At 49.7% G+C, this 57,671-nt stretch carries 50 protein-coding genes (2 of these 50 running past the window's edge); 25 read left to right on the forward strand and 25 right to left on the reverse strand.

All coding sequences use genetic code 11. The annotated features are described in order from the left end of the window. A protein-coding gene (locus tag G4551_RS17905) for a DUF308 domain-containing protein (RefSeq protein WP_003839767.1) crosses the window boundary here: on the reverse strand, positions 1-57 show its beginning. 540 nt of this gene lie to the left of the window's left edge; only the first 57 of its 597 coding nucleotides appear in the window; it begins with the start codon at positions 55-57; its stop codon lies off the left edge, out of view. A 281-nt stretch (positions 58-338) separates the two neighbouring features. Between G4551_RS17905 and G4551_RS17910 the strand changes: the two genes are divergently transcribed. Next, positions 339-971 carry a YfdX family protein gene (locus tag G4551_RS17910; protein ID WP_003839766.1) on the forward strand — a complete coding sequence of 211 codons (633 nt, stop codon included), beginning with the start codon at positions 339-341 and terminating at the stop codon, positions 969-971. 74 nt (positions 972-1,045) lie between these two features. On the opposite strand, the gene G4551_RS17915 is transcribed toward G4551_RS17910, so the two are convergent. From G4551_RS17915 to dpaL, 6 genes are all read right to left on the reverse strand, one after another. Beyond that, positions 1,046-4,288: an ATP-binding protein gene (locus G4551_RS17915; protein ID WP_003839764.1), complete on the reverse strand. Its 3,243-nt coding sequence runs from the start codon at positions 4,286-4,288 to the stop codon at positions 1,046-1,048. Between the two features lie 4 nt (positions 4,289-4,292). Next, positions 4,293-4,907 (reverse strand): acid-sensing system DNA-binding response regulator EvgA, encoded by a 615-nt coding sequence (gene evgA, locus G4551_RS17920; protein WP_003839762.1) that lies wholly within the window; start codon positions 4,905-4,907, stop codon positions 4,293-4,295. A 469-nt stretch (positions 4,908-5,376) separates the two neighbouring features. After that, positions 5,377-6,663 (reverse strand): MFS transporter, encoded by a 1,287-nt coding sequence (locus tag G4551_RS17925; protein ID WP_003839760.1) that lies wholly within the window; start codon positions 6,661-6,663, stop codon positions 5,377-5,379. Positions 6,664-6,741: 78 nt separating this feature from the next. Continuing rightward, complete coding sequence (locus tag G4551_RS17930) at positions 6,742-8,334, reverse strand: N-acyl-D-amino-acid deacylase family protein (protein ID WP_003839758.1); 1,593 nt, start codon at positions 8,332-8,334, stop codon at positions 6,742-6,744. 67 nt (positions 8,335-8,401) lie between these two features. Next, entirely contained in the window at positions 8,402-9,586 is a 1,185-nt protein-coding gene (locus G4551_RS17935; RefSeq protein ID WP_003839756.1) for a YgeY family selenium metabolism-linked hydrolase, read from the reverse strand. Positions 9,587-9,618: 32 nt separating this feature from the next. After that, positions 9,619-10,833 carry a diaminopropionate ammonia-lyase gene (gene dpaL / locus G4551_RS17940; protein ID WP_003839754.1) on the reverse strand — a complete coding sequence of 405 codons (1,215 nt, stop codon included), beginning with the start codon at positions 10,831-10,833 and terminating at the stop codon, positions 9,619-9,621. Positions 10,834-11,214: 381 nt separating this feature from the next. Here dpaL and G4551_RS17945 point away from each other — a divergent pair, with 381 nt between their 5' ends. Then, on the forward strand, positions 11,215-12,963 hold the full coding sequence (locus tag G4551_RS17945; RefSeq protein ID WP_003839752.1) for a sigma-54 interaction domain-containing protein: 1,749 nt from the start codon (positions 11,215-11,217) through the stop codon (positions 12,961-12,963). Positions 12,964-13,041: 78 nt separating this feature from the next. Here G4551_RS17945 and G4551_RS17950 read toward each other — a convergent pair whose 3' ends face one another. Next, on the reverse strand, positions 13,042-13,551 hold the full coding sequence (locus G4551_RS17950; RefSeq protein ID WP_003839750.1) for an anti-virulence regulator CigR family protein: 510 nt from the start codon (positions 13,549-13,551) through the stop codon (positions 13,042-13,044). A gap of 258 nt (positions 13,552-13,809) precedes the next feature. On the opposite strand from G4551_RS17950, the gene G4551_RS17955 reads away from it, so the two are divergent. From G4551_RS17955 to galE, 3 genes are all read left to right on the forward strand, one after another. Continuing rightward, positions 13,810-14,445, forward strand: coding sequence for a carbonic anhydrase (locus G4551_RS17955; protein WP_003839748.1), 636 nt, complete (start codon positions 13,810-13,812; stop codon positions 14,443-14,445). A gap of 209 nt (positions 14,446-14,654) precedes the next feature. Further along, positions 14,655-15,593 (forward strand): glucosamine inositolphosphorylceramide transferase family protein, encoded by a 939-nt coding sequence (locus G4551_RS17960; protein ID WP_003839746.1) that lies wholly within the window; start codon positions 14,655-14,657, stop codon positions 15,591-15,593. Positions 15,594-15,645: 52 nt separating this feature from the next. After that, positions 15,646-16,662: a UDP-glucose 4-epimerase GalE gene (gene galE, locus G4551_RS17965; RefSeq protein WP_003839744.1), complete on the forward strand. Its 1,017-nt coding sequence runs from the start codon at positions 15,646-15,648 to the stop codon at positions 16,660-16,662. 46 nt (positions 16,663-16,708) lie between these two features. Here the strand turns inward: galE and G4551_RS17970 are convergent, their stop codons facing one another. Genes G4551_RS17970 through G4551_RS18020 form a run of 11 tightly spaced genes read right to left on the reverse strand, consistent with a single transcriptional unit; the run spans position 16,709 to position 29,833 of the window. After that, on the reverse strand, positions 16,709-18,100 hold the full coding sequence (locus G4551_RS17970) for a DUF4832 domain-containing protein (RefSeq protein WP_003839743.1): 1,392 nt from the start codon (positions 18,098-18,100) through the stop codon (positions 16,709-16,711). A 31-nt stretch (positions 18,101-18,131) separates the two neighbouring features. Then, the gene (locus G4551_RS17975; RefSeq protein ID WP_003839741.1) at positions 18,132-18,539 is read right to left on the reverse strand and encodes a hypothetical protein; all 408 of its coding nucleotides are present in this window, start codon (positions 18,537-18,539) and stop codon (positions 18,132-18,134) included. A gap of 2 nt (positions 18,540-18,541) precedes the next feature. After that, on the reverse strand, positions 18,542-19,654 hold the full coding sequence (locus tag G4551_RS17980; protein WP_003839740.1) for a glycosyltransferase family 4 protein: 1,113 nt from the start codon (positions 19,652-19,654) through the stop codon (positions 18,542-18,544). A gap of 1 nt (position 19,655) precedes the next feature. Next, a complete protein-coding gene (locus tag G4551_RS17985) occupies positions 19,656-20,867 on the reverse strand; it encodes a glycosyltransferase family 4 protein (protein WP_003839738.1) in 1,212 nt (403 codons plus the stop codon). A 14-nt stretch (positions 20,868-20,881) separates the two neighbouring features. After that, a complete protein-coding gene (locus G4551_RS17990; protein WP_003839736.1) occupies positions 20,882-21,871 on the reverse strand; it encodes a glycosyltransferase family 2 protein in 990 nt (329 codons plus the stop codon). A 4-nt stretch (positions 21,872-21,875) separates the two neighbouring features. Further along, complete coding sequence (locus G4551_RS17995) at positions 21,876-23,246, reverse strand: hypothetical protein (protein WP_003839734.1); 1,371 nt, start codon at positions 23,244-23,246, stop codon at positions 21,876-21,878. Next, entirely contained in the window at positions 23,243-24,454 is a 1,212-nt protein-coding gene (locus G4551_RS18000; RefSeq protein ID WP_003839732.1) for a lipopolysaccharide biosynthesis protein, read from the reverse strand. The genes G4551_RS17995 and G4551_RS18000 overlap by 4 nt, the downstream gene beginning before the upstream one ends. After that, positions 24,451-26,580 (reverse strand): GumC family protein, encoded by a 2,130-nt coding sequence (locus G4551_RS18005; protein WP_003839730.1) that lies wholly within the window; start codon positions 26,578-26,580, stop codon positions 24,451-24,453. The genes G4551_RS18000 and G4551_RS18005 overlap by 4 nt, the downstream gene beginning before the upstream one ends. Positions 26,581-26,582: 2 nt before the next feature. Next, complete coding sequence (locus tag G4551_RS18010) at positions 26,583-27,140, reverse strand: polysaccharide biosynthesis/export family protein (protein ID WP_003037180.1); 558 nt, start codon at positions 27,138-27,140, stop codon at positions 26,583-26,585. Between the two features lies 1 nt (position 27,141). Then, a complete protein-coding gene (locus tag G4551_RS18015; protein WP_003839728.1) occupies positions 27,142-28,428 on the reverse strand; it encodes an outer membrane beta-barrel protein in 1,287 nt (428 codons plus the stop codon). Continuing rightward, the gene (locus G4551_RS18020) at positions 28,418-29,833 is read right to left on the reverse strand and encodes an undecaprenyl-phosphate glucose phosphotransferase (RefSeq protein ID WP_003839727.1); all 1,416 of its coding nucleotides are present in this window, start codon (positions 29,831-29,833) and stop codon (positions 28,418-28,420) included. Before G4551_RS18020 ends, G4551_RS18015 begins: the two co-directional genes overlap by 11 nt. Before the next feature lie 1,041 nt (positions 29,834-30,874). Here G4551_RS18020 and G4551_RS18025 point away from each other — a divergent pair. The 4 genes from G4551_RS18025 to G4551_RS18040 are packed head-to-tail and all read left to right on the forward strand — an operon-like array spanning position 30,875 to position 35,853. Next, complete coding sequence (locus G4551_RS18025) at positions 30,875-31,462, forward strand: fimbrial protein (RefSeq protein WP_003839725.1); 588 nt, start codon at positions 30,875-30,877, stop codon at positions 31,460-31,462. Positions 31,463-31,516: 54 nt separating this feature from the next. Beyond that, entirely contained in the window at positions 31,517-32,188 is a 672-nt protein-coding gene (locus G4551_RS18030; RefSeq protein ID WP_003839723.1) for a fimbrial biogenesis chaperone, read from the forward strand. A 13-nt stretch (positions 32,189-32,201) separates the two neighbouring features. Next, a complete protein-coding gene (locus G4551_RS18035) occupies positions 32,202-34,760 on the forward strand; it encodes a fimbria/pilus outer membrane usher protein (protein WP_032941181.1) in 2,559 nt (852 codons plus the stop codon). A 10-nt stretch (positions 34,761-34,770) separates the two neighbouring features. Beyond that, complete coding sequence (locus tag G4551_RS18040) at positions 34,771-35,853, forward strand: fimbrial protein (RefSeq protein ID WP_003839721.1); 1,083 nt, start codon at positions 34,771-34,773, stop codon at positions 35,851-35,853. Here G4551_RS18040 and G4551_RS18045 read toward each other — a convergent pair. Further along, positions 35,846-37,297 (reverse strand): sensor histidine kinase, encoded by a 1,452-nt coding sequence (locus tag G4551_RS18045; protein ID WP_003839719.1) that lies wholly within the window; start codon positions 37,295-37,297, stop codon positions 35,846-35,848. The genes G4551_RS18040 and G4551_RS18045 overlap by 8 nt on opposite strands. Then, positions 37,284-37,958, reverse strand: a complete 675-nt coding sequence (tctD, locus tag G4551_RS18050) for a transcriptional regulator TctD (protein WP_003826032.1) — start codon at positions 37,956-37,958, stop codon at positions 37,284-37,286. Before tctD ends, G4551_RS18045 begins: the two co-directional genes overlap by 14 nt. Positions 37,959-38,111: 153 nt before the next feature. Here tctD and G4551_RS18055 point away from each other — a divergent pair, with 153 nt between their 5' ends. The 3 genes from G4551_RS18055 to G4551_RS18065 are packed head-to-tail and all read left to right on the forward strand — an operon-like array spanning position 38,112 to position 41,063. Then, a complete protein-coding gene (locus G4551_RS18055) occupies positions 38,112-39,089 on the forward strand; it encodes a Bug family tripartite tricarboxylate transporter substrate binding protein (RefSeq protein WP_003839716.1) in 978 nt (325 codons plus the stop codon). A gap of 14 nt (positions 39,090-39,103) precedes the next feature. Then, positions 39,104-39,538 (forward strand): tripartite tricarboxylate transporter TctB family protein, encoded by a 435-nt coding sequence (locus G4551_RS18060; RefSeq protein ID WP_008321484.1) that lies wholly within the window; start codon positions 39,104-39,106, stop codon positions 39,536-39,538. 10 nt (positions 39,539-39,548) lie between these two features. After that, positions 39,549-41,063, forward strand: coding sequence for a tripartite tricarboxylate transporter permease (locus G4551_RS18065; protein WP_003839714.1), 1,515 nt, complete (start codon positions 39,549-39,551; stop codon positions 41,061-41,063). 76 nt (positions 41,064-41,139) lie between these two features. Here the strand turns inward: G4551_RS18065 and G4551_RS18070 are convergent, their stop codons facing one another. After that, a complete protein-coding gene (locus G4551_RS18070) occupies positions 41,140-42,030 on the reverse strand; it encodes a LysR family transcriptional regulator (RefSeq protein WP_003839711.1) in 891 nt (296 codons plus the stop codon). A 98-nt stretch (positions 42,031-42,128) separates the two neighbouring features. On the opposite strand from G4551_RS18070, the gene G4551_RS18075 reads away from it, so the two are divergent. Continuing rightward, positions 42,129-42,734, forward strand: a complete 606-nt coding sequence (locus G4551_RS18075; RefSeq protein ID WP_003037207.1) for a short chain dehydrogenase — start codon at positions 42,129-42,131, stop codon at positions 42,732-42,734. A gap of 52 nt (positions 42,735-42,786) precedes the next feature. On the opposite strand, the gene G4551_RS18080 is transcribed toward G4551_RS18075, so the two are convergent. Continuing rightward, positions 42,787-44,961 carry an extracellular solute-binding protein gene (locus tag G4551_RS18080; protein ID WP_032941183.1) on the reverse strand — a complete coding sequence of 725 codons (2,175 nt, stop codon included), beginning with the start codon at positions 44,959-44,961 and terminating at the stop codon, positions 42,787-42,789. Positions 44,962-45,296: 335 nt separating this feature from the next. Between G4551_RS18080 and G4551_RS18085 the strand changes: the two genes are divergently transcribed. The 9 genes from G4551_RS18085 to csiR all read left to right on the forward strand — a co-directional run bounded on the left by G4551_RS18085 (position 45,297) and on the right by csiR (position 55,674). Beyond that, positions 45,297-46,121 (forward strand): MBL fold metallo-hydrolase, encoded by an 825-nt coding sequence (locus G4551_RS18085; protein ID WP_003839707.1) that lies wholly within the window; start codon positions 45,297-45,299, stop codon positions 46,119-46,121. 11 nt (positions 46,122-46,132) lie between these two features. Next, a complete protein-coding gene (locus tag G4551_RS18090) occupies positions 46,133-47,368 on the forward strand; it encodes an MFS transporter (protein WP_003037215.1) in 1,236 nt (411 codons plus the stop codon). A gap of 31 nt (positions 47,369-47,399) precedes the next feature. Next, positions 47,400-48,113: an MgtC/SapB family protein gene (locus G4551_RS18095; RefSeq protein WP_003037218.1), complete on the forward strand. Its 714-nt coding sequence runs from the start codon at positions 47,400-47,402 to the stop codon at positions 48,111-48,113. A gap of 239 nt (positions 48,114-48,352) precedes the next feature. Continuing rightward, positions 48,353-49,330, forward strand: a complete 978-nt coding sequence (gene glaH, locus G4551_RS18100; protein ID WP_003839704.1) for a glutarate dioxygenase GlaH — start codon at positions 48,353-48,355, stop codon at positions 49,328-49,330. 19 nt (positions 49,331-49,349) lie between these two features. Continuing rightward, on the forward strand, positions 49,350-50,618 hold the full coding sequence (gene lhgO / locus G4551_RS18105) for an L-2-hydroxyglutarate oxidase (protein WP_003839703.1): 1,269 nt from the start codon (positions 49,350-49,352) through the stop codon (positions 50,616-50,618). Between the two features lie 23 nt (positions 50,619-50,641). After that, on the forward strand, positions 50,642-52,090 hold the full coding sequence (gene gabD, locus G4551_RS18110) for an NADP-dependent succinate-semialdehyde dehydrogenase (RefSeq protein ID WP_003037227.1): 1,449 nt from the start codon (positions 50,642-50,644) through the stop codon (positions 52,088-52,090). A gap of 25 nt (positions 52,091-52,115) precedes the next feature. Then, the gene (gabT, locus tag G4551_RS18115) at positions 52,116-53,399 is read left to right on the forward strand and encodes a 4-aminobutyrate--2-oxoglutarate transaminase (RefSeq protein WP_003839700.1); all 1,284 of its coding nucleotides are present in this window, start codon (positions 52,116-52,118) and stop codon (positions 53,397-53,399) included. A 142-nt stretch (positions 53,400-53,541) separates the two neighbouring features. Beyond that, entirely contained in the window at positions 53,542-54,942 is a 1,401-nt protein-coding gene (gabP, locus tag G4551_RS18120; protein WP_003839698.1) for a GABA permease, read from the forward strand. A 45-nt stretch (positions 54,943-54,987) separates the two neighbouring features. Continuing rightward, positions 54,988-55,674 (forward strand): DNA-binding transcriptional regulator CsiR, encoded by a 687-nt coding sequence (gene csiR, locus G4551_RS18125; RefSeq protein ID WP_003839696.1) that lies wholly within the window; start codon positions 54,988-54,990, stop codon positions 55,672-55,674. Positions 55,675-55,686: 12 nt separating this feature from the next. On the opposite strand, the gene lysM is transcribed toward csiR, so the two are convergent. Together lysM and G4551_RS18135 are read right to left on the reverse strand one after the other, a co-directional pair. Next, positions 55,687-56,136, reverse strand: coding sequence for a peptidoglycan-binding protein LysM (gene lysM / locus G4551_RS18130; RefSeq protein WP_003037241.1), 450 nt, complete (start codon positions 56,134-56,136; stop codon positions 55,687-55,689). Between the two features lie 95 nt (positions 56,137-56,231). Continuing rightward, entirely contained in the window at positions 56,232-56,390 is a 159-nt protein-coding gene (locus G4551_RS18135) for a YqaE/Pmp3 family membrane protein (protein WP_003037242.1), read from the reverse strand. A gap of 184 nt (positions 56,391-56,574) precedes the next feature. On the opposite strand from G4551_RS18135, the gene G4551_RS18140 reads away from it, so the two are divergent. The 3 genes from G4551_RS18140 to G4551_RS18150 all read left to right on the forward strand — a co-directional run. Next, entirely contained in the window at positions 56,575-56,874 is a 300-nt protein-coding gene (locus G4551_RS18140) for an ArsR/SmtB family transcription factor (RefSeq protein ID WP_003037247.1), read from the forward strand. A gap of 9 nt (positions 56,875-56,883) precedes the next feature. After that, complete coding sequence (locus G4551_RS18145; protein WP_003839693.1) at positions 56,884-57,411, forward strand: rhodanese family protein; 528 nt, start codon at positions 56,884-56,886, stop codon at positions 57,409-57,411. Positions 57,412-57,501: 90 nt separating this feature from the next. After that, positions 57,502-57,671, forward strand: partial view of a hypothetical protein gene (locus tag G4551_RS18150; RefSeq protein WP_003037253.1) — the 5' portion only. Its footprint extends 10 nt past the window's final position; only the first 170 of its 180 coding nucleotides appear in the window; it begins with the start codon at positions 57,502-57,504; its stop codon lies off the right edge, out of view.

The raw sequence follows: 57,671 nt of genomic DNA on the forward strand, positions 1-57,671 counted from the left end.
ATGAACGAGTGTTTTTTCATTAAACGCTCTCAGGCTACGCTGATTAAAAACAAACATACATCCTCCGTTATACATAAACGCAATGTAACCTGTTGACACAAGAATTATTACTCACTCAACATATGTTACTTACAATGGAATGATAAGACTTCCGCTAAGGAAGCGTATATAAGAACAAGAGAATGTCGCTATGCGTATATTCCTACACATGTCAGATATCTGACACTTGTAAGATTAAACGGTCATTATTCTATCGTGGTTCTGATTTCACTCTTTAACATTATTTAATATGCTTATTGCGTTTGGTGACATATACCAAATTTATTCAGGAGAAAGTAATGAAAAAGATTATTCTTGCGGGTGTGCTTGCAACCATGATGGGTTCAGCACCAGTGATGGCTGCTACTGCTACCACAACCACTCCGGCGCAAGCTACTACCGCAAATGTTCAAAAAGAAGCTGCCGATATTATGCAGGTCGCAGTGCAAGGCGCAAATGCGATGCGTGATATTCAGCTTGCTCGTTTGGCCCTGTTTCATGGACAGCCTGACAGCGCTAAAAAACTAACCGATGACGCCGCTTCCCTGCTGGCAGGCGACAGCAAAGATTGGGCGAAATTTGTAAAAACTGTGCCTAAAGCCAAGATGATTGACGATCAGTACGTGGTTATTAACGCTACGATCGCGCTGTCAGAAGACTATATTGCCACTCCAGCCAAAGAATCCGCTATCAAAACAGCGAATGGCAAAATGGCCAAAGGCGACTGGAAAGGTGCAGTGGATACCCTGCAACTGGCTGGTATCAGCGTGCTTCAGACCCAATACCTGATGCCCCTGAATCAGACTCGTAAAGCCGTTACCAGCGCGCAAAAACTGCTGTCTTCCGGTAAATATTATGAAGCAAACCTTGTGTTAAAAGGTGCTGAAGAAGGTATTGTGATCGATAGCGAGATGATCGGCGCAGGCCAGTAATACTCAGCACTACGGAGTGTTGAACCAGGACTTTCTCTCCTGATCGGGCAGCTACGGCCACCCGATCAGGGGGATTAATGGCTAATCAGACTGTCTATCTCAATCTCAATTTCCCGCATAACAGCAATAATCTTCTGCAATGCCTCCTGGCGTACTGCCAGAGGAAGATCGTCAGGTCGTCTGGATTCGAAAGGTTCGCACAGGTTTTGTAGCGCAGTGATGCCCAGAATTTGCGCCGAGCCATGCAACCGGTGAAGAGCGCGCAAAAACAGCTGAGGTTCATCTTGCAGAACAGCTTTCTCAGCCGCTTGTATATCATTCAGCGTTGCCTCGCGAAATGTCTCGAGAATCTCGTTCATTAGTGCGCGATCGCCGCCGGTATTCTCCGTCAACACATTGAATTTCAAATGCCGGATTGAACAAGGAGACGAATAACCGGTTTCGATTTTACTCAACTCATGTGTCAGTGTCTGAATCGACACAGGCTTGAACAGGCACAAATTCATACCATTTTGCAGGCATCGATCGCGTGACTGTGGAAGTGCGCTGGCCGTCAGTCCCCATATTTGTAAATTCGGCTGTTGACGACGTAGCGAAGCCGCGAGATCAAACCCGTCTTTTTTCGGCATATTTACATCGGTTATCAGCAGATCGTACGATTTTTTCGCCAGTTTGGCTTCTGCCTCCTCCCCATCACACGCTTCATCCACGTTGTAGCCAATGGCATTCAACTGTCGCTTGAGCAGCAGGCGATTGGTTGGGTTATCGTCTGCAATCAAAATAGACAGACACGGAAGCGGTAACAGAGTACCAGGCGCATCGCCATCCGATACAATCGACTGTCGAGCCGTTTCAACCGGCAGCGTTATGGTAAACGTGGTTCCTTGCAACGGGACGCTCATCAACTCCAGCGTCCCACCCATCAGCGTCACCAGTTCTTTACAGATAAATAATCCCAGACCGGAACCGGTTTGTTGACGCTCGCAACGCCCCTGAGCGTAACGATGAAACAGCCCCGCCTGCTCCTCTTCACTAATCCCGCAACCGGTGTCGCTAATGGCAATGGTCAGGGTACCGTGATTCTCCCCGTCAGGCGTCAAACGGGCCGTCACATGAATACTGCCCTGCTCGGTAAACTTCAACGCATTACCTACCAGGTTGGTGAGAATTTGCCGCAAAGCCTGCTGATCGACAAATACCCGTTCGTTTGCTGGCAACTGGCTAACGCAAGCCAGCGTAATTCCTTTCTGTCTGGCTAAAGCATCGAAAGAGTGGCACTGCAATTCAATGAGCTGCGAGAGATCCGTCCATTGAGGAACAACCTGGTATTTACCAGACTCAATCTTATCCAGATCCAGAATCTTACCGATCAGCCCAAGCAATGACTGGGCTGTCGCCCCGGTAAGGGCAATCGCCTCTTTTCGCTGTGCCGGGCTGAGTTCTGAACTCGACAGTAATTCCACAAAGCCAACAATCGAGCTTACCGGGGTACGTAATTCATGGCTCATACTCGCCAGAAAGCGACTTTTGGCCTTGGTTGCTTCAATCGCTTTATTCTTTTCGTTTTCCAGTTCTTGAGATAATGCCTCTTTGAGATGAAGCTGCTCTTCCAGTAGCCGCTGAGATAGTTTCCTTTTTTTTACCTCACGGGAGAGTGAGATCCCCCAGATCAGGCTGATCGCTATCAGCAGCAGGGCGAATACCCCCAGTTGATAGAACTGTTTGCTATATCGACTCCAGAAATCGACCTGCGTATTGGAAATTTTCGACCACCTCTCCGTCATCTGCAAAATTTCACGTGGCGGTATGGCCTGTAGCGCTTTATCCATAACAGACTTCAACATAGGCTCGTGAGAAGAAATCGCAAAACTTACAGAGGCACCAGGCATATCTGGAAGCCTAAAAAAGTGCATATTTTTCTGATAGTAATGATCGACCATAAACCTTGCTGACAATTCGGTAGCAATTGCCGCATCAGCGCTGCCCTCCTTGACCATGACCATCGCAACACTGCTAGTATCAGCATTAACCCAGGTGGCCTGCGGATAGCGTTGCTTCAGCTCGCTTTCCAGCACATGCCCGGCAGGTAGCGCAATACGTATCGGCCTCTCCAGTAGCGAGTCGGCGGTTTCCTCATGGGAAGTGATCATCACAAATGCCACATTCATCAGAGGATCGCTAAAGGTCGAATTGTGCGGGTTTTGATGAGTGAGCGTGATAGTGGGATACATATCCCACTGTTCGCCGCTTATTTGCTTTGTCTGCTCACTTTTAGAGTTAGCTAAAATGGGTTCAAAATCGAGCCCCGTTTGCAGATGAATAATATTCAGTAAATCGCCAAGAATACCGCGTAATTCACCGCTGCGATCGACCAGCGTATAGGGCGGGTAATCTGGGTTGATTAAAATGCGGATGACATGCTTTTTCTTCAACCACGCTTTTTCCTGAGTGGTGAAAGGTATAGGTGCATTCAGATAGGCAAGGTTGCCGCGGTTCAGCCAGTTCTGCATGACTTGCATATGAATTTCATTACTGATTGACGTAATGAAACCATCAAGAATATTTCTTAATACAGGCTGATCTTCGTTAACGACAAAATAATTATATTGTTCTTGCTTATCAAAGTAGTGCGTAATAACCAGTGATTGTGAGAAGTATCGAGAGATGCAATGGCTGCTGGTGATATTGTTACCAATATAATATTGGTTATCACCATTCACTACCGAGGCCATGGCGTGATACTCGTCGTCATAAAATGAGACTTTAGCCTCAGGAAAGGCCCCCTGGATAACATCGAGAAAAGGGCAATCCCGCACGCACGCGACGCTAACCTGATGGTTCGTGGTCAGCGGCAGCATAGTGTTTTTTAGCGATGTTACAAGCGTCGGCCACGTCGTCAGCAATACCGAAGTACGCAACAAATTTCCGCCAACATCTTGGCGTCGGGACAGTTGGGTTATCAGCGTATCAACATCGTTATTGGCGAGCGCGGCCAGCGCCTCTTGCTCATTATCATACTGCTTTATAATGATTTTTAGATTGAGGTTCTTTTGCATTAACGCGAGGTAATCTGCGTTAACTCCCCGATAATATTCGCCGCTATTTTGATAAACAATGGGGGAGACTTCAGGTAACCAGGTACCAACAACCAAGGTTTTTTTATGCGCTAACCAGTTTGTTTCTTCCCTGTTCAAGCTGATATTTTGTACTGAAGTATTATAGTTACTTTTTAGCTCAACTTGCCGAGCTGAGCTTACACCCGTAGACAACCCGATGGTAAATATGACCATCAAAAAAATAAACAAGCGTTCCAGCATTACTCTATCCTATTTTATTTCTCTGCGCATAATCATAGATTTCCATTAATGATGAACAATCTAATTTTTCCATCAACCGGCTTTTATAGGTACTCACCGTTTTATTACTGATATTCATTTTGCTGGCAATTGAGCTGTAATCCATGCCATTAAGGATATAACGCAATACTCTCATTTCCTGATTCGACAACGTATCAAGCTTATCCTGCTCGCTGACGGATGAACCAGTAAAATGCTCAAGGGAAAAGGGAAAATAACTATAGCCATTTTTTGCTGCTTCGATTGCGGCAAGAATATTATTCATACCTTCTTTTTTACTCACAAATCCGTTGGCACCGTATTCGGCGCTACGTTTGCCGTAAAAAAATTCATTTTTGGCTGAAATGATAATGATTACACCAGCATAGTGCCGCTTTCTCAGCTGCTCCAGCACTTCGATGCCACTGATACCGGGAATATCTACATCGATAATCAACAGCTCCGGCTTAGTTTTTTCAACGGTTTGAACCACTTGATCTCCGCTGTCGAGTTCGGTGGTCACAGCGATACCATTAGTATCGAGTAAGTTGCGGATGGCAATGCGTGCCAATGGGTGATCGTCAACGATTATCGCGTTCATTGCGTATAAGAATCCCGATAAATAAAGAGAGGCGATGGCTATAGAGCAGGCGAGCCTTCAACATTATAATTTCTGAAAATAAGGCTTTATCAGGTAAATCCTAACATAATCACGCGTATATTTTATTCATTTTTTATAAAAAATGCAGAACAAGGTATAAACGCAACACTGTAATTTACAAATTTTAAACCTTGCGCCTATCTAAATATCAAACCATTAACACAACATAAAAGGAATATTCCTACACGCGTAGGACAAATCTCTCATTTATTATGATTTATTCTTAATGCTTTGGGACATATAACCGGGATATTGTTCATCAGAACTGCGAGGGGGATATGCGAATAGCTATCTAAAAATAAATTTCATACCAGGTCAAATATGGAGAACAAGAGTACAAACCTGCTGAATTTAGAGAGAAACTCCCCGCAGCTCTGGAGCAGCAGTGCCACAGGGAGGCAGCGATTAATCAGGCTTTACTGGGCAATGCCCCTACTGCATGCGAGCTTTTCACAGTCAGTGTAACAACGGCAGAACACAACAGTGCGGCAATCATAAAGATAAAGGCGCTGTTATAGCTTCCGCCGCTGCTTTGGATCAACCAGCCGATGATGGGCGCTGATACAACCCCTGCCATCTGGCCGCCAAAGTTAACAATACCGGATGCCCGCCCCATGATGTTGCTGGGAATGGTATCCATCAGAATACCCCAGAACGTTGCCATAGCGAAAAACATGAACAAGGCTGAAATACACTGATAAACCACCGCCATATCTGCACTGCTCACGCTGAAGGTCAGATACAGGAAACCCGCGGCAATAACAGAGGTTACGACATACAGCGTTTTACGCTGGGGTTTGAATTTGTCTGAGCAATAACCACCTAATAATGTTCCGCCAGCCCCGAACAGGAAGGGAATGGCCGCCATGACACCGGTCTTTGCCAGAGAAAACTCTCGTACGGTAATCAGGTAGCTTGGCAGCCAGGTTGAAAAACCCCAGAAGGTGATATCAAACAAAAACCAGATACTGGCCATTTGCCAGAGCACCGGCATTTTGAGTACGTCTTTAAACGCGATAGCACTGGTGTTTTGCAGGCTCCCCTGGTCGTCAGCAGCCAGCTCCGCCAGGTCTTGTTGCGTAATGGCAGGGTGATCTTTCGGGTTGTCACGCGTAAATAAGTAGATACCTGCGGCGATAAACAGACCGGGAATACCCAGCACGATAAAAACCATGTGCCAGCCAAATGCCCCGATGATGCTTGCCGCCACGACTACCGCCAGCGCTGGGCCTAAGGTGTTTACCGTTGACTGAATCGCCGTGGCGCGGCCACGTTCTTTCGATGGGAAATAGGTTGATATCATCTTCCATGAGGCCGACGGGAAACATCCCTCACCGATACCAAAGAAGAAACGTACTGCTAACATCAGCGGCAGCGTCAGCACAGCGCCGGTTAAGCTGGTGAACACAGACCACCATGCAATACCAATGGCCATGATTTTTCGCGAGCCAAACTTATCCGCCAGTAATCCACCGGGAATTTGAAACGCGGCATAACCAATAAAAAAGGCGCTAATAATTAAACCTTGTTGAGTCGTATCAAGATTTAAATCTTTGCCAATATAAGGGAGTGAAACGCTCATCACCATTCTGTCGAGAAAAGAGAGCAGCCACGCCAGCCAGATCAGTGTCAGGACGGTATATCTTGCTTTCCAGGTCTTGGGTTTACCTGAAGGTAAAGACGTTTGTAGGTTCATTGTGATGTCCTTAGGGTGTAGTGATCTACCGCGGCCATAAATAGTCGCGATAGATCCATGCGTGTTTAGCGTTATTTATTAATATTGTTTTCTAATAACCGTACCGCTACAGGCATAACTTTCCGTGCCATTGATTAAGGCAATGCGCCCATTAACCATGACAATTTCAATCCCTTCCGGGTACTGATTGGGTTCAACAAAAGTGCCTTTATCCGCAATTGTGTTCGGATCGAACATCACGATATCCGCTGCATAACCGACCTTCAGCAGTCCGCGATCCTGCAAACCCAATACTTCAGCAGGTTTCCCCGTCATCTTGCGGATTGCCGCTTCCCAGCTCAGACATCCCTCTTCACGAACATATTTACCGAGCACGCGAGGGAATGCGCCAAACACGCGCGGGTGCGGTTTGCCAGCCCCCATCAAGCCATCGGTACAGACGTTTTGTTCAGGTCGACAGAGAAACTTAATCACGTGCTCTTCGGTACCGTAGAAGTCGACCATCCCCACGGCGTTTTCCTCTTCAAAGAGCAGATCGAAGGTGGCGTTGTACGGATCTTTTCCACGCAGCTCGCCCAACTGGACGAGGTTCAAACCGACAGCATCCTGATTTTTTGCCGTTTTCACGCTGGTGACAAAAATCTGGTCCAAACCGGCAAAATCGATAAAGTTATCCCAGCCAGGAATGCCCTGCTGAATATCGTCAATCATTTTGGCGCGCAGTTCGGGCGAGGCGAGACGCTCAAGTAATTTGTCCGTACCACCGGAGTGAACCCAGGGCGGCAGGATCACGCCGAGCATCGTGCTGCCCGCCACATACGGATACTGGTCGAAAGAGATACGAATCCCCTCTTTCTGCGCCTGTTCCAGCATGCCCAGCATTTGGTCGATCAGCCCCCAGTTTTTCTTGCCGCAAACCTTCATATGCGAAATATGCAGCCAGACGCCGGTAGCTGTGGCTATATCAATCAGTTCCTGGGTTGAGTTGATAATATCGTCAGCTTCACTGCGCTGATGCACCACAAAAATCCCGTCATATTTCGCCGTGACCTTACACAGTTCAATCATTTCGGCAGTATCACCAAAGGCGCAAGGCATATAGATAAGACCAGTGGAAAGTCCAAATGCCCCGGCTTTTAACTCCCGCTCAAGGACCTCACACATCTTCGCTACGTCTTCACGGGTCGAAGGACGCCCATCCAGGCCCATCGCTTCCATGCGCACGTTGCCATGAGGAACTAAATACGCGAGGTTTGTCGCCGGCTGACGCGATGCCAGCAGATTGAGATAACCGTCTGTATTTTTATATTTCCAGTCAATTTTGTCGGTGTCACCGTCCAGTCCGGCGATATTTTTACGCCAGGCTGGAATATATTCTTCCGGTAGCGGTGCTAAGGCGACGCCATCCTGGCCCAACAGTTCGGTGGTGATACCCTGACGAATTTTTGCCGACAGCGCGGGGTTAATAATGGCTGACAGGTCAGAGTGCGTATGGGTATCAATAAAGCCAGGGCAAACTATTTTTCCTGTTGCATCAATAACCTGCTCATTGACACCAACCTCAATTTGGCCGATTGCGACAATACGTCCTTCATCAACCATCACATCGGCAATTCTGCCTTCACTGCCCGTCCCATCAATTACATTTCCGTTTTTGAAAATGGTTTTCATCGTTATTCTCCATGGCGGTGCTGCTGAGCTACACCGCCTGTAAGGTAAGAGGTGGTTATCTTTATTTTTATTGGCGATAGAGTGTCTGGATAATGCTGTAATAGCCGCTGGCCGAGCCGGTTAATTGCTCGATCTCGATATACTCATCAATGGTGTGTGCCAGGTTTTCTCGTGAAGGACCGAAGCCGATGGTTTTGATTCCCGCTTCGCCCGCATAGTGGCTGCCGTTGGTACAAAATGAGTACTGCGTAATGGTTGGATTAAAGCCAGCCTCGCGAACGCCCGCCAACGCTGCCTGCACGAATTCGTCGGACTCGTCGTACACCCAGCCAGGGAAGAACCGCTCTCCCTCAATAGTGGCGCCGGTATAGCAAGACTCCTGACCCACCGCGTAGGACACTCGGGCCTTAAACTGCGGATCCTGAGCAATAAGTTCCGCAAGCGCATTTTCCAGCGGAGCAATCACGCTTTCTTTGGTTTCACCCACCAGCAAACGGCGATCGTAGGTTGCGCGACAGTAATCCGGTACCACCGAGGCCCCCGGGTACGGCGAAGATTTAATGTCGGTCAGTTCCAGAATGCCTGGCCCCAGAACCGGATGCGTTGGCGGCGTGATCGTGCGAATTTTGTCGATCAATTGCGCCATTTTGTACACCGCGTTAATCCCCGCCTGCGGGTTAGCGGAGTGCGCGGGTTTACCAAAGGTTTCGACCACAATTTCAGCGCGGCCACGTTGACCAATTTTCAGGTTTAACTCGGAAGCTTCACCGATGATCACGTAGTCTGGCTTATAGCGCTCGCTGACCAGGCGAGCGGCAATACCTTCAAAACACTCTTCATGCACGATGCACGCAACGTAGATTTTCCCGGCAAAATTTCGCTGATTGTCCTGACCGAAAAAGCCCACGGCGGAGATCATCGCCGCCACGGCACCTTTCATGTCAGTTGTACCGCGACCATAAATTTTGCCATCTTCAATATCGCCGCCGTATGGGTTGCGGGACCACTTCTCTTCGTTCACCGGCACGGTATCGATATGTCCATCGAGAACCAGCGTTTTCCCTGGCTGGTTGCCGACAATACCGCCAACAATGTTGCCGTACTTATCAACGTGGATGTCATCGAATTGGTAATGCTGCATCATTGTTTTTATGGCATTAACCACTTCCCCTTCCTGACCGGAATAACTTTTTTGTTGGATCAGCGCCTGACAGTTTTTAATGACTTCTTCAATGCGGTTTGCAGATAACATGGGTTTCTCCGTTATATCTCTTAATCAGGGAATTATTTGTTGATGCCCGGGTACTGTCCGCCCCAGACAATATCCAGATATTGTTGCGGGTCGGTATCCCCTTCGGTGCTGACTAACAGCACGCGAGAGTGCGCATCCAGCCCCAGTTGCTCACGCGTTTGCGCCAGTTCAGGTGAGGTCATCAACAGCGCCAGCAGACCGGTAGTAACCGCACCTGACTCACCCGAAATAATCTGTGGATCGCCTGCCAGCGGGTTGCCCAACATGCGCATGCCTAACGCTGCAACTTCATCAGGGCAGGAAGCAAATGCGTTGGCATAGTCGCGCAGCAGTTTCCAGCCGATACTGTTCGCCTCACCGCAGGCGAGACCGGCCATCACGGTTTGTAAATCACCGCCCACCGCAATGGCATCCCCCTCTTTCGAACGGGCTGAGCGGTAGAGGCAATCTGCAATTAACGCTTCGGCGACGATCACTTTCGGGCGATTCTCACCCCAGGCTGCCGTCACCATTCCCTGAACCATGCCGGCAAACGAGCCGACGCCTGCCTGCACAAAAATGTGAGTCGGCGCAACCTGATGCAGCTGATCTATCGCCTCGAGCATCAGCGTGCCGTAGCCCTGCATAATCCACTGCGGGATCTTTTCGTATCCTTCCCAGGCGGTATCCTGCACGACAATCCAGCCATACTTTTCGGCCTGCTCCGCGGTCATACGAACCGCATCGTCATAGTTCATATCGACGATCTCAGCGGTAGCGCCTTCGTTACGGATAGAGGCCAGACGTTGCTGCGAAGAGCCCTTTGGCATATAAACCACGGCGTTTTGCTTCAGTTGGCGCGCCATCCATGCCACGCCGCGACCGTGGTTGCCATCAGTGGTGGTAGCAAACGTGACAGTTTGCAGATCGTGACGAACCTCTTCGCTGGTCATCACGTCAAACGGCAGTTCACTGATATCCTTACCAACTAATTCAGCGATATGGCACGCCATCGCATAGGAGCCACCCAGCGCTTTGAAGGCTTTCAGGCCAAAACGCTGAGATTCATCTTTGAGGTAGATATTTTTTACGCCCAATTTTTGTGCAAGCGCAGGTAGCGTATATAGCGGCGTCGGCGCATAGCCCGGAATAGACCGATGAAAATTCAACGCTTTTACCAGTTCCTGGCGGCTAAACGGTGCCAGCGGCGCGTTCGGATGTTCGGTAAACGGCGTCTGGTTGATAAAAAATGATAAGTTTTCCTGCATCATAAAACCTCATTGTCCTGGTATTTCATTCCCTGTAATCGGTGCAATACAGAGATATTTCCGTTATCGGTATTGGCAATAGAGCAAAATACTTACCAGCTTTTTATGAATTGAGTAAACTCTTATAAATATTTTAATAAAGGTTTTAATTTCAATAAATTAAATGAAATTTGAAATTGACAACCGAAAATATCAATGCCTCAGTTTATCGCCTCGTTTTGATAAATTCTCATCATTGATAAATAGTGTGATCGCGGAAGATAAAATAAGAAAAACATTCAAAAACAGCGTGGTAGATTGATTTTTCGCAAATCATTTTTGCATTGTTTCGCCTATTTATCATTTTCCTTGAGAAATGTGACACACCGCCGGAGAAGTACCATGATTTCAGTACTCAGCAATATTCAGGATGATATATGCAATTACGCCGACGCTATTTCTGGCATAACGGGCACGGACGTTGAAATCATTGATGAATCTTTAATGCGCATCGCGGGTACCGGGAAATACCGGCATATGCTCAATGAGAACGTGGCCAAAAATGGCTACATTTATCGTCACGTATTGCAGGTGCGAGAAACAGTACTGATCAAAAACCCCGGCGAGCATCCGCTGTGTCAGTTATGTGAAAAACACCACTACTGTTCTGAAATGCTGGATTTGAACGCACCTATTTTTCTCAATAATCGCGTGATTGGCGTGATCGGGATTATTTGCTCAACCCAGGCACAGCGTGACACGTTACTGAGCCAGATTGATAAATTTGTCACCTTTATTGAGCAAATCGCCGTAATGATCTCCAGTAAGGTCTTTGAATGCCTGGAACGTTTACGCGCACAGGAAACGCTTGGCGCATTTCGGCGTCTGATCGATGCCATGGACCGCGGCGTGGTAGCGATTGATGGCAAGGGTCTTATCTGGCATGCCAATCATTCAGCTGATCGCATCCTGAACCGTGAGGTTCAGGGATTACCTCTGACCATTGAAACAACCGGGGACAGCCTGTATGGCGATGAAGAAGCGTGGCTGACGCTTGAAGGTCAGAAACATCATGTACTGTGCAAACAAATTTCGCTCTCCTCACAGGATAACGATCGCTTAACCATGGTTATCTTTCGTGATGCACACGACTACCTGAGTAACCTTACTCCATCCCCTTATGAGTCCGACATACAGGTACGACTAATTGGTCACTCTCCCTCAATGGAACAGCTCAGAAGTACCATAGGTAAAATCGCCAACAGTTACGCCAGCGTGCTCATCACCGGGGAAAGTGGCTCGGGGAAAGAGGTCGTGGCATTTGCCATTCACCAGAGCAGTCCCCGTAAAGCCGCGCCTTTCGTAACAATCAACTGCGCGGCTATCCCAGAACAACTGCTGGAAAGCGAACTGTTTGGTTATGTTCGCGGCGCATTCAGCGGGGCTGATCCTAAAGGGCGAATGGGGAAATTTGAACTGGCCAACGGCGGCAGCCTGTTTCTGGATGAGATTGGCGATATGCCACTACACCTGCAGGCCAAGCTGCTCAGGGTATTGCAGGAAAAGGCGATCACCCGCGTTGGCTCTAATAACACCATCAATATTGATGTGCGCATTATTGCCGCAACTAACAAAAACATTAACGCGATGGTGGAAAATAATCAGTTTCGTGAAGATCTTTTCTATCGCCTGAACGTGGTCCCTCTGGTACTTCCTTCCCTGCGTGAACGCCGGGCTGATATTGCGGTCCTCGCACAGTATTTTGCCGATGAGTTTTCGGTCAGTTACCAGCGACCACCGCAAAAACTGCCTGATGACGTTATTAATCGCCTTTATGCCTGGCACTGGCCGGGTAACATTCGTGAATTACGCAACGTGATCGAATACATTTTTGTGATGCGCGGAGAAGCCGCTGGGATCAACGCCAGCCATCTTCCCCCTTACCTGCTTACCGCCGCTGACGGTAGAAAAACGACGATGACCGCACAACCCCGACAGCTTGCCAGCAAAGGAAAACAAGCGGAAAGGGAGGCTATCGAAAACGTCATCCAGCGATTCGGCTCAAGCGTTGAGGGGAAAAAGCAAGCCGCGACAGAACTGGGGATCAGCATTGCCACGCTCTATAGAAAAATAAAACTGTACGGACTGTAAGCTTTCCTTATTAACTGAGAAGCCCGCACAACGCGGGCTTCTCATCGGTAGAACAGAGCACATTAAGCCCGAAAATACTTAATCAAACACACCATTAATTACCGCGGTGACAATCGCCGTACTCAGTGCAATCAACACCAGATTGTCGCCCACAACCTGCCATTCATAACCTGGATAATACGGCAATTGGTTCAGCATAGAGGATGGAACACTTTTCTTAGCGATCCCCGGAGGAAGCGGCTTTCCTCGCGCAAGATTTTTGGCGATACCCGGAGGCAGTGACTTATAGCCCGTCAAACCATATCTGACGGCATACTGTCTGGCCACGTTATAGCTGATGTCACTATCAACATGGTCCGGCTTACCATAATTTTTACGTTGTTCTGCCTGCGAATTGCCTTTCTGGCTATTGCCCTTATTCCCGCTATTACCATGATTGCTACTATTTCCATGGTTGCCACTATTACCATGGTTGCCACTATTACCATTGCCGTTGCCATTACCGGGGTTGGCCAATACTGGGGTGGCGCACATCGTCATCGCGGCAACGGCGACTAAAGCTGTTGCTAAAGCACGAAGTCTGGACATGATGATTCCTTAAAATGTGGATACATATAAAAATGTACGGTATCGCGTGAATACTGGCTATCGCTACAACTCCGATTTATTGGCAAAAAAGGGAAAGCACATAGCACACATCACGCTATTCGCCTCGCCGCGGTGGAGAAAAGTTAGCCAAAGATGTTGCAGAACTGCTATAAAGTCTTTCTCTTCTGTCGGCTGGTGTTAAACTGGAAAGTGTGATCTTCATCATAACCTGCTTAAACAGAGAAAAGAGACACTGCTATGCAACATATCATTGAGGGCTTCCTCAACTTCCAAAAAGAGATTTTCCCTCAACGCAAGGAACTCTTTCGCAGCCTGGCATCCAGCCAAAATCCTAAAGCGCTTTTCATCTCCTGTTCCGATAGCCGCCTGGTGCCAGAACTCGTTACTCAGCAAGACCCCGGACAGCTTTTCGTTATCCGCAACGCCGGTAATATCGTACCGTCATTTGGTCCGGAACCGGGTGGTGTATCCGCAACCATCGAATACGCGGTTGTCGCACTTGGCGTAACGGATATCGTCATCTGCGGTCACTCCAATTGTGGCGCGATGAAAGCCATTGCCGATAGCCAGCCCTTGGATCCGATGCCCGCTGTCGCTCACTGGCTGCACTATGCCGATGCCGCGAAAGCCGTGGTCGAGAAAAAAACCTGGGATAACCCAATCGACAAAGTTAACGCCATGGTAGAAGAGAACGTTATCGCACAGCTTAACAACATTAAAACGCATCCTTGTGTCGCGGTTGGGCTGCGCAATAATGCGCTTCGTTTGCACGGTTGGGTGTATGACATCGAAAGCGGTGAAATCCGTACCCTGGATAAAAACAGCAAAACCTACGTTTCCCTTGCAGAAAACCCACAAGTGCATTTCGAGTAATTCCTCCACTGGAGCAAGGATGCTCTGGACATCTCCTCCCCCTATTTCTGTTAGTAGACAAAAAACGGACTTGCGACTAGCTTTAAAGTGGCCACTGGTGTTCCCACATCGGTTTTCGCACATTTTATAAAATATTGCGACAGGTCTCATTTCCTGAGTCGCAAACAGCTGTTCATACATGGTGCAGGCGATAAAAGGAGCCGGTACGAATGCAAGCAAAAATAAAAAGAATAATGAATATGTTATTTTATCATGAGTCGTGGGATATCATGCTTATTAAGGATAATGGCACACACTTATTCCCTGATAACACCCTGGAGATATTAAGCAAATCCACTGCACAGCAGTTAAAAAAGAAATATACATTTCAGGCTGACCCTTTTCTGATTGAAAAAGACGATAAACTGTATGTTTTCTATGAAGCTCTTAGCTTTCGCAACTCAAAAGGCACGCTACGATGTCGCGTTCTTGACCGTGAACTGGTTGAACTTGATGATATTAAGCTTGAGGGCTTTGACGACTTAAAGTGTCATTTGTCATTCCCTTATCTGATTCATATCAACGATCAACTCTTCATGATCCCCGAGTCTTCAGAAAGAAAAGAGGTAATACTGTTTCAGTCAATAGAGTTCCCTGCACGCTGGAAGCAAGTTAAAGTTTTAATCTCTGATATCGAATTAACCGACAACGTATTTATATCAATTAATGAAGCCTGTTATCTTTTGTCCACCACGATGGATAATGAAATAATTATTCATTCGGCAGATCATATTTATGGACAATGGCAGCGGATTACCCCCTCATTGAAGGTGAGCAATCCTCATCATCGAGGCGCAGGAGCCTCCTATCAGGTCGAAAATAAAATGTACTTCCTTACTCAGGAGTGCACACCTGAAACTTATGGAAAATCAATCTATATCAAAGAATTAGTGACACTGAACGACGCTAATTTTGATGAGAACCTAATCGAACAAATCAATTCGTCGATCAACCACAGTGACGGCGTCCACACGCTGAACTTCTCAAATAACTATATTGTTTATGATACAAAAATAAACCAATTCAGCTTTTTATCTATACTTAAAAAAATATCTTATAAATGCATGGTGAGGTATCGCAACTATAACCTTACCAAACGTCACCAATAACGCGTTCTCTATGGTACTGGCGTGACTCAATCCCCGTTTATCTGGAGTCTGTATGGCAATTCTGGTCACTGGTGGTGCAGGTTATATTGGTTCACATACTGTTTTAACGCTACTGGAAAGAGGCGATGATGTCGTTGTCATCGATAATCTGGCGAACGCCAGTCAAATCTCGCTGGACAGGGTCGCGGAACTCACTGGAAGAGAGCCTATTGTCTATATCGCCGATGTTCTCGACAGGCCGGCATTGAAAAACATTTTCGCCAACCATAACATCACCGATGTCATTCATTTTGCCGGGCTTAAATCGGTTTCAGAGTCGATAAAAGAGCCCCTCGCCTACTATGAAAACAACGTCACCGGAACGCTGGTTTTACTGGATGAGATGCTGGCCGCAGGCGTTAATCGTTTCATTTTTAGCTCATCCGCCACGGTATATGGTAATCCGGAAAGCGTACCGCTTAGCGAGCAATCGCGTACGGGCGGCACCACCAATCCGTACGGCACCTCTAAGTTGATGGTCGAACAAATTCTGGCTGACTTCTCTCGTGCACAACCCGATTTCCGCATTACCTGCCTGCGCTATTTCAACCCGGTCGGCGCCCATCCATCGGGTCGGATTGGTGAGGATCCTAACGGTATCCCCAATAATCTGGTTCCGTACATCTCCCAGGTCGCGATTGGTAAGCTGGAAACCGTGTCGGTGTACGGTAATGATTATCCCACTCCCGACGGTACCGGCGTGCGTGATTATATTCACGTCATGGATCTGGCGACCGGTCATTTAGCCGCGCTGGATTGCCTGAACAAAGGCGCGGCTTACAAGGTGATTAATCTCGGTACCGGTGTCGGTTATTCCGTGATTAAGTTGATTGAAGCATTTGAAAAAGCAGCGCAGACTAAAATTAATTATAAGGTTGTCGCCAGAAGACCTGGAGACATTGCCGAATGTTGGTCTGACCCATCGCTGGCATATAAGGAGTTAGGTTGGAAGGCCATCTACAGCCTTGATGAAATGATGCGTGACACCTGGAACTGGCAAAAAAACAACCCGAATGGGTATCAAATTTAATGTTCACAGCAGCGAGCCTAACCGTCAGGCTCGCTGCTGTGTCTGACTATTGTACTGTTATTGTTGATACCCGGTACCAGCCGCTGTTCTGCTTCCCTTCATTGGCAAAGTTAATTCTCGCCGCACCCGACTTATCCAACATCGCAACCTCAATCGCGTACTGCCCTTTTGCCAGTCGGCCTGGCATAGATAACGCATAACTGACCTGATACTTACCGGGGAGCCAGCGGCGAATATCCTCCGCGGAATTCCCCTGTGCCACCACCTTATTAGCATTGTCCACAACACGGAATGCCAGCATATAAGGCAGATAAATCGGAGCGATACCCTCATTGTACCAGGTACTGTTCAATGTCAGCGTTTGTCCGCTGTCCCACACGGACTCATGGCTCAGGGACGCCAGGCGAAATCGATAGCCCAATTTGGTCAGCGCATCGTCGACAATAGGTCGATAGTCGCTCGGTATCGCTCTCGATTTCAGGTTAATGGTACTGGCGTGCTGTTTGACCGCCCAGTCAAAAATCCCCTGCACTTCAGCACGTGTATAGTGAAAGGTATTCTTCCAGTCCTGCATATACGAGCAGATCTCCAGGCTCACCGGCGCACGTTTCCATGCGTCGTTGAACCCTGAATAACTCTGCTGCGCAGCCAGCAATCGCTGCGGGTAATCATCAGTCATATGGTTCCAGGAGTCCGAAAATACGCGCAGGTCCCCCCAACAGTCCGCACGCCATCCTGCCCCACGCTCCACCGCATTCGCCAGACTTTGTCCGCCGCTTATCAGCATGGTTTTTGGCGTCACCGGAAAAGCAGAAAAGTGCATCGCGACGTAGCGATCCAGTTGCGCCGTGGTGTATCGCTCCAGTAATGGCTTCAGGTTCGGGAAGTTGCTGTTATGCCATTCTCCCCATGATCCCACCATGCCAATATCAACAAACGCGAGATTCTCATTACCATCGTAGCGCTTACCAAATGCGTTCAACAGACGCTGGCTGTATTGAATAAACAGAGGATCGTCTAAATCCGGGGCAAATGTCTTTTTATCCGGCGTCCAGGTACCTTTCACGCCTTTTTTAATCAGCCAGTCAGGAATTTGCGAGCCGCTTTCCGGCTCTGCCAGTACCATAAATCGTAGCCCGACATTCATCGCTGGACGATGTGCCGCCGCGTATTTGAAGGCATCATCCACCAACGCAAAATTGTACTGGCCTTCGACTGGCTCCAGGTCCCGCCAGTAAAAACGCTCGTATTCAAATCCGGTATTGGGATAGTCCGCCAGCCCCAGCGTTTCACCGTATCCCTGATGAAAACTTGCCACGCCAATCCCCGGATTGGTTAGCGGGCCCGTCAATGCTTTGGGGGTAACGGTCGTCAATGCGGCCATGACCGTCAGCGGGAAAAACATGCACAACAACGCACAAACCCATTTACGTTTCATCGCAATGACATCCTCCACCAATTTGTAAACGCTAGCGGTCTTTAAGGCTTAACCACCAGTCCCAGATACCTACGTGAAAATTTTGGAACACATCAATACCTAACGCGGATTTGATCATATACAGCGTCAGCAATACGCAGCAGGTGACGAATAGCACGGCAATCAACAGCAAAAATGTGAGCAGCATTCTCGACAGGGTTGATTCCTGGCGATGCTGACGGCGTAAATCTCTGCCAAACAAAAAAACCAGATAATAACGCTTACTGAAAAAGGGAAAGCTTCTGCGAATATCGATCTGATGCCGCGAAGCCAGCGTCGAGGCCAGGATCGCATTTTCCACCCCTTCTTTTTGTTCAGGGGTCAACCCCTGCGCAATCGTCTCATCAAGATGAGTATAAAATCGTTCGATTACGGGGGGACGATTTTGAGGACTGGTCAAAATTAACCTATATCTTTATCAATTGAGTGATAGACGTTAACCGTCTTTTTGGCGATTTCATGCCAATTGTAGTTTTGCAAATATACACGATAGTCCACGCTATTTGCTGTTACCCCTTGGCCTAATTTTTCGGCCAGACCGGTTACATCTCCCACCTTAAAATAGGTCTCGGCAGGCAGTTGAACTTCAAGGTTAGCAGGAATATCACTGACGACGGCCGGAAGAGAAAATGACATTGCCTCCAGCAGCGCAATGGGCAATCCTTCATGGTATGAAGGCATCACAAATAGCCTGGCCTGCGAAAACACCGCCTGCAGCTCATCACCACGTAAGAAACCGGTCATCACTACGCCTGGCGTGTCGGCGGCAAGCTTTTTGAGGCGAATGCTGTATTCGGTTGGATGATCCGCATCACCAATTAACACTAACGGCATGGTCAAACCGCTGTGTTGATAGGCGGCAATGGCATCATGCATCCCTTTTTCTTCCACAAACCGTCCAACCACAACGAGATAATTTTTCGGCTGCAGCCCAAAGCGGGAGAGCGTATTGTCGATGGTGAGCTCTGATAACAACCGCGGCTCGTTTACGCCATTGTGAATTAAATGCGCATCATAGCGACCATGTTTTTTCTGGATCAGTTGATTAATAACTTCAGAAATCACAATCACCTCGTTGGCATATCTTACCGCCCAACGTTCGCCCAGCAGCAATATTTTTTTTGCAACGAAACCCCATTTCTGACGATCGTAATCAGGTCCGTGGTGGGTGAAAACCACCTTCTTACCCATCACGCGTAAGAGTGGGATCACAAGGCCAGGGCCGATAGCATGGACATGCACAATATCCGAATGGTCGATACGTGTCCTAAACACCGCTAAAACGGAATGGACAATAGCTTCCAGCGAGCGCTTTTTGGGTGCCCACAGCGCGTAGGTCTCGACTTTTTTATAGACCGAACGTTTGTAATTTACATATGGTGAGCGAGCAATCACGCAAATATCCACATCGAACTGCTGCTTAATGGCAGGATAAAGATTCTGACAGTGTGTCTCCACACCGCCCAATACATCGGGAATACCACGCGTTCCAAAAACCGTTATTATTTTACTCATTCTATGGCCTGCTCAGCAGTTCTTTATACAGCGCCTGTAAGGTATCCATATGTTTACTCAGCGCATATTTTTCACTCAACCGCGCACGGCCATGTAAGCCCATATTCCGCGCCTTCTCTTGCGAGTCAGCCAGGACGTCCATCGCATTTGCCAACTCCTGCGCATTGCCTGGTTCGAATAAAATCCCTTCGATACCGTCACGAATTTGTTCCGGGATACCGCCAATGCGCGACCCAATAACCGGCTTGCCTAAGGACATCGCTTCCAATATCGCCATAGAACAGTTTTCATAGCATTCAGAAGGAAGGATCACCGCTCGCGCATGCTTAATAAGCTTGTCGAGGGCTTCTCCTTGTTGCACATAACCTAAAAATTCAACATCAGGGTATTTGGCGGCTAATTCATCATGCAACGGACCGTGCCCCACAACTTTCAGCGGCGCGCTGTTCTGCATTTTTTTATGCGCTGCCAACAACGTTGCCACGCCCTTTTCACGGCTCAGACGGCCAAAGTACAGCATATAGCCCTCATCGCTTACTTCGGCCAGGGGACGACTGTCATCAACGCCATTGACGATGACATCAATGCGCGAATTTGGCAGCGTACGCAGCAGGATGCCTCGTAAAAAAACACTCGGTGAAATAATCACATCCAGCGCCTGATAGTTTTGTGCAATGTACTGCCAGGTTGCCTCCAGGGAGAGCAGTAAGCTTTTTGAGGCTGAACCTTCCTGGCAACGATACCTGAAGGCATTGAAAACCGTCCCGGTAATACAGGAATCGCACACTTTGCCGTCGCGCAGCATGGAATACGAGGGGCACACAATCTTATAGTCATGCGCAGTCAGCACCGTTTTGCAGCCAAAATTACGCGCAACTTTAATCAACGCCGGTGTTAACTGATGGTAGATGTTGTGAAAGTGGACAATATCCGGGCGCTCTTTTTCTAATAGCGCCAGCATTTTTTTGCAGGCCTGCGAATTATGAATAAAGTTAACCGCCGTTTTGATACCGCCCAGCAGATTGCTCTCTTTGTGGTAGTCCACATTGCTGACGAAATAATCCGCATAGTCCGAGGGGAAATTATTATCATGATGCATAGAGAAATCAATAACCTGCACTCCGGCCTGTTTCAGCATATCGCGCTCTTGAAAATAAACCGTTTCCGCGCCGCCTTTAATGAAAAAAAACTTGTTAACTAATAATACTTTCATGGCGCCTGCCCCGGTTATTCATGAATGATTTTACTGTTAGGTGGAGTCAACGGATCGCGTACGGGATAAAAAATACCTTTGATCAGCCCCGCTGAGCGTACGATTAAGTTAATAACGCTTTGCAGCCCATCTGTTAACGAGCGGTTTTGCACAATCTTCAACAAGGTAAATGCCAGTAATGGTAGAAGCGCAACGGCAAACACGTTGATATTAAAGGTGAGCAGCGCCACAAATAAGAGAATAAGGTAGAGCGCAAATACCGCCTCATTCTTCACGATGTTGAATGTCTGGGAAAACCAGGGTTTCCCCCAACTACAACGCAAAAGCTCACCCGGAGCCTGGTAATAACCGCTGGTCCAGCGCCGCGCCAGCATCTTAAACGTCGGCAGCGTATGTGACGTATGGCTGAAGTAAGGAATATCCAGACGCCGCAGTTTATAGCCCGCTTCGATTAAACGCAGACCCAGCTCAGCCTCTTCATACGCGTGCAAATTACGGTTAGTCAGATAACCAATTTTCTCAATCGCAGAGCGACGATATAATCCACCACCGCCTAAATGGTCACTATCCCCGAGCGGATATATTTTATTAATGCGTTGCTTACGAGACTTAAATTCATAGTTAACGGCATCATCCATTTCAACGGTTCCCGCAACGCCTGCATATTCTGGTTCAGCCTGCAAAAAGGCGACGGCCTGATCCACAAATCCTTCTTCCAGCTCCATGTCGCCGTCCATCAACAACAGATATTCCCCTTCACTATACAGATAACCTAACTGGTGCCCGACGCCACAGCAGCGATCGCCAGGGTCAGTTAAGGACACTACGGTCACCCCTTTATCGATCGCAAGCTGTTGGGTGTTATCCGTTGAGAGACTATCTGCCACAATAATTTTATGTGGATAGTCAATAAGCTGCTTACGGATGCTGTCAATCGTCTTCTCAATACATTTAGATTCATTGAGTGTTTTAATGCTCACTGAAATAAACGGTTTTTGGTCCATACAATTACCCTACGCAGCGAAGGACGGTTCGACGAATCACTAAACTTGCCCCTAGTGATAAATAGAACAGGAATTGTAACATCGGTGTAATCATCAGTATCTGGCTGTAAGGTAAGCTAATTAAGCAACTGATAGCAAAAGCGTTAAACGCCGGTGCAAAACTCAGCAACTGGAGATCCTGCTGGTCCAGTTGTTCAAGTCTCAGTAATGGCTTTGGCTGACAAACTTTCAGGATATAAATGAATAAGCTAACAAAGAGTAATGTACCAATCGCCCCCACTTCCCACAGCAGCATACTCAGGGAAGTCGAGTCGAGAATTAAGTTGTAGATAATATTCAAAAATCCCGGCGACACCGTACTACCACTGTTAGTGGCGTTGAGTCCGTAGCCAAATAACGTTCCTGAAAGCCCCCACAGATCGTTATTTTTCAACCAGAACAGGAACGTCGTAAAGCGCCCTAATTCACCGGTAGACATAATGTAGTTTGGATCAAAGATATAGCTTAAGGAGTCGATAAAAATACTTAACGAGCTTTTCGATGGATCGCCACCGAACGCCGTAGAATAATAGTACGCGAGGATCACAATCGACAGGCTAATGAGCAACAGCATTCCCGCCACAATAACCAATAACGTCTTCAGATTAACCTTACTAACGTCTTTGACGTAGCTCGGTGAGAGCCATACCCACGCCAGGAATATTGGCGATAGCAGGATGACAAACTTCACTTCACCAATTATGCATAAACCGATACCGAGAACAATATGCAGCGCCATGGATTTGAACGTGGTGAGCCCATGCTTATATTCGGAGACTTTTAACAACATAATTAACAGGCAAAACAGCCCCATTGCGGCAGTATTCCCGCCCCCCATGGGGTCACCGCCAAACGTGCCAACCACGGAGTCCCATTTCTCATCTTCGCCGCGCACCGCGACGCGCTGGGGAACGACCAGTAAAACCTGATAAATCATTACCGGGATCTGCGCGTAAAAAACCCAGTACAAATAGCGTGTTACACGATAAATCTGCGACTCCCGGCAAAACCCTAGCAGCAAACAGATCATCACCAGCGACAATGCAATTTCGTTTTTAAATGCCACAATCGCGACGGTGATCCCGCCCTGAATCAACGTCGATGTCCCAGCCAGTACCAGGAACGAGAAATACAACGCCAGAACAATCGTCTCTTGCGCATCCAGTTGCAGCGAGCCATCACGCGTCTGCATCACCAATAATCCCACCATCAATAAGGTGAGGAAAAAAGGTATCCACAGCACTGACTGCATACCGGTAAAGTATTGCACCAAGCCACACAGGATCAGCGTGACAAAAGTATAAACCAGTAAATAGTATCCGGTATTCAGTGTCATATTATCACCGGCTTGTCTTTCAGGAGATTGGCTCGCTTATTCATTTTCAGATAAATGAAGGCGTAGCGAATAAATGTCAGTGAAGAAAACAAGATGACCGACGTTGCATAATCTTTATAAAAATAGGGCGTCACGACAAAAGCGAATAGTACAATCGCCAGCTGTTCCAGTTGGATACGCAGAAAATAGCGATGGGAACCAAAAATAAGTTCTATCACCGTCAGAGGGCTTATCGCCAGCGCAGGGAATAAATAGGGCAACATGTAGCGCGACGTCTCAATGGAGTTAATCCAGTCTTCGCTAAAACCGAGGCGCATCACAATCGGATAGAAAATAAAAACCCCAAGGGTACAGATAACCCCTAGTACCAGCAATAGCATACGTACCTTGGTATATTCCTGATAGTTAAAGGTATTATTTCTGAAGTCGATAGACCACTTGGAGAAAATAGTATTGCGTACCGCGTTGCCGATGATCACCACCGGTGCCAGGCAAAAGCGGCTAACCACGGAAAAATAACCCGCCGTCAGCGCCGAGAACCAAAAGTTAATCAGCATAATCGGCAAATTGCTGCTGGCCATCGCCAGCACTTCCGCACTGCCCACTTTGGTAATGTGATGAATATTCTGTTTGAAAAAATGCCAATTACTGGCGGGTCGCAGATGTCTGGCTGCCACCGAACGAATATCAAACGAATGCAAAATACAGCTTATGGTCAGCGCCATCGTCGCGCAGGCCCATGACCAATAAAACAGCTGTACATAATGCGTAACCAGAACCGAAAGTAATACCACCACTGAAACAGAAATACGCTGGAAAATCAGAAAAGGAAAGTTGGCCGTGCGTAGCGACAGGTTTTCCGAGATCAAAACCCACGCCGTTGCCAACGTCAGCAAATAGAGAAACAGGATGTTCTGGTGAAACAGCCACGCGGTGAGCACGGCGTAAGGTAAGGCAATGATCGTGCTTTGGATCAGGCAAAACACAACATTCTGTACCAGTTCGTCATCCTGCTGTTTAGGAATTAACAGCTGTGATGCAAAGGTACACACCTGAGCGCCCACCACGGCGATGCTGTAGTTGAGTGCATAAAGCCCCACCTCAGCCATATCGTACTTGTGTGAAATCAACCAAATAGACAGTGCACCAATCAACTGCGAGATGACTGATGAACCGGCTATTGTGGAAGCGCTCTTCAGTAGACTCATACGCGGCCTGGCGTGGTCATCAGTTGATCGGTACTGAAGTTCAGTGAACGCAGACCTTCTTGCGTCTCAAGATCTTTTTCTTCAACCGCATTGAGTACCGCGCCAATTACCACGCCGTTATTTTCTTCCAGCTTATCCAGCGCGTTGGCGATTTGCCCGGCGGACCCCGTCCCCGCTTTCACGATGAAAATCACCCCATCAACGGCGCGTTTAATCAGTTGAACATCCTGACTCTGATTCACAGCAGCGACATCAATAATAATGCGCTGATAGTGCGATTTCAGTTCACGCATTAAGGGCTCAACGTGCCCCGACGACAGCATCAGTAAAGAAGAGATGGTTGTCTTGCCGTGCGGAATAAAATCGAGATGATCACTGAGCGTAATCCGCGCCTTTTCAAGCTGAACCTCCCCGCGCAACAGTTCCGCCAAACCTGCGGATGTTGCCGACGCCAGTTCAGAAGAGAGCCCGTCAGTGTTAAAGAAATCCGCATCAATAAGCAGTGTTTTCTGGTCGAAACTAAAAGAGTTAGCTAACAGATTCGCCAACAAAGAACGCCCATCGCCGTGCTCCGTCGACGCCACCGCAAGCGTCTGTAAAGGTCGATTATCCAGCATAATCCGGGTACGGATACCGTGCACAATATCGGCATTCAGCGGGTTCTTCATGATCATGTCCCGCACCTGCGCGCGCCCTGAGGTTCCGCTAAAACGACGGATTTCACCCAGCGGAGCAACATTGAGCCGTTTTTTCATGCGACTGAGGGTACCGATTGAGTTATCCATTGCCGCTTTAACAATGAAATACATGATACTGAACACCACCACCAGCATGACCACCATCAGCAACAGCAAAGATTTATTCGGTTTCGCCGGTTTTAAGGCGGGTACCGCAGGGTCGTATAACACCGCATCAGCATTCACGCCGGACAGCGACAGCTCTTGAGTACGTTGATAAAGCGATTTATACAGGTCTTCCATTTTATCTAACGACAGCTTTTGACTGTTCCAGGCATCCCGTTTTGACGCCATTTTCTGGAAGATCTCTTTCTGCTCAGTCACCTGCTGTTGATAGTTTTTTTCGTCCGCCAGCGCCGCCAGATATTGCTGGCGTAAACCGACTTTCAGCTCACCCAACACTCGTCCAGTCTGGTTTTGGATCGACTGAACATCGGCCTCCGCTTTTAAAATGGCGGGATTTTTTGGCCCGTAGACTTTACGCTGTTCGGACAACGTTCGTTGCGCCTGAATCAACGCAATGCGCAAATCCTGGATCTGAGCATGATTAGAGACCGAAGGCAGCGAGATAACGCTCTCAATGGACTTACCTCCCCCGTTCACCTCGTTATAGACGGATTCAGCGGCAACCCGACGCTGAGTTGCATCGGCCAGGCGATTGGTTACGATACTTAACTGCTCGGTTTCAAAACCATCGATTCCACGGAAGGTCAGCAGCCCGGCATTTTTCAGATAGTTGTCCATCTCGTCTTTTTGCTTAGCTATCGATTTCTGAATCTCTTCCATTTTTTCAAAATTCAGTTCGCGAGCTTTCTCCACCTTCAGACGCTTCTGCTCCACCGTGTAGTTGATGAAAGCCTGCGCGACGCCATTCGCAATGTCAGCCGCAACCTGTGGGGACGTTGATTCATAGGTAATAGACGCCAGGTTCGTCGTACGAATACCAATGACATTCAGATTTTTCGCCAGCGTTTTCAGCGCTTGTTCCATTCTCAGTTGCCGACTTTCATTGCTATCAGCCCCCCGAGCACCGGCTTTTTCCCCGGTAAACTCCGGGTTTTCATCCAGCTTCATATCACGTATGGCTTTCTCCAGCACAATACGTGAATGCATCAACGCATATTGTGTTTCGTAGTAACCACTACGCGTTGAATCGAAACCATCAACCTGTGGAAACGGAGAAACGTTATCAGCTTGCGCCTTAATCAGCACCGTCGCCGTTGAAACATACTTTGAGGACATCATGCTGATTAATGGATACGCGACGACCCCAGCAACGATACCGGCCAGCGCGATTTTCCAGGCGTTCTTTTTCAACTCTTTGGCAAAGCGGGAGAATTCGACACTGCTTTCTCGTTTTTTGCCGTTTTCCACTATAGATAGTTTCATCGTTAGAAGAACCCCATGCCAATAATCACGACATCCCCTGGATGAACAGAGTGCGTTAAATCGACATTCTCAAGCAGCTGATTGCTACCCGACAGACGAATGTTGATATCTTGACGGTCCGCACGGTCTGTAAACCCACCCGCCTGCGCAATAGATTTCTCGACGGTAAGCCCTGGCTCATAGGCGAAGCCATTTGGACTTTTCACCTCGCCTGAAACATAGTATTTGCGGAACTCGGCAATGCTCACCGTCACCATCGGAGTGGTAAAATAATCTCCGGTCAGGCGTTGAGTTAATTCTTTTGTCACTTGATCAACGGTTTTATCTTGTAATTTAAGAGCACCAACAAACGGGAAATTAATTTCCCCACTCTTATCCAAAATAAACCGCATCGTCATATCGGGTTGACCATGAACAGCGATATTGACCGTATCCCCCGCCCCAAGTCGGTAATCCTGCTGAACAGTAGCAGGATCGTCCATTAATCGCGGGCTGGACGTTGTGCATCCGACCAACAGGATACTGAAAAGCAAAACCGCGCACAGTTCTATTATTTTCATTTTAGATCTGAACCTTAGCTTTAAGCATAATCATAGAATTATCATAACCCAACGTTCTAATAACTTCCTGATTGTCGTTGGGACCGATATAAAACGAGTCAGTATCCCTATTCGAATTTAATGTATCTATCTGATATTTAATCTCAAAATTAACCGACGGCGTATAGTCATAGCTCATGGTTACGCTAAACACACCATCTTTATCATGTCGATCCTTGTTCTGTTTTTTATAGTCTTCCGAAGTGAATGAGTAGTCCAATAAAGTAGAAAAACGAGTGCCTAACCAGAAATGCTGGTAAGAAAGGCCATACTGGGTCACTAAAATATATCCCCCAACTTCCGATGGGTCTTTAATGCTTTGCGCAGAGTGGGCCGTGAAAACTGATTGTTGTAATGGCTTCCACTCCGCTTTTATGTCCCAGTTTAGACCATTAAAATCATGCGAGTTTGCGTTGTTTTCAAATGTTTTATACAGCCATGAAATATTCATGTCGACATTGGTTTTCCCCGTCAACTGCGACTTCAGGCCATACAGCAAATAGTACTCATTAGTGTCTTTTTCTGAGTTGTTATCATAGCGACGCTGGTTAGTAATAAAACTATAGCGAAAGCGCGTTCTGGATGTGTACTGGTCAAAAATTTCTGCCACCAAGCTATTTTCGTGCCATTCCTGTTCCTGAATATAATTGTAGAAGTCTTCACTGCTGTCCCGTACATCAGACGTGTTGCCGAAAGTGAGTTTTTTATACAACAACGCCAGTTCCGCTTTCCCACGCCCATCAGGTGCGCCGTAACTGTAACGCAATTCACTGTTGATAAAATTCGTCGTCAGTGGAGATGTAATCCCATACTGCTCGAATTGGCCCGGGAGAAAACCCTCGGTAATACCGCGACCACGGGATTCATGCCCAAGCGTATCCTCCAGATTGAGGGTTAGACCATGCTTGAGCCCGTACCGCCAGGCACCGTTAAAACGGAAAAAATGATCGTTATAGTTATCAGCGGAATCACTGGAGTAGTTACGATAATCTCCGGAATACATCAGTAAATACTTATCCTGACCGCGCTCTCCGATCATACTCAGTACAGGCGCTGCGCTCTGAAACGAGGAACCAATAGCATCGCTGCTATGTGGCTGATAAGAAACGTTATCATTATAACCATAATCCACAGCGACCTTGCCCTGGAAGTCGATTCCCGCAAAGCCAATGTGTGATTTCGGGGTTAAATCAGCCCATGCGGGCTGCGATATCACAATTCCGGTAATCACTATCAATTTAGTATGCATTCTTACCGACAAATCCTTTGAAAATAGTTTTAATGATGATTTTTATATCCAGCCATAACGACCAGTTTTGAATGTACTCAATATCGTACTGAACCCGTTTTTCCATCTTATAAAGCGCATCGATTTCCCCGCGGAAACCGTTGATCTGTGCAAGCCCAGTGATCCCAGGCTTCACTTTATGGCGGATCATGTAATTTTCGACCTGTTTGCGGTACTGCTCATTATGCGTTACCGCATGAGGTCTGGGACCGACAATCGACATACTTCCCTGCAAAACGTTAATAAATTGCGGAAGTTCATCCAGCGAAGTGCGGCGTAAAAAGCTCCCGAATTTGGTTACCCGCGGATCGTTTTTCGTGGCCTGAATAACCGTATCGGAATTCTCCATGACGCGCATAGAACGAAACTTCCAGACCTTAATTTTTTGCCCGCTAAGACCATAGCGGTCCTGTTTGAAAAACACCGGCCCGCGGGACGTGAGTTTAATACCAATGGCAATAGCCAGCATCAGCGAGGAAATCATCACCATAATGATGCTGCCAAGAACCAGATCTTCCGCCCGCTTAATAAACGACCCCGCCCCTTCAAACGGTGAACTGAAGATACCGATAGTTTGCAGGTTGTGGATGGAGCGTAACTTGGACATGTTGTTACTATAGGTATAAAAGTCAGGGACAATATAGGTATCTACGGTGGTGTCAGACATCATCGCTAAAAAATGACGAATTCGGTGTAAAGCAACCATCGGTAAAGCGATGTAGATTTCGTCTATATTTCCCTGCCTGGCTTCCTCAACTAAATTGCTCACCGAGCCGCGAAAGGGACTTTTTATTTTCTCCACCACATCGCCGCAACGGGATGGACTGCGCTCATCATAAAATGCCAGGTCTAATTTGATATTGGCATATTCAGTGGTCAATGCGTTTTCCGCCGCCAGACCGTTCTCAGTAAGCCCAATCACAGCAACGCGAATATTTTTCCTGGCGGTGTATTTGAAAAGAAAAAAGCGGATATAGTATAGAAAAGGTAATGGAATGAAGTACCAGTAAATAATGGCTGAATAAAACGGTGAAGGCAGTCTGTCTAAGTAGCCGAGTGATTCAGGCTCAGCCACCGTCATACTGACCAGTTCGTTAAAAAAAATCGCCAGCAGCGTACAAAAAACCAAGCGTTTTTGATTACGCAAACCGATCGTCTTAATCTTTTGCTGGTACATTTTAATGTATTCAGCAAACAGTAAGAAAAAGATCGAGAAGAGAAGACTCAAAATCGCAATGGTGTTAAAGGGCACCAAACCCAGCAGATGGGCGCTAAAAATTAACACCACATTGATAACAATGAAATCGACCAGTTTTAAAAAGACTGGATATCCTTGGCTGCTAATCTTTAGCGATTTTTTAAGCATATCTCAGCCCATTATTTATTGATCTTTAATTGTTTTTTTCTCATTTCATGTTGCTAATTATATCACAAGCTTAAAAAACACAAGGGTAGATTGTCAGCAAATGTAAAAAGAAAGATGGCAAGTTGTGACAAGCACCTCACAAGATATCAGCATCAATATGATTTTATTGACTATTAAAATCAAGCTCGATTTATTTTCCACATTAGAAAATATAATTACCTGCAACAAAAATCGCATTGACAGATAACAGTTCATGAACTAATAGCAAGTGCAATTGTATGATGAATACCCGGGTCACTTACTGGGGTAGGCTCATCGGGAGCCTCTCACTTGCCGCCTTCCCACAACGAGAAATCCGTAGCATATATAAGCGTATATAATATCCTTTAGAAAAATAACACGGAAATATATTAACAAGAAAATGATTAGCAAGCTTACTGTAAGCGTAATGCTTACTGATTGGATCTTAGAATTATCGTCATTCTGATGTACAAAAATGAAGAACAATCAAATTCAGCACAAAAAATTTAGTTTAAATAATTGTAGCAACTCCGATGACTGAAGATGACCAACATGACTTTACAGGTATAAAAAACACACTGTAACTGATCAACCCCAAAATGAATATCACATCTCGCTAATATCAACATTCTGCGAATTTATACATCTAACAACAGCAATTTCAACACAGATCAACCCGCTCATTCAAAACACCAAAAAAGAATAAATGACAACATTGATATTTTGTTAAATGTACCACAACGATAATCCCATACGTTATTTATAATCATGTATACACCGTGTTAAAAAACCTGAAAAGATTACTAAAACACCCTTTCATCACACATAAAAAAATTATGTTTACTTATTTTTCGCAAATAAATAATATCCGCAGTGGATGACTTGTTGAGCAATTTACAAACGTTAATCGTTTCTTTCAAATGAAGTCCTGCATCATTTTTTGACATTGATGTACTCCGGCTGAATCTGCGCCTCTGACAAGTACTCTTCTGGGTAAATAATAAATTTAACGGAGTTATGATGAAGAAAATTACACTCACCTGCACCGCGCTGGTTGCTTTGTTTGCGGCTAATGTTGGCGCGGCAGGAAGTACTAATTACGCCACCACCGCGGGAGCAGGTTCTAAAGCCACCGCGACGGTCCATTTTACCGGTGAAATTGTTGCCAGCACCTGCGTGGTGAACACCGCCAATCCAACAAATACAAACGTCGTATTACCGCAAGTCACCAACCAGTTATTTGGCGGCGCGGGCTCTACCACCGGCGATACTCAGTTTACGTTGCAATTTACCGGCTGTAGTGGCGCAACGGGAGCACACAGCTATGTGGTGGTCTTTACCGGTAAAAATCCTGGCAGTAATACCACATTGTTGGAAGCAACTCGTACAACAGGAGCAGCCACCGATGTCGGCATTGAAGTGGACAATAAAGGTAACTCAGGTAAAGCCCTCGATTTCTCCGCTAGTCAGAATGAAGTGTCATTGACACCGAACCAAAACGGCGATGCACATATTGATTTGGTCGCCAAATATCAGCAAATAGGCGCAACGCTGCCTGCGGCAGGCACAATTACTGCGGATATGAATTACACCGTCATTTATAAATAACGGACGTTGATTGCTATGGATGGCACTGTTCCCTGAATCTGGAAAGTGCACCTGATGAATAAAGTCTTCTTTTATCTGTTGCTGTGCGTGGTTAGCACCGCACACAGCGCGATTAATTTGGGTCAAACACGCGTTATTTATAATGAGAACGATAAAGCAGCGATGTTTGACGTCAACAATAATACAGACAAGCCATATATGGTACAGACATGGCTGGATAAGGGTAATCCAGATGAGACGCCGGCCAATCTACCAATGATAATTACCCCGCCGATCCTGAAACTCGACGGCCATAAATCCGCCGGGCTACGGGCTATTTACCAGGGCAACGGGCTTCCCCATGATGTTGAATCGGTATTGTGGATTAACGTGCAGGAAATCCCCACCATTGAAAACGAGGAAAATACCTTACAACTGGCGCAACGAATTCGCATCAAACTCTTTTATCGCCCTGCGGGGTTGAATATGACGCTACCTGAAGCGGTCGAGAAATTACAGTGGCAATGTCACGGAAATACTCTGCGTGCCGTTAATCCGACACCGTTACATATTTCTCTGACGCAATTGCATATTAACGGCCAAAACGTTGATGCCGATATGGTGAATCCTCATAGCGAACGCACGTTTACGCTGTCGCAGCAAAAAGTTAGCCACATCGATTTTAACTGGGTAGATGATTACGGCGGCACTAACGCGGTCAATAACGTCCCGATATCGTGTTATTAAGTCAGGGGTTGCAATGATGATAAAAAATAAGCAACCGCAACGGTTTAAGGAAAGGGTCTTTACGCTGTCAACGTTGGTCCTGTGTATGCCTGCTTACGCCAGCGGCGCGCCACAATTTAATACCCGTTTTGTGCACGGTGCGCAAAATATTACCTCCGTGGTGCAAATCGCCCGTAATGATGGGCTTAGCGAAGGGACGTTTGAATACGATATTTATATTGATCATAGCTTCGTTGAGACGCGCAATGTTGCCTTCAAAAGACGTCAGCCAGAAGGCAAGCCACAACCCTGCCTAAGCGCTGACGATCTGCGCAGATACGGGATTAAAATCCCGGATGACCGCAGCGATACCTGCATTGAGCTCACAGCGCTGATAGCAAACAGCCGCCTGACGGCAGATGCAAACTACCAGCGTATTGATATTTCAGTGCCGGAAGCTTTTCTGCTCTCGACCGCACACGATGCAGTCCCGGAGTCTGCCTATGACGATGGGGTTAATGCCGCTTTTGTCGGCTACAACGTCAATACTACCCGCCTGGCCGAACAGGGTCAGGATCATGACTCCGTTTTTGCCAGTTTTGCCAACGGCATCAACCTGGCGGGATGGCATTTCCGTAACCAGTCCACGTTCAGCTACGCCAGCGGTTCAGGCCGCCAGGGGCAGGCGGTTTCTACGTGGGTGGAGCGCAATATTGTTGCGCTACGTAGCCGCTTGCGCATCGGGAAAACCTACACGGATGACAATGTGTTCGACAGCATCCAGTTTACCGGGGCGCAGCTCACCAGCGATGAAAATATGTTGCCTGATAGCCAACGCGATTTTGCCCCGGTCGTTCGCGGCGTCGCCAACAGCAATGCCACAATCGAAATCCGGCAAAATGGCTACCTGATCTACAGTAAAAACGTCGCGCCGGGCGCGTTTGACATCGACGATATTAACCCCAGCAACCAGAGTGGCGATCTGGATGTTAGCGTTATTGAAGCCGATGGCAGCCGTCGCAATTTCAGCGTGCCTTATTCGGCGGTACCGAACATGCTGCGCGCAGATAACAGCCGTTTTCAGTTTACGGCCGGGGAATACCGTGACGGTTACAGTGGCGGCTGGCGGCCCCGTTTTGTCCAGGGAACGTTGAGCTATGGCCTCAGCTCTGGAACCACGCTGTACGGCGGTTTACTGACGGCGGAAAGTTACAACGCGATTGCCACTGGGGTCGCTCAGGATCTGCATCAGTTCGGCGCGATCTCCTTTGATATCACCACCGCCCGAGCACAGCTTGCCAGCGGAGAAGCGTCCACGGGGCAAAGTTACCGTTTCCTGTATTCTAAATCGCTGAACCAGTACGGCACGGATTTTCGTCTGGTTGGCTACCGCTACAATACATCCGGCTATTACAGCTTTAGCGACACCATTAACGAGCATAACAGCTGGTCCTCGGGTTATTACGACATCGCCTATGACGACCCCAATCAGCAGCTGCGTTACCCTGGCGAGCAGCACAACAAAAAGCATTACTACACCAGTAACTACAATAATCGCCGCCAACGTTTTGAGGTTTCTGTTAATCAGCGTTTGTGGGATAACGCCTCGCTTTACGTCAGCGCCAGCCAACAAAACTACTGGCACAACGGGAGTCACGACCGCACGATACAGCTGGGTTACAACGATACGCTGGGGAAAATCAACTGGAGCGTATACGTGCAGGACACCCGCAACCAGTACGACTACCAGGACCGCAGTATCAACCTGACGTTATCCATCCCATTTGATTTCATGGACAGCCACGGCTTTGTCTCTGCCAACGTGATGCATAGCCAGCAGAATGGCGACAGCTACTCCACCAGCTACAGCAACACCGCATTTGACGATCGTCTGAGCTGGGGCGTTCAAGGCAGTACCACCGATCGACAGGATTCCGCTGCCGGCGTTAACGCCGCCTGGCAAGGCGACAAGATGAACGTTCAGGGAGGCTATAGCGCCGGGCGCAACTACCAGAATATGAATATGGGCATCAGCGGCGGGGCGATGCTGCACGCAGGCGGCGTTACGCTTATGCACTCTCCGGGTGACACCATGGTGTTGGTCGAGGCTCAAAATGCCGACGGCGTCCATATCCAGCAACAAAACGGCGTGGCGATAGACGGTAACGGCTATGCGGTCCTGACTACGGCAGATGCCTGGCATTACAACGTGGTGAGTCTGAATACCGCCGATATTGGCGCCGGTCTGGATATTCCCCAGGCACAGAAAAAAATTGTCCCGACAGAGAAAGCCATCGGCAAAGTCGTGTTTGAAACCTTCAGCGGGCGCAACTATCTGGTGAATGCAGTCATACCCGGCAACATAGCCCCGCCGGTTGGTGCGATCGTTCGGGATGCCAAAGGCCGCAATCACGGCCTGGTCGGTTTGCATGGCGCTCTATATGCCAGCGGCGTGGAAGATAATTCGCGCCTGGAAGTGCGCTGGGGCTCACATACCAATGAACACTGCTTTATTCAAATGCCGGATAACCATCACCAGCCGGTGAAGAAAATCGGATATACACAAATTACTGCCCAGTGCGTCGGTTCGTAAGGTGCAATCAATGAATCCGTTAAAAATAGTTAAACTCGTGGTGCTGTTTTGTTTGCCGATCTTCAGTAGTACAAGCTATGCGATTACCTGTACAGCAAACAGCGTCTCTGTACACGTTGATCCGATTAAAATTAGCCGCAGCACCGCCGCCGGAGACACCGTCTGGGTGTCCAATTCACAAACCGTTAGCGTCACCTGCAGCGACACGGACCATATGCCCCAGGGCGAAGCGGCCAGAATCTACATCGATCCCGACCATGAGTTTGCGCATTTTTTGCAGGGAACCAATATGAAACTGGTGGTGAGCATCGATGGTCGTTCTTACGATCAGAGCGCGCAGGCCGTCACCACGCAATATCAGGCAACGCTGCCCCGAACAGGTTCAAACGGCTACTGCAATAGTAACAGCCACAGAAATACCAGTGCCTGCCTGGCACTTCCGCAAACTTTCTCTTTCACCTTTAACCTCAGTCTGGTCGCCACCGGAAAGCTCCCGGATCCTTTGCCCGCACTGGCGGGTCGCACCATCAACAAAGTTTTCGTCGTCGATGGTATCGGCGGCATTAACGCTTGCAGTACGCATTGTTCCGCCAGCAATCCGGCAAAAAACTTTGGCCCCGCGCTGACCGGCCTGAATAACATCAGTTATATCAACTGCGAACCGATCGTCTTGATCGCCTCTGATAATGGAACGGATACCGTCGAGTTTGGCAGGATCAGCATTACCGAAGCCAAAGCGGGCAAGGATAACAGCCACAGCAAACAGTTTGCCGTTATCGCTGCAGAAGCTGCCGGGAAGCATGAATGTCGCGGCATCAATTACGCGATAACCTTTACCGGCACCACGCACAACAGCGGCACGGTTTTTACCGGTCAGGGTACGCCGGATATCGGCGTTACACTTCAGGATGCTGCACGGCCCGGCGCCGGGGATATTATCAGCGGCAACCGCATCGATTTTACCAGCGGCGCGTTTAACAACCAGAGCGACAGTCGGCGCAAAGAGTTCATGGCGACCCTGTTCTGGCTGAAGAACCCTCCTCAACCAGGCGCATTTAGTATCCCGGTCAATGCGACAGTGACCTTTAAATAACGGGCGCAGGACGACACCGATCGTCCTGCCCTTCTCGCTCCAGACATAAAAACCGCATCCGTACGCTTAACCCGCCTAATGCTTCACTCCGGGATAGCTGTGGGTGCGTACGATGCAGGCGAGCAATGTCGTTGACCAGCGCCAGACCGATTCCTGCCCCAGGAATATTGCCGACGTTATCCAGACGATGAAACGGGAGCAGCGCCTGATGCACCATTTGTTCATCAATGCCTGGCCCGCTATCTTCAACCACCAGCACCACAGCCTCTCCTTCTCGCCGCAGTCGGGCAGTCACCACGCCATACGGCGGCGTGTATTTCAGTGCGTTATCCAGCAGATTCCCGCACAGTTCCCCGAGCAAGACTTCGTCGCCCTCAACCCACACCGCGTCCTGATCCCCTTCATAGCCCAGATCGATCCCTTTACTACGCGCTTGCGCCAGTCGGGTAAAACAGCTGGTTTGCACCACCTCATACAGATTAACTGGCGAGAAATGCCTTTCCCCTTGCTCTTTGCGCTTCACCGCAGACAACTGCAACAGCCTTTCAGTCAGTTGAATGGTGTTATCCAGCGTGGTACTCATGGCTTGCAGACTCTCGTACCACTGCTGCGGCTGCTGACTGGCGAGAGCCACCGCCGCCTGAGTTTTCAGCACTGCCAACGGCGTTTTAAGCTGATGGGAAGCATCCGCGCTGAAGCGCTCCTGGCGAGAAATCAGGCCGCGAAGTCGGTCCAGATAGCGGTTAAACGCCACAATCAGTAGACGGGTTTCCGACCACGGCAGCAGCTCCGGCAGCGGCGTCAGTAGCCCCGGCTCACGACGCACCATCAGCGATGACAGCTGGCGCATCGGGCGTAGCACCCGGCGCAGCAGCCAGCCAACCAGCACCAGAGTCAGTAGTACCAGCAGCCCTTGCGAGACCCACGAGGAAAACAACAGCTGTCGCGCCAGATAACGCCGCGATTGCAGCGTTTCGGCAACATAAATCTCCGCCATGCCAACAATGCCACCTTCGTTGACAGGCTGCAGCAGACGCGCCACACGGATTGCCTCACCGCGATATTCAGTGTGATAAAACCATGCCAGCGCCGGATAAAGCCGCGTGCGCGAAGTTGCAGGCGGCATCGCCGGTAAATCGTCATAACCAGAGATAACCTTCCCCGCCGGATCAACCACTTTGTAATACAGTCGGTCGTTCATATTCAATTCAAAGCTGTCCAGCACCACCCATGGCACATTCACTTCTAACTGTTTATTGCGCACCACCAGCCGCTCGGAGACGGTCCTGGCGGATGAAAGCAGCGTGCGGTCATACGCCTGGGTCGCCGCCTGTAGCGCACTGACATAGCTGTTAAATGCTGACAGGCCCCACAGCAACATTAGCGGCAGGCCCAAAAACATCAGCAGTTGCAGGTATAACGATTGGGGTTTAACCCACTTCATCGCTACGCTCCAGCACATAGCCCAGACCACGCAACGTGGCGATGCGCACATCACTTCCCTGTAGCTTTTTGCGCAAACGATGGATATACAGCTCAATGCTTTCAGGACTGACCTCATCACTCAGGCTGAAGACCTGCTCAAACAACTGCTGGCGTGAAACCGGTCGCAACCGACGGTACATCAGCACCGTCAACAGCGCCTGTTCGCGCGGCGTGAGCGCCAACGGCTGCCCCTGCAAGAGAAAATAGCCTTCATCGTGAAACGCCAGTTCCCCCAGTTGCTGGATGCCTTGTACCTGCCCCGCGCTGCGCCGTAGCAAGGCCCGCAGCCGGGCATCCAGCTCCTCGATTTCAAACGGCTTTGCCAGATAATCATCGGCCCCGACGTTCAGTCCCTTCACCCGATCGGCCACCGCGCTGCGCGCCGTCAACAGCAGAACAGGCAGCGTCTGCCCACGCTTGCGCAGCCGCTGAACGACTTCAAGACCGTCCAGCCCCGGCATGTTGATATCCAGCACCGCCAGCGCGTACGTTTCACTATGTAAAAGGTGATCGGCCGCAAGTCCATCAAAAACGCAGTCAACGGCAAAACCGTTTTGCACCAGCGCTTTCTCCAGCCAGTGAGCTAACTCACGGTTATCTTCCGCTAATAAGAGACGCATATCACATCCTGTAAAGTTTCTGCCGCATTGAAAGGGAATTGAAAGGTTAATGTTTTAACAATCACGCAACCGAACTGCTACACATCGGCTCACATAATCACAAAAATCTTCTTCCGTACCCGAAAATCCGGTTTTCCGGCGTGAGGATAAACAATGAAAAAACAGTTACTTCGTACCCTTACTGCAAGCATTTTACTGATGAGTACCTCTGTACTGGCCGAACAAGCGCCATCGCGCACTGAATGTATCGCCCCTGCTAAGCCCGGCGGCGGTTTCGATCTCACCTGTAAGTTGATTCAGGTGAGCATGATGGAAACCGGCGCTATCGAAAAACCGATGCGCGTAACCTACATGCCCGGCGGCGTTGGTGCCGTGGCCTATAACGCTATCGTCGCTCAACGCCCGGCTGAAGCGGGAACCGTGGTGGCCTTCTCCGGCGGCTCCCTGCTGAACCTGTCTCAGGGCAAGTTTGGTCGCTACGGTGTGGATGATGTCCGCTGGCTGGCAAGTGTCGGCACCGACTACGGCATGATTGCCGTACGTCAGGATGCGCCATGGAAAACGCTGAAAGATCTGCTTACGGCAATGGAGAAAGACCCTAACAGCGTGGTCATTGGCGCAGGTGCTTCTATCGGTAGCCAGGACTGGATGAAGTCGGCGCTGCTGGCGCAAAAAGCCAATGTCGATCCGCACAAGATGCGCTATGTGGCTTTTGAAGGCGGTGGCGAACCGGTTACCGCATTGATGGGAAATCACGTACAGGTGGTTTCCGGCGATCTCAGTGAGATGGTGCCCTACCTCAGCGGCGACAAAATCCGCGTGCTCGCGGTGTTCTCTGATGAACGCCTACCGGGCCAGTTAGCCAACGTGCCAACCGCCAAAGAGCAGGGTTATGACCTCGTGTGGCCTATCATTCGTGGCTTCTACGTTGGGCCAAAAGTCAGCGACGCTGAGTATCAGTGGTGGGTTGATGCCTTTAACAAACTCCAGCAGACCGATGAGTTTAAAAAACAACGCGATCTGCGCGGTCTGTTTGAGTTCAACATGAGCGGCAAACAGCTCGACGACTACGTGAAAAAACAGGTTACGGATTATCGTGAGCAGGCGAAAGCCTTCGGTCTGGCGAAGTAAACGCAGAGGCAAAGATGATGAGCGATCGTATTTTTGCAGGTATCTGGCTGTTGCTCTGCATAGCCGGGCTGTTCGTGGCCTGGCAAATCAGCAGCGAATACAGCTATGAACCCGTAGGGCCGCGTCCCTTCCCGCTGGGCATTATCAGTCTGATGTTGGTATGCGCCGTGGCGCTGCTGTTGCGCCATCCGGATACCATCAGTTGGCCCCGTCGCCACGTGCTGCAAAAGCTGCTGACGATGGTAATTGTTCTGTTGATGTACGCCTGGGGTTTTGAGTGGCTCGGTTTTCCCATCGCCACCGCCATTCTCACCGTGGTGATTGGCATGCTGTTCGGCGCAACCATCCCGGCTGCGGGTATTTCCGGCGCGGTGCTCGGCATTCTGCTGTGGTATGCCTTTGACCGACTGCTTGACGTCACCCTACCACTCGGCGCCTGGCTGGGTTAACGGAGAAACGATGGATACCTGGATTTATCTTTCTCAGGGTTTCGCGGTGGCAATGACGCCGGAAAACCTGATCATCGCCTTGATAGGCTGTTTTGTAGGCACCATTGTGGGTTTGCTGCCTGGCCTTGGGCCAATCAACGGCGTGGCGATCCTGCTGCCGCTGGCCTTTGCTTTGCATCTGCCCGCAGAATCCGCGCTGATCCTGCTGGCTACAGTCTACATTGGTTGTGAATATGGCGGGCGCATCTCCTCCATCCTACTGAATGTTCCCGGCGATGCGGCGGCGATTATGACCGCGCTGGATGGTTACCCGATGGCGCAGCAAGGACGCGGCGGCGTGGCGCTCTCTATCTCGGCGGTCAGCTCTTTCTTTGGTTCGCTTATCGCCATCGGCGGCATCATTCTGTTTGCCCCGGCGTTAGCCCAATGGTCGCTGGCCTTCGGTCCGGCGGAATACTTTGCCTTAATGGTTTTCGCCATTGCCTGTCTTGGCAGCATGATGGCGCAAAATCCGCTGAAATCATTTCTGGCAGCGCTTATCGGTCTCGGACTTGCGACCGTCGGCGTAGACGCCAACACCGGGGTTTATCGCTTTACTTTTGACAGTGTCCATCTCTCCGACGGTGTGCAGTTTATCGTAGTGGTGATTGGGCTGTTCTCTGTCTCTGAAATACTGTTAATGCTGGAACATACCAGCAGTGGCCAGACGCTGGTGCGTAAAACGGGCCGCATGTTGTTCAACGCCAAAGAAGGCGCTCAGTGCGTAGGGGCCACCCTGCGTTCATCAGTGATTGGCTTTTTCGTCGGCGTTCTGCCTGGCGCTGGCGCCACCATTGCCAGTGCCATCACCTACATGACCGAGAAAAAGCTCAGCGGCAACAGCGACAGCTTTGGCAAGGGGGATATTCGTGGCGTAGCAGCACCAGAAGCCGCCAACAACGCCTCGGCCTGCGGCTCTTTCATCCCGATGCTGACGCTCGGCGTGCCGGGCTCCGGTACCACGGCGGTGATGATGGGCGCGCTGACGCTGTACAACATCACCCCGGGGCCGGCGATGTTCACTGAACAGCCGGATATCGTCTGGGGGCTGATTGCAGCGCTGCTGATCGCTAACGTAATGCTGCTGGTGATGAACATTCCACTGATCGGTTTGTTTACCCGCATGCTGACCATTCCGCTGTGGTTTTTGGTACCCGCTATTGCGGCAGTCTCCGCGGTAGGTGTGTACGCTGTCCACAGCACTACCTTCGATTTGGTGTTGATGGTCGCCCTCGGCGTGCTGGGCTACATTTTGCGTAAAATGCACTTCCCAATGTCGCCATTGATTCTGGGCTTCGTTCTCGGGGAAATGCTGGAGCAGAACCTGCGCCGGGCGTTGTCTATCAGTAACGGGAGTATGGATATTCTGTGGGCCAGCGGCGTGGCGAAAGTGCTGCTGGTGATGGCGGTACTGGTTATCGTGGTCCCGCCGGTGCTGCGCATGATCCGTAAACGCAACAGCAAACCGCAGGTGGATATCGGTTAGTAACGCGCCTTGTTCGGCCTACGATTAATCGCCACTGTAGGCCGGATAAGCGCAGCGCCATCCGGCATTTTCATCTTCAGCGCAAACTTCGCATTCCTTCCAGCAGGTGCTCAACAAACCGTGTCAGCTTGGGCAACGGACGCAAATCCTGTCGCCACAGCAAATGAATCGGTCGCGGCTGTGGCGTAAATCCTTCAAGAATACGAACCAACTTGCCAGTAGCCAGCTCTTCTGCCAACAGCACCTCCGGTTGCAATAACAGCCCAGCCCCCGCTACCGCCGCCATACGCAGGCCATGACCATCGTTACAGCGCAGGATCGCATCGCGTTTCCATCTGACTTCCCCCGTCACGCCAGGCAGTATCCACTCGTTGCGAGCCGTCCACACGGTATGGGACAGACACAGATGATCCACCAGATCCGCGGGCGTCCGGGGGGTGCCATGGCGGGCAAGATATTCTGGCGAAGCACAAATTGCCATACGATAGGGACACAGGTATTTCGCCACCACGTCAGTCTGATGGATATCGCCAATGCGGATCGCCAGATCGACACCTTCATTAACCAGATCAACCATCCGGTTGGTTAGATCCAGTTCAATGCGCACCTCTGGCCAGGTCTGTAAAAACGCAGCGGCCAGTGGCGAGATCACGCAAGCGCCAAAAGACGTGGGCGCGCTTATGCGCAGCGTCCCTGCTGGTGCCAGCCGCAGACGCTCTACCGAACGTTCGGCTATCGATACCTGCTCCAGCACGCGACGGGCTTCTTCAAAATAGACGCGTCCGGCATCGGTCAGACTCTGGCGACGCGTATTGCGCTCCAGCAGACGCGTGCCGAGCTGCGCTTCCAGTTGGGCAATATATTTTCCCACCATCACCGCAGACATCTCGAGCCTCGTCGCGGCAGAAGTAAAGCTCCCGCTCTCCACCACGGCGACAAACGTTTCCATGCCGCGTAACTTATCCATATTGCAAACCTCTGGTTAGTAATCATCTAACTTTTAGCCAGTTTATCCGATTTCATTTTCATTAAAGAATAGCGGCTCACACTATTGCGGAGGTGGTTATGAAAATCGTCATTATTGGTGCCAGTGGTACAGTGGGTCGCGCAGTCACAGAAACGTTAAGCCGTAAACATGAGGTGATCCGCGTAGGTCGCACGCAGGGGGATTACCAGGTCGATATCACCTCGCAGGAGAGTGTCGAGGCATTGTTCGAAAAAGTCGGTCGGGTAGATGCGATCGTTTCCGCCACCGGCAATCTATTCTTTGGACCGCTGTCGACAATGACCGACCAGGACTTTAATCAGGGGCTTCAGGATAAACTGTTAGGCCAGATACGTCTGGCCTTAACCGGGCAGCATTTCCTCAATGATGGCGGTTCGATAACGTTAATTAGCGGCATTATCGCCCACGAGCCCATCGCACAAGGCGCAAATGCGGCAACGATCAATGCCGGTCTGGAAGGATTTGTGCGCGCTGCTGCCTGTGAGCTAGAGCGTGGTCAGCGTATTAACCTGATAAGCCCGACCGTGCTGAGTGAATCCGCCGAAGCCTTTGACGGGTTCTTCCCCGGCTTTGAAAGCGTCCCCGCCGTCACGGTCGCCAACGCCTATCGCCGCAGCGTCGAAGGCATCCAGAGCGGGCGCATTTATAAAGTGGGTTACTGTTAACCGCTTTTTCTCGCCTCTTACGTCATCAGTAAGAGGCGAGGAGTCGCATATTTCAGGCACCCGTTTCGTTTCTGATCCGCGCATTGATGTATTCCACGGCCTGCGTGACGTCCATAATGCCGTTAATCGCATTCGTCACGCCTTGCCCGATAATAATCTCTGCCTGTCGCAGGTTAAAAGGCTCACCTTTACTTCCCTGAGACTCCCGTATTCCCGTCATGCCTTTTTCATTCAGTAAATTAAACCACGGGTAGAGATTGAGAACATTTTGATCGTGACATATTCCAGACCAGGCGCTGTTGCCCCCCAATAGAACCAGATGGCGCGAAATTTCATCGGAATAAAGCCAATGAAAAAACTGCTCAACCTGTTTTTTCTTCTTACTGTAGCGAGACATTCCAATAGAGCCACCGCCCAATTGTGGAAGGTGCCCCGGAACGGGAGCATAGCCAATCGTGGGGGCGATAGTCGTATGCGCAACATCGTTAAACAAATTGAGATACATAATCAGCATGGCGAGATTTCCACGCTCAAACTGTTTAACCGCATCACTCCACCACTCACCAGGGAGATTCACGGCGATAGAAAGCTGGTGCAGATATTCTTCGAGTGCAGCGGCAGCAAGCGAAGCATCAAGTTGTACCGGCTCGCCTTCACGCACCAATCGTCCACCTAACGCGTAGTAACGTAGCAAGTACTCAGTGGCGATAAGTCCTGAGCTGCCCAACGTCACCGCCGTTCCCATTGGGCGCTGTCTGTTTTCTGGCTGATGCAATTGACTAAAGAAAGCGGCAATCTCATCAAATTGTGCGAAATTTTCTGGTAGCGTTAACTCTTTGCCTGTTGATTCATAAAACATCCGTTTAATCGTCGCATCTTCAAACAGATCTCGTCGATAAAACAGAAGCTGCATACTGGCATCAAAGGGAATTGCCCATGCAGTCCCATTCACCTGGCTGAAGTGCTGCTGAATTTGCTCAGAGAAGTTACCCAGCAATAACGGGAGCTCGGGGGAGACCGACTCCAGCGGCAATAATGCTTTTTCTGCAAACCAAGGAAAACATGCCATATCGATTCGCAGTAAATCGTAATAAGGGTGCAGGTGAAGATGAGAGAGAATTTCAAAAACCTCATCATACGGATAAACCGCAAGATTAACCTTAATACCGGTCTGGCGATAAAAGTGAGGTAACAGTTTCTTCAGCGCATCGGTCGAAGGGCTGGGCAAAATTAACATATTCAGCGTCGCCTCCGTCTCATGAGGCGGAGCGTATTGCCCATTCCAGGAAAAACCGCAATTCGTCAGAATACGGTGCTTCTCTTTACTTTTGGGTTGGCGAATACATGAAGCAATAGTTGTCCCCAGGCGGGCATAATCCATCTGATAGCTGGTGATTCCATCAAAAGATGCAGGAAGATTATCACTCAGTTGTACTATCGGCGGGCAGGACTGAGAACTCCCAAACCAGGACGCTTGCGTCAACGCACGCGTCTTCTCACTGTCCTGAACAATAAACAGATCGGGTATCGCCCCCCGGAAAAAGTCAAACGCGACGGTGTTAACTTCACTGGCATGCGCAGGTATAACCGTAAGCTTTGTGTGCGGACTTAACTCCCGGCATACCTTCTGTATCGCTTGAGTAAAGCGTGCGCTGTGGGCAAATTCCAGCGGCTCGCAGAAAACACCAATATGACCCGGCAACTGCGCCAGTGCCCTTCTTGCGGTTTCTTCCCCTGCGGTCACATAGTCAAGGCTAAAATAACAAACTGCACCGGCTGGCTGGCGATACGCAAAAAGCACATTCTCCGGGGAGAGCCTGAGCATATCGTAATAGGGCTGGCTGTTGTCCAGGCAACTCACGGTGACAACAGCCTGGTAAGACTTTGCCGCCAGTGTTTGCAAAATATCCAGTTCCAGATTGGGCAAATCATTAGTCAGGTAAAGATCAACCGGTTCGCTGAGTGAAGGTTGCCAGGCCTGGTGTAATCCCCGATAAAGTTGATAGTAACGTTCCGCATTGATGTCCGGCAGAATCAAGGCCACTCCCTGACTTTTGCTGGCTCTCAATGATTGCGCCTGCGCATTCAACTGATAGCCAACTTCTCGGGCCGCACGTTGAACCGCTTCAATCTTCTCAACGCTTACATTTCCTCTGCCATTGAGCACATTCGAGACAGTCCCATGCGATACACCGGCAATTCTTGCTATGTCTTTGATAGTTGGCATTTTTACACCCTTCCCCTGATGTTTTGATGCTAGCACGGCGCTCATCAGGAAACTATCTCCAGCAAGATAATTTGAACGTTACAATATTAAAAAGTGCATTTTATCAACACATTCTTATAACCACCTCTCAACCCCACATAGCACGAAGAAATGAACTAAAAATTTCAACACCATGAAATATAAAAATAAATTATTAAATTCTTGAAGAGGATCACTTATGCAACAAAAGATCGTTGTTGCCTTGAAGCTGCAGGATAATAATTGACACGTTCCAATTACGTTTCATTACATTTTCGTTCAAAAAAACAACACTCTGTTTTGATCAAGAGGGAAACATGAATATTCATTTTCTGGGAACCGCAGCATCCGAAGGGATACCCAATCCTTTTTGCCGTTGTGAGCACTGTCAGCAAGCCCGTATTCGTAAAGGCAAAGACATACGCACGCACTCCTCAGCGATCATCGACGATGAACTGTTGATTGATGTCGCGCCTGAATTCAGCCAGCAACTGCTGCGAGATGGCCTGGACGCAACAGAGATCAAATCGCTGCTGTTCACGCATACACATCCCGATCATTTCAACGTCGGCGATCTTTTTAGCCGAATGGAAGGGTACGGATTTGAGATTACTCATCCGTTGCACATTTTTGGTAATGACCGTGCGATTAACGGCGCGGCACAAGTGTTACCAGGCTACAGCGCAGAAAGATTTGCTTTTCATTGCCTGGTTCCCTTCGTAACCGTTGAAACCCGCGGATACCGAATCACTCCACTGCTGGCGAACCATGCCAAATGGGAGCTTTGTTATACCTGGTTTATCGAAAAAGATGGTCAGTCAATTTTCTATGGACATGATTCGGGCTGGTTCCCTGAACTCACCTGGCAATGGTTGAAAGGGAAAAAGATCGATTTAACGGTGCTGGAATGTACCTACGGTTTTAATGGTGATAACCGTACAAATAACCACATGAGTCTGGAAACCGTTTTCGCCGCCAGAGACAAGCTTGCAGAACTGGGCTGCCTTGAGAAAAATAGCCAACTCATCGTCTCGCATGTCTCACACAGCGGCGGTCTACTGCACGACGATCTCGTGGCGGCGTGCGACAAAGAGAACATTCTTGTCGCCTGGGATGGGCTTAACCTGAGCATCAACCAATAAGGATATGCAATATGGACCTTAATAAAACACCACGCCTGCTGGTTATGATGTTCATACAATATTTCATGCAGGGCGCCTGGAATATGACCATGGGACTGGTATTAAGTACCTATGGTATGGCGACCATTATTGGCTCATCTTATGCTTTGCTTGGTCTGGCGACCATTCTTTCGCCACTCTTTATTGGCATGGTAGCCGACCGTTTCTTTTCGTCACAAAAAGTCATGGCGATCCTGCATTTAATTAATGCTGGCGTACTGTTGTTTGTTCCACAATTTATTGAGGCGCAAAACACGGGCATGACGTTGACCATGATCTTCCTGGTCGGTCTGCTGTTTTATCCAACAACTGCGCTGGCTAACAGCATCAGTTTCAGCCACATTAACGGGGTGAAATACTTCCCCTTTATTCGTGTGTTCGGCACATTTGGCTTTATGGTCATCGGTTTTATTATTGGTGAAATGGGCTATTCTGGAAATACCATCACCTGGTATATTGCGTCAGCCTCCGGTGTCGTGCTCGGCCTTTACTGCTTTACGTTGCCAAACACCCCACCGAAAGCAAAAGGAAGCGTATTTACACTCCGCGATCTGTTATGTCTGGACGCTCTGGCACTCTTCAAGGACCGCAGTTTCTCGGTTTTGATGCTCAGTATTTTTGTCCTGATGATCCCCAAAACAGCTTATTCCGCCTATATCCCGGTCTTTTTAAAAGCGCTTGGATTCGATAACGCCGCGTCAATGATGCAGGTCGGCATCGCCTGTGAAGTCATTTTTATGTTCCTGCTCTCGTTTTTCTTACTGAAAGCCGGCTTCAAAATTACTCTCATGTTGGGCGCCGTTTGCTGGATCATCCGCACACTGTTGTTTGCTCATGCATCACTGGATGCCAACATGATGTTTGTGCTGATCGGCCTGATGTTGCAGGGATTCTGCTGGGACTTTTTCTTTACCGTGGGCGACATTTATGTTGACCGTAAAGCCGCGCCAGAGATTAAAGCGCAAGCCCAAAGCTTGCGATTTATCGTCTCCAACGGCGTCGGTTTGCTATTTGCCTCTACCGTATGCGGTCAAATCTTCAACAGCACCGTGACGGAACAAGGCCCACAGGCGTTACCGCAATGGGAAACATTCTGGCTAGTTTCCGCAGGCGTTGCCGCAGTGGTCAGCGTATTCTTCCTGATATTCTTCCGGGACGATATTTCAAAACGCAAAGCAGACCTCCCATTGAAAAAAGCAAACTCCTGATCGTTAAAGACTCTTTCATTAAGGTAATTGCATGAATAATCTGGCCGCCATCATCAATGAGCAAGGATTGTTGCCTTTAACTACGATCATCAAAATCAGCATTGCATTTATTCTGGGTGGCATTATAGGCCTGGAAAGAGAATCGAAAGGGAAACCGGTTGGCTTCAAAACTTGCGTTATTTTATCCGTAGCCAGCTGTGTGTTAACTGTCGTATCAATACAATCTGCAGAATACTATGCTGAAATTTCGATGAACATCCGTAGCGATCCTATGCGTCTGGCGGCTCAGATTATTAGTGGCGTTGGTTTTCTCGGTGCGGGAGTCATTCTGCACCGACACGACGATGCTATTTCTGGTCTCACTACTGCGGCAATTGTCTGGGCATCTGCTGGAGTGGGAATCACCTGTGGGGCCGGTTTTTATTTTCATGCTTTTTTTGCCACGGCTTTATTTTTATTGGCAATTAAATTAAGCCCGTTCATTATTTTCTTACAGACTAAAAACCAGTTCCCCGGAAAAGTAAAAGTCAGGGTTATTCTTGATGAACGCGATGCGCTCGAAAATCTGATAACCCGCATCCATCAACAGAAAAACATTATTGAAAACATAACGATCAGGGATATTAAGAAGGGTAAAATCGAGGTTAATCTCAAAATCGTAATTCGTAAGAAGATGACCTTGCCTGACTTGTACCACGATCTCACTCATGTTGAACACGTCTGCGCTATTGCTCTTGAACATTAAGATTTTTTATTTCCCTCTTTAAAATCAGGTGGTTACCACCTGATATAACCGCTCTATCCCCGTCTTCGCTTTAAATCCCTACCGTTTGAAATGTTAAATATTTGTTGCTTTTGATCACAAATAACAAACAAACAAACTCATTATGTGCGCGTTTTTCAAAAATGTAGATATTTTTAATTTATGGCTACGAAACGAGCTGCGCCATATCTCCCTGACAATCTACTGAGAGGAACGATTTGATGAACGCACTGACTGCCGTAAAACCAAACGCTGAAGATCCAGCCCAGCACTACAGCGGTTTCACGCTGAAACCGTCAGCCCAATCCCCACGCCTGCTGGAGCTGACTTTTTCCGCTGAAACCACTGAGCAATTTCTGCAGGCCGTCGCGCAGTGGCCGGTGCAGGCGCTGGAATACAAATCCTTCTTGCGCTTCAAAGTGGGCAAGATCCTCGACGACCTGTGCGGCAATCAGTTGCAGCCTCTGCTGCTGAAAACGTTGCTCGATCGTGCCGAAGGCGCACTGCTGATCAATGCCGTTGGCGTGGATGATGTGGCGCAGGCAGAAGAGATGGTCAAGCTGGCGACGGCGGTAGCGCATCTAATCGGACGCTCGAATTTTGATGCGATGAGCGGTCAATATTACGCACGTTTTGTGGTGAAAAACGTCGATAACTCAGACAGCTATCTGCGCCAGCCTCACCGAGTGATGGAATTGCACAACGACGGAACCTATCTCGAAGAAATCACCGATTACGTGCTGATGATGAAGATTGACGAGCAGAACATGACCGGCGGTAACTCGCTGCTGCTGCACCTCGACGACTGGGAACATCTGGATCAGTACTTTACCCATCCACTGGCGCGTCGCCCTATGCGCTTTGCCGCGCCGCCAAGCAAAAACGTGAGCCAGGAAGTGTTCCATCCGGTATTTGACGTTGACCAGCAGGGTCGTCCGGTGATGCGCTACATCGACCAGTTCGTCCAGCCAAAAGACTATGAAGAAGGCGTCTGGCTGAGTGACCTGTCCGACGCGCTGGAAACCAGCAAAAGTATTATTTCCGTACCGGTTTCAGTGGGTAAATTCCTGCTGATCAACAACCTGTTCTGGCTACACGGTCGCGATCGTTTCACCTCGCATCCTGACCTGCGCCGCGAACTGATGCGCCAACGTGGTTATTTCGCTTACGCGACAAACCACTACCAGACTCATCAGTAAGCGCGAAGGAAAAAAGCGGATGTATGATTTTGTGATTATTGGCGGCGGCATCATCGGTATGTCGACCGCCATGCAGCTGATTGATGTCTATCCGGACGCCAGAATTGCGCTGTTGGAAAAAGAGTCCGGCCCGGCCTGTCACCAGACGGGCCACAACAGCGGCGTCATTCATGCCGGGGTCTATTACACTCCCGGCAGCCTGAAGGCGCAGTTTTGCCTGGCCGGAAATCGCGCCACAAAAGCCTTTTGCGACCAAAACGGCATCCGCTACGACGTCTGCGGAAAAATGCTGGTTGCCACCTCCCCTCTGGAAATGGAGCGCATGCGCGCGCTATGGGATCGCACCGCCGCTAACGGTTTGGAGCGCGAATGGCTGAATGCGCAGGAGCTTCGCGAGCGTGAACCGAATATCACCGGTCTGGGCGGCATTTTTGTTCCGTCGAGCGGGATCGTCAGCTACCGTGAAGTCACCGCCGCGATGGCGAATATTTTCCAGGCCAAAGGCGGTGAGATTATTTACAACGCCGAGGTCAGCGCGCTGAAAGAGCACGCTACGGGCGTGATTGTCCATACCCGTCAGGGTCAGGAATATGAAGGCGCGACGCTGATTAGTTGTTCTGGCCTGATGGCGGACCGACTGGTGAAAATGCTCGGCGTTGAACCTGGCTTTATCATCTGCCCGTTCCGTGGCGAATATTTCCGCCTGGCGCCAGAACATAATCAGATAGTTAACCATCTGATCTACCCCATCCCCGACCCGGCAATGCCGTTTCTCGGTGTTCATCTGACCCGGATGATTGACGGCAGCGTCACGGTCGGCCCCAACGCGGTGCTGGCATTTAAACGTGAAGGCTACCGTAAGCGTGACTTCTCGCTCAGCGATACGCTGGAGATCCTCGGCTCTTCTGGTATTCGCCGCGTGCTGCAAAACAACCTGCGCTCAGGGCTTGGCGAAATGAAGAATTCGCTGTGCAAAAGCGGTTATCTGCGGCTGGTACAAAAGTACTGTCCGAGCCTGACGCTTAAGGATCTGCAACCGTGGCCTGCGGGCGTGCGGGCACAGGCGGTATCACCTGATGGCAAGCTTATCGACGATTTTCTGTTTGTCACCACGCCACGCTCAATTCACACCTGTAACGCGCCTTCTCCGGCGGCAACATCGGCAATCCCTATCGGTGCACATATTGTCAGCAAAGTTCATGCGCTGCTGGAGAACCAGAGTAATCCCGGACGCACGCTGCGTGCGGCACGTAGCGTGGAGACATTACACGCCGCATTTACCCGTTAAACCGATTAAGACAGGAAGCAATCATGCAACTTAACGATCCAACCTTATTTCGCCAGCAGGCACTGATCGACGGCAACTGGCGTGACGCTAACAGCGGCGAGACCATCGCGGTGACCAATCCCGCCAACGGTCAGCAATTGGGTAGCGTACCTAAAATGGGGGCAGATGAAACCCGCGAAGCGATTAACGCCGCAAACCGCGCTCTGCCGGCCTGGCGTGCGCTGACTGCCAAAGAGCGGGCCAACATTCTGCGCCGCTGGTTCAACCTGATGATTGAGCATCAAGACGATCTAGCCCGTCTGATGACCCTGGAACAGGGAAAACCACTGGCGGAAGCCAAAGGCGAAATTACCTACGCCGCCTCCTTTATTGAGTGGTTTGCCGAAGAGGGCAAACGCATTTATGGCGATACGATCCCTGGCCATCAGGCTGACAAACGCCTGATCGTCATCAAGCAGCCGATCGGCGTTACCGCCGCGATTACGCCGTGGAACTTTCCCTCAGCGATGATCACCCGTAAAGCCGGTCCGGCGCTGGCAGCAGGTTGCACCATGGTGCTTAAACCCGCCAGCCAGACCCCCTACTCCGCACTGGCACTGGCAGAACTGGCTAATCGCGCCGGGATCCCGGCTGGCGTTTTCAGCGTGGTGACCGGTTCTGCGAGCGCGGTCGGTAACGAGCTGACCGGCAACCCGCTGGTGCGCAAACTGTCATTTACCGGCTCAACCGAAATTGGCCGTCAGTTAATGCAGCAGTGCGCCAAAGACATCAAAAAGGTATCGCTGGAACTGGGCGGCAATGCGCCGTTTATCGTCTTTGACGATGCCGATCTTGATAAAGCCGTGGAAGGTGCGCTGGCCTCGAAGTTCCGTAACGCCGGGCAAACCTGCGTCTGCGCCAACCGCCTGTACGTACAGGACGGTGTGTATGAGCGTTTTGCCGAAAAACTCCAGCATGCAGTGAGCAAACTGCATCTCGGCGATGGTCTGCAACCAGAGGTCACCACCGGACCGCTGATCGACGATAAAGCGGTTGCCAAAGTGCAGGAACACATCGCCGATGCTCTGGATAAAGGCGCGCGCATTATCGCGGGCGGTAAACCTCATGCGCTCGGCGGTAACTTCTTCCAGCCCACCATTCTGGTAGATGTGCCTGACAACGCGAAGGTCGCCAAAGAAGAGACGTTTGGCCCATTGGCTCCGCTGTTTCGTTTTAAAGACGAAGCCGACGTCATCGCTCAGGCCAACGACACCGAGTTTGGTCTGGCCGCCTATTTCTACGCCCGAGATTTAAGCCGCGTCTTCCGCGTTGGCGAAGCGCTGGAGTACGGCATCGTCGGGATTAACACCGGCATTATCTCCAACGAAGTCGCCCCGTTTGGGGGAATCAAAGCCTCCGGTCTTGGCCGTGAAGGATCAAAATACGGCATCGAAGACTACTTAGAAATCAAATATATGTGCATCGGCCTTTAATACAATAAATACTGGAGAACACCTGATGAGCACCAACAAAGAACTTATGCAACGTCGCAGCAACGCCGTTCCCCGTGGCGTAGGCCAGATCCACCCTATTTTTGCCGAGCGTGCAGAAAACTGTCGGGTCTGGGACGTTGAAGGCCGTGAATTCCTTGACTTTGCTGGCGGTATTGCAGTGTTGAACACCGGTCACCTGCACCCGCAGATCGTCTCTGCGGTAGAAGCGCAGTTGAAAAAGCTGTCCCATACCTGTTTCCAGGTGCTGGCCTATGAGCCATACCTGGAGCTGTGCGAAATCATGAATAAGAAAGTGCCGGGTGATTTCGCCAAGAAAACCCTGCTGGTGACCACCGGTTCTGAAGCGGTAGAAAATGCGGTGAAAATCGCCCGCGCCGCCACCAAACGCACCGGCACAATCGCCTTCAGCGGTGCTTACCACGGCCGTACCCACTACACCTTGTCACTGACCGGGAAAGTGAACCCATACTCTGCCGGAATGGGGCTGATGCCGGGCCACGTGTATCGCGCGCTTTATCCTTGCCCACTGCACGGCATCAGTGACGACGATGCTATCGCCAGCATTCACCGCATTTTCAAAAACGATGCCGCGCCAGAAGACGTCGCCGCCATCGTAATTGAACCCGTCCAGGGCGAAGGTGGTTTTTACGCCGCTTCTCCTGCTTTTATGCAACGTCTGCGCGCTATTTGTGACGAACACGGGATCATGCTGATTGCTGATGAAGTACAGAGCGGTGCGGGCCGCACCGGTACGCTGTTTGCCATGGAGCAGATGGGCGTTGCGCCCGATCTCACCACCTTCGCCAAATCCATCGCCGGAGGCTTCCCGCTGGCAGGCGTGACCGGACGCGCCGATGTCATGGACGCTATTCCACCGGGCGGTCTGGGCGGTACCTATGCAGGTAACCCAATTGCCTGTGCCGCTGCGCTGGCGGTACTAAACATTTTCGAGCAGGAAAATCTGCTGCAAAAAGCCAACGAGCTGGGGCAAACCCTGCGTGAAGGCCTGTTGGCTATCGCGGAAACCCACCGCGAGATTGGCGACGTACGCGGGCTGGGCGCGATGATTGCTATCGAACTGTTCGAAGACGGCGATCGCACGAAGCCCGATGCCAAACTGACAGCTGAAATCGTCGCTCGTGCCCGCGATAAAGGGCTAATCCTGCTCTCCTGCGGACCTTACTACAACGTGCTGCGCATTCTTGTCCCGCTGACTATTGAAGATGCGCAAATCCGCCAGGGGCTGGACATTATCGCCCAGTGTTTTGCCGAGGCAAAGCAGGGTTAAACCCGTATCAAAACGGGGAGTTTTAAGCCGGATAAGGCGGAGCCGCCATCCGGCAAACAGGGTCAATAACAATAATACGCGTGCCCCGGCGCGGGAATGCCGGGGTGCTCTCCCAAGTGAAATACTTTCGAGAGGTTTAAAGATGGGGCAAGTGTCACAATCACATGATTTAGGGGGCGGGCTGAAATCACGTCACGTCACCATGCTGTCTATTGCCGGGGTAATCGGCGCAAGTCTGTTTGTCGGTTCAAGCGTGGCGATTGCAGAAGCCGGCCCCGCAGTATTATTAGCCTATCTGTTCGCCGGATTGCTGGTGGTGATGATTATGCGCATGTTGGCCGAAATGGCCGTCGCCACACCGGATACCGGTTCTTTTTCCACATACGCCGATAAGGCCATCGGCCCTTGGGCAGGTTACACCATCGGCTGGTTGTACTGGTGGTTCTGGGTGTTGGTTATACCGCTGGAGGCGAATATCGCCGCCATCATTCTTCACTCCTGGGTGCCTGGTATTCCTATCTGGCTGTTTTCTCTGGTTATCACGCTGGCATTAACCGGCAGTAATTTGCTGAGCGTCAAAAATTATGGTGAGTTCGAGTTCTGGCTGGCGCTGTGCAAAGTGATTGCCATTCTGGCGTTTATAACCCTCGGCGCAGCGGCGATTAGCGGTTTCTACCCTTATGCCGATGTCAGCGGGGTTTCGCGCCTGTGGGATCAGGGCGGCTTTATGCCCAACGGTTTTGGCGCCGTGATCAGCGCAATGTTAATCACCATGTTCTCCTTTATGGGCGCAGAGATAGTTACCATCGCCGCCGCCGAATCCGATACCCCGGATAAACATATCGTTCGCGCCACCAACTCGGTTATCTGGCGTATCTCCATCTTCTATCTGTGCTCTATTTTTGTGGTGGTGGCGCTGATCCCGTGGAACATGCCGGGACTGAAAGAAGTCGGTTCTTACCGCTCGGTACTGGAGCTACTGCATATCCCGCACGCGAAACTGATCATGGATTGCGTCATTTTGCTGTCGGTGACTAGCTGCCTCAACTCTGCGCTGTATACGTCCTCGCGTATGCTCTACTCCCTGAGCCGCCGTGGCGATGCCCCCGCCTTTATGGGTAAAACGAACCGCAGTAAAACGCCTTATGTGGCGGTGTTGCTGTCTACCGGTGCCGCATTCCTCACCGTCATCGTCAACTATTACGCCCCGGCCAAGGTGTTTAAATTCCTGATCGACAGTTCCGGTGCCATCGCACTGCTGGTCTATCTGGTCATTGCCGTTTCTCAACTGCGGATGCGTAAAATCCTGCTGGCGCGAGGCGGCGAAATTAAACTGAAAATGTGGCTCTATCCGTGGCTTACCTGGCTGGTCATCGCGTTTATTATCTTTGTGCTGGTGGTCATGCTGTTTCGCCCGGCACAACAGCTGGAAGTTATCTCTACCGGGTTGTTAGCCATAGGAATTATTTGCACCGTGCCCATTATGTCACGCTGGAAAAAACTGCTATCTTGGCAAAAAGCACCATTGCAAAATACGCATTAAACCTGTTCCCGGCGCAGGCCGGGAAATCCTTTCAGGAGTATGACCATGACCGCCATTCCCCAACCGACGGCCATTGATGGATACCGCTGGCTGAAGAACGACATCATCCGCGGTGTGTATCAGCCTGATGAAAAACTGCGTATGAGCCTGCTGACCTCACGCTATGAGCTTGGCGTGGGACCGCTACGCGAAGCGCTTTCGCAGTTAGTTGCCGAGCGGTTAGTGACGGTAGTAAATCAGAAAGGGTATCGTGTTGCCCCGATGTCAGAGCAGGAGTTGCTCGATATTTTCGATGCCCGCGCCAATATGGAAGCCATGCTGGTCTCGCTGGCCATTGAACGCGGCGACGACGCCTGGGAAGCTGAAATTCTGGCGCGCGCGCATATGCTTAGTAAGCTTGAAGCCATTGATGCCAGCGAACAGATGCTCGACGAGTGGGATCAGCGCCATCAGGCGTTTCACTCGGCGATTGTCGCTGGCTGTGGTTCACAATATCTGCTGCAAATGCGCGAACGACTGTTCGATTTGGCGGCGCGCTACCGGTTTATCTGGCTGCGAAAAACGGTGCTGTCGGTGGAGATGCTGGAAGACAAACACGATCAGCACCAAACGTTGACCGAAGCAATTCTGGCACGCGACGCCGCGCGCGCCAGCGAATTAATGCGCCAGCACCTGCTGACGCCAATTCCGATTATTCAACAGGCGATGTCCGGTAAATTGCTGACGGAATAAGCCTGAATAATATTACTGCTCCGGAATACGTAAAACCTGCCCAGGATAGATTTTATCCGGACTTTTCAGCATGGGTTTATTCGCTTCAAATATCTGGTTATACAGGTTGGCATTACCGTAAACCTGTTTAGCAATAGCGCTCAGGGTATCTCCTGATTTCACGGTATAAAACTGGCTTTCGCTCGCGGGCGCAGAGGTTTTAACCTGATCATCTACGCTGGCAATACCGGAGATATTACCAATCGCGATCAGAATTTTTTCTTTCGCCTCCTGACTTAATCCATCACCAGAAACAGTGGCTTTGCCTTCGTTAATTTGCACGTCCACTTTATCCGCATCAGGGATGCCAGTTTTGTTCAGGTGTTCCTGCACTTTTTTTGCCAGATCGGCTGTGTCATGGTTTCCAGTGACCGCATCCCACAGTTTTTCACCCGCATCTTTTACAAAATTGAAGAGTCCCATATCCACCTCGGTAATTAACAATTAACACCCAAAAGTGTAGCAGAGGAGAAAGGGGGCCAAAGAAAACGGCGCCAAAGCGCCGTAGTTGAAAGGAATTAATTACGCGTCTGTATCCAGAAGGCATGGATCAAACCAGGGATGTAGCCCAGCAGCGTCAGAACGATATTGAGGATAAATGCCCAGCCGAACCCCTTCCCCAGCAGCACGCCAAGCGGGGGCAGAATAATAGTAAAAACGATTCTCCAGAAACCCATACACACTCCCTACAAGCAAAAAATTAATCATTGTTTAAAAAGAGATTTTATCTCTAAGAGTAGCCATTCTACCCAACTCCGCCAGCATTCCGCGGCTGTTTTACCCTCCTTTACGCTCTTTACGCTGGCGTACGTTGGTTGTTTATTTTAGAATGTGCTTAATTTAGATTGTTCTTAAATACATATGACTGAACTTGAACAACTCCAGGCCAGCGCAGAACAAGCTGCCGCCCTGCTAAAAGCGATGAGTAACCCGAAACGGTTGCTGATTTTGTGCATGCTCTGCGGTTCACCCGGTACCAGCGCAGGCGAGTTAGCCCGTGTTACCGGCCTTAGCCCTTCCGCCACTTCCCAGCATCTGGCGCGTATGCGTGAAGAAGGTCTGATAGAAAGCCAGCGCGATGCCCAGCGCATCCTCTACTCCATTAAAAATGCGGCCGTGAATTCGCTGATCGCCACATTAAAAACACTGTATTGCCCATAAGGAGCCATCATGACTATTGGGACGATTTCCCCGCGCGAGGCGCAGACACTGGTCGCGCAAGGTGCAAAACTGATTGATATCCGCGACGCTGACGAGTATCTGCACGAGCATATTCCTGAGGCTCATCTGGCGCCGTTGCCCGCGCTTGAACAGGGATCGCTGCCTGCGAATTTACGCGCCGAGCAGGTGATTTTTCACTGCCAGTCAGGCAAACGTACACAAAATGCGGCAACAAAACTGGGCGCCATTGCTGCGCCCGCGCAGGTCTGGCTGCTGGAAGGTGGAATTGACGGCTGGAAAGCCGCAGGGTTGCCGGTGACGAAAGACAGTTCACAACCGTTACCGCTGATGCGTCAAGTGCAGATAGCCGCGGGTAGCCTTGCCTTACTCGGTGTTATTCTGGGTTACACCGTCAGCAGTGCTTTCTTCCTGCTGAGCGGTTTTGTCGGGGCCGGGCTGATTCTCGCTGGCGTGACCGGCTTTTGCGGCATGGCGCGTCTGCTGGACAAAATGCCCTGGAACCGACGTACTCATTAAGCGGTAATCATTAAAACAGCACTGTACCCGCCGGTTGACGTGATCTATGGTGAGTTCTGCGATAAATGATAAATAAAGGAGCGCAACAATATGTTTAAACCTGGCGATCTGGTTCAACCGCGTATGGGCGGTCCAAAACTGAAAGTTGTTGAAGTCAATGACGATCAAATTGTGGCGGTACAAGCCAGTAATGAAAACGGTGATAAATTCACGCTGAAAGCAGCTGATGTCACGCGATATACCGAAGAGGGTGATTTCGG

The organism is Citrobacter freundii ATCC 8090 = MTCC 1658 = NBRC 12681, assembly GCF_011064845.1.
GTDB classification, from domain to species: domain Bacteria; phylum Pseudomonadota; class Gammaproteobacteria; order Enterobacterales; family Enterobacteriaceae; genus Citrobacter; species Citrobacter freundii.

Coding starts and splice junctions, on each gene's coding strand:
- G4551_RS17910 (WP_003839766.1), top strand. CDS start 339: ATGAAAAAGATTATTCTTGCGGGTGTGCTTGCAACCATGATGGGTTCA.
- G4551_RS17915 (WP_003839764.1), bottom strand. CDS start 4,288: ATGCTGGAACGCTTGTTTATTTTTTTGATGGTCATATTTACCATCGGG.
- evgA (WP_003839762.1), bottom strand. CDS start 4,907: ATGAACGCGATAATCGTTGACGATCACCCATTGGCACGCATTGCCATC.
- G4551_RS17925 (WP_003839760.1), bottom strand. CDS start 6,663: ATGAACCTACAAACGTCTTTACCTTCAGGTAAACCCAAGACCTGGAAA.
- G4551_RS17930 (WP_003839758.1), bottom strand. CDS start 8,334: ATGAAAACCATTTTCAAAAACGGAAATGTAATTGATGGGACGGGCAGT.
- G4551_RS17935 (WP_003839756.1), bottom strand. CDS start 9,586: ATGTTATCTGCAAACCGCATTGAAGAAGTCATTAAAAACTGTCAGGCG.
- dpaL (WP_003839754.1), bottom strand. CDS start 10,833: ATGCAGGAAAACTTATCATTTTTTATCAACCAGACGCCGTTTACCGAA.
- G4551_RS17945 (WP_003839752.1), top strand. CDS start 11,215: ATGATTTCAGTACTCAGCAATATTCAGGATGATATATGCAATTACGCC.
- G4551_RS17950 (WP_003839750.1), bottom strand. CDS start 13,551: ATGTCCAGACTTCGTGCTTTAGCAACAGCTTTAGTCGCCGTTGCCGCG.
- G4551_RS17955 (WP_003839748.1), top strand. CDS start 13,810: ATGCAACATATCATTGAGGGCTTCCTCAACTTCCAAAAAGAGATTTTC.
- G4551_RS17960 (WP_003839746.1), top strand. CDS start 14,655: ATGCAAGCAAAAATAAAAAGAATAATGAATATGTTATTTTATCATGAG.
- galE (WP_003839744.1), top strand. CDS start 15,646: ATGGCAATTCTGGTCACTGGTGGTGCAGGTTATATTGGTTCACATACT.
- G4551_RS17970 (WP_003839743.1), bottom strand. CDS start 18,100: ATGAAACGTAAATGGGTTTGTGCGTTGTTGTGCATGTTTTTCCCGCTG.
- G4551_RS17980 (WP_003839740.1), bottom strand. CDS start 19,654: ATGAGTAAAATAATAACGGTTTTTGGAACGCGTGGTATTCCCGATGTA.
- G4551_RS17985 (WP_003839738.1), bottom strand. CDS start 20,867: ATGAAAGTATTATTAGTTAACAAGTTTTTTTTCATTAAAGGCGGCGCG.
- G4551_RS17990 (WP_003839736.1), bottom strand. CDS start 21,871: ATGGACCAAAAACCGTTTATTTCAGTGAGCATTAAAACACTCAATGAA.
- G4551_RS17995 (WP_003839734.1), bottom strand. CDS start 23,246: ATGACACTGAATACCGGATACTATTTACTGGTTTATACTTTTGTCACG.
- G4551_RS18000 (WP_003839732.1), bottom strand. CDS start 24,454: ATGAGTCTACTGAAGAGCGCTTCCACAATAGCCGGTTCATCAGTCATC.
- G4551_RS18005 (WP_003839730.1), bottom strand. CDS start 26,580: ATGAAACTATCTATAGTGGAAAACGGCAAAAAACGAGAAAGCAGTGTC.
- G4551_RS18010 (WP_003037180.1), bottom strand. CDS start 27,140: ATGAAAATAATAGAACTGTGCGCGGTTTTGCTTTTCAGTATCCTGTTG.
- G4551_RS18015 (WP_003839728.1), bottom strand. CDS start 28,428: ATGCATACTAAATTGATAGTGATTACCGGAATTGTGATATCGCAGCCC.
- G4551_RS18020 (WP_003839727.1), bottom strand. CDS start 29,833: ATGCTTAAAAAATCGCTAAAGATTAGCAGCCAAGGATATCCAGTCTTT.
- G4551_RS18025 (WP_003839725.1), top strand. CDS start 30,875: ATGAAGAAAATTACACTCACCTGCACCGCGCTGGTTGCTTTGTTTGCG.
- G4551_RS18030 (WP_003839723.1), top strand. CDS start 31,517: ATGAATAAAGTCTTCTTTTATCTGTTGCTGTGCGTGGTTAGCACCGCA.
- G4551_RS18035 (WP_032941181.1), top strand. CDS start 32,202: ATGATGATAAAAAATAAGCAACCGCAACGGTTTAAGGAAAGGGTCTTT.
- G4551_RS18040 (WP_003839721.1), top strand. CDS start 34,771: ATGAATCCGTTAAAAATAGTTAAACTCGTGGTGCTGTTTTGTTTGCCG.
- G4551_RS18045 (WP_003839719.1), bottom strand. CDS start 37,297: ATGAAGTGGGTTAAACCCCAATCGTTATACCTGCAACTGCTGATGTTT.
- tctD (WP_003826032.1), bottom strand. CDS start 37,958: ATGCGTCTCTTATTAGCGGAAGATAACCGTGAGTTAGCTCACTGGCTG.
- G4551_RS18055 (WP_003839716.1), top strand. CDS start 38,112: ATGAAAAAACAGTTACTTCGTACCCTTACTGCAAGCATTTTACTGATG.
- G4551_RS18060 (WP_008321484.1), top strand. CDS start 39,104: ATGATGAGCGATCGTATTTTTGCAGGTATCTGGCTGTTGCTCTGCATA.
- G4551_RS18065 (WP_003839714.1), top strand. CDS start 39,549: ATGGATACCTGGATTTATCTTTCTCAGGGTTTCGCGGTGGCAATGACG.
- G4551_RS18070 (WP_003839711.1), bottom strand. CDS start 42,030: ATGGATAAGTTACGCGGCATGGAAACGTTTGTCGCCGTGGTGGAGAGC.
- G4551_RS18075 (WP_003037207.1), top strand. CDS start 42,129: ATGAAAATCGTCATTATTGGTGCCAGTGGTACAGTGGGTCGCGCAGTC.
- G4551_RS18080 (WP_032941183.1), bottom strand. CDS start 44,961: ATGCCAACTATCAAAGACATAGCAAGAATTGCCGGTGTATCGCATGGG.
- G4551_RS18085 (WP_003839707.1), top strand. CDS start 45,297: ATGAATATTCATTTTCTGGGAACCGCAGCATCCGAAGGGATACCCAAT.
- G4551_RS18090 (WP_003037215.1), top strand. CDS start 46,133: ATGGACCTTAATAAAACACCACGCCTGCTGGTTATGATGTTCATACAA.
- G4551_RS18095 (WP_003037218.1), top strand. CDS start 47,400: ATGAATAATCTGGCCGCCATCATCAATGAGCAAGGATTGTTGCCTTTA.
- glaH (WP_003839704.1), top strand. CDS start 48,353: ATGAACGCACTGACTGCCGTAAAACCAAACGCTGAAGATCCAGCCCAG.
- lhgO (WP_003839703.1), top strand. CDS start 49,350: ATGTATGATTTTGTGATTATTGGCGGCGGCATCATCGGTATGTCGACC.
- gabD (WP_003037227.1), top strand. CDS start 50,642: ATGCAACTTAACGATCCAACCTTATTTCGCCAGCAGGCACTGATCGAC.
- gabT (WP_003839700.1), top strand. CDS start 52,116: ATGAGCACCAACAAAGAACTTATGCAACGTCGCAGCAACGCCGTTCCC.
- gabP (WP_003839698.1), top strand. CDS start 53,542: ATGGGGCAAGTGTCACAATCACATGATTTAGGGGGCGGGCTGAAATCA.
- csiR (WP_003839696.1), top strand. CDS start 54,988: ATGACCGCCATTCCCCAACCGACGGCCATTGATGGATACCGCTGGCTG.
- lysM (WP_003037241.1), bottom strand. CDS start 56,136: ATGGGACTCTTCAATTTTGTAAAAGATGCGGGTGAAAAACTGTGGGAT.
- G4551_RS18135 (WP_003037242.1), bottom strand. CDS start 56,390: ATGGGTTTCTGGAGAATCGTTTTTACTATTATTCTGCCCCCGCTTGGC.
- G4551_RS18140 (WP_003037247.1), top strand. CDS start 56,575: ATGACTGAACTTGAACAACTCCAGGCCAGCGCAGAACAAGCTGCCGCC.
- G4551_RS18145 (WP_003839693.1), top strand. CDS start 56,884: ATGACTATTGGGACGATTTCCCCGCGCGAGGCGCAGACACTGGTCGCG.